Origin of the sequence: Actinacidiphila glaucinigra, assembly GCF_035918135.1 — a bacterium.
Classification (GTDB): Bacteria; Actinomycetota; Actinomycetes; order Streptomycetales; family Streptomycetaceae; genus Actinacidiphila; species Actinacidiphila glaucinigra.
Genome location: NZ_CP109144.1, coordinates 3,625,285 through 3,681,331, shown reverse-complemented (window position 1 = coordinate 3,681,331; position 56,047 = coordinate 3,625,285). Strand labels below are relative to the sequence as shown.

53 protein-coding genes and 1 pseudogene (2 of these 54 running past the window's edge) are annotated in these 56,047 nt (G+C 71.9%); 32 read left to right on the top strand and 22 right to left on the bottom strand.

What is annotated here, in order from left to right:
- Together OIE69_RS16115 and OIE69_RS16110 are read left to right on the top strand one after the other, a co-directional pair.
- Positions 1–556: the 3' portion of an ABC transporter ATP-binding protein gene (locus OIE69_RS16115; protein WP_326572620.1), read on the top strand. Its footprint begins 503 nt before the window's first position; the window shows 556 of its 1,059 coding nt (coding positions 504–1,059); its start codon lies beyond the left edge, outside the window; it ends in the stop codon at positions 554–556.
- Positions 549–1,652, top strand: a complete 1,104-nt coding sequence (locus OIE69_RS16110) for an ABC transporter ATP-binding protein (protein ID WP_326572619.1) — start codon at positions 549–551, stop codon at positions 1,650–1,652. Before OIE69_RS16115 ends, OIE69_RS16110 begins: the two co-directional genes overlap by 8 nt.
- 241 nt (positions 1,653–1,893) lie before the next feature.
- On the opposite strand, the gene OIE69_RS16105 is transcribed toward OIE69_RS16110, so the two are convergent.
- The 4 genes from OIE69_RS16105 to OIE69_RS16090 are packed head-to-tail and all read right to left on the bottom strand — an operon-like array spanning position 1,894 to position 7,710.
- A complete protein-coding gene (locus OIE69_RS16105; protein ID WP_326572618.1) occupies positions 1,894–3,591 on the bottom strand; it encodes an ABC transporter family substrate-binding protein in 1,698 nt (565 codons plus the stop codon).
- A gap of 31 nt (positions 3,592–3,622) precedes the next feature.
- Positions 3,623–5,695, bottom strand: a complete 2,073-nt coding sequence (locus OIE69_RS16100; RefSeq protein WP_326572617.1) for an ABC transporter ATP-binding protein — start codon at positions 5,693–5,695, stop codon at positions 3,623–3,625.
- Positions 5,692–6,675, bottom strand: coding sequence for an ABC transporter permease (locus tag OIE69_RS16095; RefSeq protein WP_326572616.1), 984 nt, complete (start codon positions 6,673–6,675; stop codon positions 5,692–5,694). The genes OIE69_RS16100 and OIE69_RS16095 overlap by 4 nt, the downstream gene beginning before the upstream one ends.
- A gap of 54 nt (positions 6,676–6,729) precedes the next feature.
- Positions 6,730–7,710, bottom strand: a complete 981-nt coding sequence (locus OIE69_RS16090; RefSeq protein WP_326572615.1) for an ABC transporter permease — start codon at positions 7,708–7,710, stop codon at positions 6,730–6,732.
- Between the two features lie 407 nt (positions 7,711–8,117).
- Here OIE69_RS16090 and OIE69_RS16085 point away from each other — a divergent pair, with 407 nt between their 5' ends.
- Genes OIE69_RS16085 through OIE69_RS16065 form a run of 5 tightly spaced genes read left to right on the top strand, consistent with a single transcriptional unit; the run spans position 8,118 to position 13,727 of the window.
- Entirely contained in the window at positions 8,118–9,743 is a 1,626-nt protein-coding gene (locus tag OIE69_RS16085; protein ID WP_326572614.1) for a peptide ABC transporter substrate-binding protein, read from the top strand.
- A 5-nt stretch (positions 9,744–9,748) separates the two neighbouring features.
- The gene (locus tag OIE69_RS16080) at positions 9,749–10,672 is read left to right on the top strand and encodes an ABC transporter permease (protein WP_326572613.1); all 924 of its coding nucleotides are present in this window, start codon (positions 9,749–9,751) and stop codon (positions 10,670–10,672) included.
- The gene (locus tag OIE69_RS16075) at positions 10,665–11,666 is read left to right on the top strand and encodes an ABC transporter permease (RefSeq protein WP_326572612.1); all 1,002 of its coding nucleotides are present in this window, start codon (positions 10,665–10,667) and stop codon (positions 11,664–11,666) included. Before OIE69_RS16080 ends, OIE69_RS16075 begins: the two co-directional genes overlap by 8 nt.
- Entirely contained in the window at positions 11,666–12,694 is a 1,029-nt protein-coding gene (locus tag OIE69_RS16070) for an ABC transporter ATP-binding protein (RefSeq protein ID WP_326572611.1), read from the top strand. Before OIE69_RS16075 ends, OIE69_RS16070 begins: the two co-directional genes overlap by 1 nt.
- Entirely contained in the window at positions 12,678–13,727 is a 1,050-nt protein-coding gene (locus OIE69_RS16065; protein WP_326572610.1) for an ABC transporter ATP-binding protein, read from the top strand. Before OIE69_RS16070 ends, OIE69_RS16065 begins: the two co-directional genes overlap by 17 nt.
- 146 nt (positions 13,728–13,873) lie before the next feature.
- Here OIE69_RS16065 and OIE69_RS16060 read toward each other — a convergent pair whose 3' ends face one another.
- The 5 genes from OIE69_RS16060 to OIE69_RS16040 all read right to left on the bottom strand — a co-directional run bounded on the left by OIE69_RS16060 (position 13,874) and on the right by OIE69_RS16040 (position 20,062).
- A complete protein-coding gene (locus OIE69_RS16060) occupies positions 13,874–14,944 on the bottom strand; it encodes an ABC transporter ATP-binding protein (protein ID WP_326581193.1) in 1,071 nt (356 codons plus the stop codon).
- Between the two features lie 35 nt (positions 14,945–14,979).
- A complete protein-coding gene (locus tag OIE69_RS16055) occupies positions 14,980–16,071 on the bottom strand; it encodes an ABC transporter ATP-binding protein (protein WP_326572609.1) in 1,092 nt (363 codons plus the stop codon).
- Positions 16,072–16,107: 36 nt separating this feature from the next.
- Positions 16,108–17,085, bottom strand: a complete 978-nt coding sequence (locus OIE69_RS16050; protein ID WP_326572608.1) for an ABC transporter permease — start codon at positions 17,083–17,085, stop codon at positions 16,108–16,110.
- Positions 17,086–17,165: 80 nt separating this feature from the next.
- A complete protein-coding gene (locus OIE69_RS16045) occupies positions 17,166–18,947 on the bottom strand; it encodes an ABC transporter substrate-binding protein (protein WP_326572607.1) in 1,782 nt (593 codons plus the stop codon).
- Between the two features lie 86 nt (positions 18,948–19,033).
- Positions 19,034–20,062 (bottom strand): ABC transporter permease, encoded by a 1,029-nt coding sequence (locus tag OIE69_RS16040; RefSeq protein WP_326581191.1) that lies wholly within the window; start codon positions 20,060–20,062, stop codon positions 19,034–19,036.
- Positions 20,063–20,498: 436 nt separating this feature from the next.
- Between OIE69_RS16040 and OIE69_RS16035 the strand changes: the two genes are divergently transcribed.
- Complete coding sequence (locus OIE69_RS16035; RefSeq protein WP_326572606.1) at positions 20,499–21,518, top strand: hypothetical protein; 1,020 nt, start codon at positions 20,499–20,501, stop codon at positions 21,516–21,518.
- 18 nt (positions 21,519–21,536) lie between these two features.
- Here OIE69_RS16035 and OIE69_RS16030 read toward each other — a convergent pair whose 3' ends face one another.
- Positions 21,537–23,669, bottom strand: coding sequence for a S9 family peptidase (locus OIE69_RS16030; protein WP_326572605.1), 2,133 nt, complete (start codon positions 23,667–23,669; stop codon positions 21,537–21,539).
- Positions 23,670–23,858: 189 nt separating this feature from the next.
- On the opposite strand from OIE69_RS16030, the gene OIE69_RS16025 reads away from it, so the two are divergent.
- The 8 genes and pseudogenes from OIE69_RS16025 to OIE69_RS15990 all read left to right on the top strand — a co-directional run bounded on the left by OIE69_RS16025 (position 23,859) and on the right by OIE69_RS15990 (position 31,159).
- The gene (locus OIE69_RS16025; RefSeq protein WP_026251431.1) at positions 23,859–24,053 is read left to right on the top strand and encodes a hypothetical protein; all 195 of its coding nucleotides are present in this window, start codon (positions 23,859–23,861) and stop codon (positions 24,051–24,053) included.
- Between the two features lie 50 nt (positions 24,054–24,103).
- Positions 24,104–24,997, top strand: a complete 894-nt coding sequence (gene mshB / locus OIE69_RS16020; RefSeq protein ID WP_326572604.1) for an N-acetyl-1-D-myo-inositol-2-amino-2-deoxy-alpha-D-glucopyranoside deacetylase — start codon at positions 24,104–24,106, stop codon at positions 24,995–24,997.
- Positions 24,994–25,350: a DUF6113 family protein gene (locus tag OIE69_RS16015; RefSeq protein WP_326572603.1), complete on the top strand. Its 357-nt coding sequence runs from the start codon at positions 24,994–24,996 to the stop codon at positions 25,348–25,350. The genes mshB and OIE69_RS16015 overlap by 4 nt, the downstream gene beginning before the upstream one ends.
- 194 nt (positions 25,351–25,544) lie before the next feature.
- Positions 25,545–27,608, top strand: a complete 2,064-nt coding sequence (locus tag OIE69_RS16010; protein ID WP_455550598.1) for a VanW family protein — start codon at positions 25,545–25,547, stop codon at positions 27,606–27,608.
- A gap of 135 nt (positions 27,609–27,743) precedes the next feature.
- Positions 27,744–28,649 carry an ABC transporter ATP-binding protein gene (locus OIE69_RS16005; protein WP_326572601.1) on the top strand — a complete coding sequence of 302 codons (906 nt, stop codon included), beginning with the start codon at positions 27,744–27,746 and terminating at the stop codon, positions 28,647–28,649.
- Positions 28,646–29,359, top strand: a complete 714-nt coding sequence (locus tag OIE69_RS16000; RefSeq protein ID WP_326572600.1) for an ABC transporter permease — start codon at positions 28,646–28,648, stop codon at positions 29,357–29,359. Before OIE69_RS16005 ends, OIE69_RS16000 begins: the two co-directional genes overlap by 4 nt.
- Positions 29,360–29,372: 13 nt before the next feature.
- Positions 29,373–30,620 (top strand): sensor histidine kinase, encoded by a 1,248-nt coding sequence (locus OIE69_RS15995; protein WP_326572599.1) that lies wholly within the window; start codon positions 29,373–29,375, stop codon positions 30,618–30,620.
- Positions 30,550–31,159: pseudogene (locus OIE69_RS15990) on the top strand (response regulator). The gene OIE69_RS15995 and the pseudogene OIE69_RS15990 overlap by 71 nt, the downstream one beginning before the upstream one ends.
- A 598-nt stretch (positions 31,160–31,757) precedes the next feature.
- Here OIE69_RS15990 and OIE69_RS15985 read toward each other — a convergent pair.
- Positions 31,758–32,582 (bottom strand): transglutaminase-like domain-containing protein, encoded by an 825-nt coding sequence (locus OIE69_RS15985; RefSeq protein ID WP_326572598.1) that lies wholly within the window; start codon positions 32,580–32,582, stop codon positions 31,758–31,760.
- Positions 32,583–32,592: 10 nt separating this feature from the next.
- On the bottom strand, positions 32,593–33,618 hold the full coding sequence (locus tag OIE69_RS15980) for a GNAT family N-acetyltransferase (protein WP_326581189.1): 1,026 nt from the start codon (positions 33,616–33,618) through the stop codon (positions 32,593–32,595).
- A 113-nt stretch (positions 33,619–33,731) separates the two neighbouring features.
- Between OIE69_RS15980 and fdxA the strand changes: the two genes are divergently transcribed.
- Together fdxA and dapC are read left to right on the top strand one after the other, a co-directional pair.
- Complete coding sequence (gene fdxA, locus OIE69_RS15975; protein WP_018561461.1) at positions 33,732–34,052, top strand: ferredoxin; 321 nt, start codon at positions 33,732–33,734, stop codon at positions 34,050–34,052.
- Positions 34,053–34,147: 95 nt separating this feature from the next.
- Positions 34,148–35,260, top strand: a complete 1,113-nt coding sequence (gene dapC / locus OIE69_RS15970; RefSeq protein ID WP_326572597.1) for a succinyldiaminopimelate transaminase — start codon at positions 34,148–34,150, stop codon at positions 35,258–35,260.
- 77 nt (positions 35,261–35,337) lie between these two features.
- On the opposite strand, the gene OIE69_RS15965 is transcribed toward dapC, so the two are convergent.
- Together OIE69_RS15965 and OIE69_RS15960 are read right to left on the bottom strand one after the other, a co-directional pair.
- On the bottom strand, positions 35,338–35,751 hold the full coding sequence (locus OIE69_RS15965; protein ID WP_326572596.1) for an ATP-binding protein: 414 nt from the start codon (positions 35,749–35,751) through the stop codon (positions 35,338–35,340).
- A gap of 285 nt (positions 35,752–36,036) precedes the next feature.
- The gene (locus tag OIE69_RS15960) at positions 36,037–37,038 is read right to left on the bottom strand and encodes a heavy metal transporter (protein WP_326572595.1); all 1,002 of its coding nucleotides are present in this window, start codon (positions 37,036–37,038) and stop codon (positions 36,037–36,039) included.
- A 64-nt stretch (positions 37,039–37,102) separates the two neighbouring features.
- Between OIE69_RS15960 and dapE the strand changes: the two genes are divergently transcribed.
- Together dapE and OIE69_RS15950 are read left to right on the top strand one after the other, a co-directional pair.
- Positions 37,103–38,170, top strand: coding sequence for a succinyl-diaminopimelate desuccinylase (gene dapE, locus OIE69_RS15955; RefSeq protein ID WP_326572594.1), 1,068 nt, complete (start codon positions 37,103–37,105; stop codon positions 38,168–38,170).
- Between the two features lie 81 nt (positions 38,171–38,251).
- Entirely contained in the window at positions 38,252–39,046 is a 795-nt protein-coding gene (locus OIE69_RS15950) for an LOG family protein (protein ID WP_326572593.1), read from the top strand.
- Positions 39,047–39,052: 6 nt separating this feature from the next.
- Here OIE69_RS15950 and folP read toward each other — a convergent pair whose 3' ends face one another.
- Positions 39,053–39,913 (bottom strand): dihydropteroate synthase, encoded by an 861-nt coding sequence (gene folP, locus OIE69_RS15945; protein WP_326572592.1) that lies wholly within the window; start codon positions 39,911–39,913, stop codon positions 39,053–39,055.
- Positions 39,914–40,032: 119 nt separating this feature from the next.
- Here folP and OIE69_RS15940 point away from each other — a divergent pair, with 119 nt between their 5' ends.
- Together OIE69_RS15940 and OIE69_RS15935 are read left to right on the top strand one after the other, a co-directional pair.
- Entirely contained in the window at positions 40,033–40,413 is a 381-nt protein-coding gene (locus tag OIE69_RS15940; protein WP_326572591.1) for a cell division protein DivIVA, read from the top strand.
- Complete coding sequence (locus OIE69_RS15935) at positions 40,410–41,000, top strand: DNA-3-methyladenine glycosylase I (protein WP_326572590.1); 591 nt, start codon at positions 40,410–40,412, stop codon at positions 40,998–41,000. Before OIE69_RS15940 ends, OIE69_RS15935 begins: the two co-directional genes overlap by 4 nt.
- A gap of 30 nt (positions 41,001–41,030) precedes the next feature.
- Here the strand turns inward: OIE69_RS15935 and chcB are convergent, their stop codons facing one another.
- Complete coding sequence (gene chcB, locus OIE69_RS15930) at positions 41,031–41,822, bottom strand: 2-cyclohexenylcarbonyl CoA isomerase (RefSeq protein ID WP_326581187.1); 792 nt, start codon at positions 41,820–41,822, stop codon at positions 41,031–41,033.
- Between the two features lie 262 nt (positions 41,823–42,084).
- On the opposite strand from chcB, the gene OIE69_RS15925 reads away from it, so the two are divergent.
- The gene (locus OIE69_RS15925; protein WP_018561471.1) at positions 42,085–42,252 is read left to right on the top strand and encodes a DUF3117 domain-containing protein; all 168 of its coding nucleotides are present in this window, start codon (positions 42,085–42,087) and stop codon (positions 42,250–42,252) included.
- A gap of 109 nt (positions 42,253–42,361) precedes the next feature.
- Here OIE69_RS15925 and OIE69_RS15920 read toward each other — a convergent pair whose 3' ends face one another.
- Complete coding sequence (locus OIE69_RS15920; protein WP_026251436.1) at positions 42,362–43,027, bottom strand: O-methyltransferase; 666 nt, start codon at positions 43,025–43,027, stop codon at positions 42,362–42,364.
- A gap of 136 nt (positions 43,028–43,163) precedes the next feature.
- Here OIE69_RS15920 and sigE point away from each other — a divergent pair, with 136 nt between their 5' ends.
- The 5 genes from sigE to OIE69_RS15895 all read left to right on the top strand — a co-directional run bounded on the left by sigE (position 43,164) and on the right by OIE69_RS15895 (position 47,750).
- Complete coding sequence (gene sigE / locus OIE69_RS15915; RefSeq protein ID WP_026251437.1) at positions 43,164–43,940, top strand: RNA polymerase sigma factor SigE; 777 nt, start codon at positions 43,164–43,166, stop codon at positions 43,938–43,940.
- Entirely contained in the window at positions 43,937–44,902 is a 966-nt protein-coding gene (locus OIE69_RS15910; protein WP_326572589.1) for a zf-HC2 domain-containing protein, read from the top strand. The genes sigE and OIE69_RS15910 overlap by 4 nt, the downstream gene beginning before the upstream one ends.
- A gap of 69 nt (positions 44,903–44,971) precedes the next feature.
- Complete coding sequence (locus OIE69_RS15905; RefSeq protein ID WP_326572588.1) at positions 44,972–46,489, top strand: S1C family serine protease; 1,518 nt, start codon at positions 44,972–44,974, stop codon at positions 46,487–46,489.
- A 133-nt stretch (positions 46,490–46,622) separates the two neighbouring features.
- Positions 46,623–47,060, top strand: a complete 438-nt coding sequence (locus OIE69_RS15900) for a sec-independent translocase (protein WP_326572587.1) — start codon at positions 46,623–46,625, stop codon at positions 47,058–47,060.
- A gap of 78 nt (positions 47,061–47,138) precedes the next feature.
- Complete coding sequence (locus tag OIE69_RS15895; RefSeq protein WP_326572586.1) at positions 47,139–47,750, top strand: hypothetical protein; 612 nt, start codon at positions 47,139–47,141, stop codon at positions 47,748–47,750.
- Positions 47,751–47,842: 92 nt separating this feature from the next.
- Here the strand turns inward: OIE69_RS15895 and OIE69_RS15890 are convergent, their stop codons facing one another.
- The 3 genes from OIE69_RS15890 to OIE69_RS15880 all read right to left on the bottom strand — a co-directional run bounded on the left by OIE69_RS15890 (position 47,843) and on the right by OIE69_RS15880 (position 50,876).
- The gene (locus tag OIE69_RS15890; protein ID WP_326572585.1) at positions 47,843–49,000 is read right to left on the bottom strand and encodes an Mrp/NBP35 family ATP-binding protein; all 1,158 of its coding nucleotides are present in this window, start codon (positions 48,998–49,000) and stop codon (positions 47,843–47,845) included.
- A gap of 80 nt (positions 49,001–49,080) precedes the next feature.
- Entirely contained in the window at positions 49,081–49,575 is a 495-nt protein-coding gene (locus OIE69_RS15885) for a DUF1003 domain-containing protein (protein ID WP_326572584.1), read from the bottom strand.
- Positions 49,572–50,876 (bottom strand): magnesium transporter MgtE N-terminal domain-containing protein, encoded by a 1,305-nt coding sequence (locus OIE69_RS15880; RefSeq protein ID WP_326572583.1) that lies wholly within the window; start codon positions 50,874–50,876, stop codon positions 49,572–49,574. The genes OIE69_RS15885 and OIE69_RS15880 overlap by 4 nt, the downstream gene beginning before the upstream one ends.
- Positions 50,877–51,050: 174 nt before the next feature.
- On the opposite strand from OIE69_RS15880, the gene OIE69_RS15875 reads away from it, so the two are divergent.
- On the top strand, positions 51,051–51,752 hold the full coding sequence (locus tag OIE69_RS15875) for a hypothetical protein (protein ID WP_326572582.1): 702 nt from the start codon (positions 51,051–51,053) through the stop codon (positions 51,750–51,752).
- A gap of 10 nt (positions 51,753–51,762) precedes the next feature.
- On the opposite strand, the gene OIE69_RS15870 is transcribed toward OIE69_RS15875, so the two are convergent.
- Positions 51,763–52,290: a hypothetical protein gene (locus tag OIE69_RS15870; protein WP_326572581.1), complete on the bottom strand. Its 528-nt coding sequence runs from the start codon at positions 52,288–52,290 to the stop codon at positions 51,763–51,765.
- 136 nt (positions 52,291–52,426) lie between these two features.
- Here OIE69_RS15870 and OIE69_RS15865 point away from each other — a divergent pair, with 136 nt between their 5' ends.
- Positions 52,427–53,377, top strand: coding sequence for a DMT family transporter (locus tag OIE69_RS15865; protein ID WP_326572580.1), 951 nt, complete (start codon positions 52,427–52,429; stop codon positions 53,375–53,377).
- 8 nt (positions 53,378–53,385) lie between these two features.
- Here OIE69_RS15865 and OIE69_RS15860 read toward each other — a convergent pair whose 3' ends face one another.
- Positions 53,386–54,501 (bottom strand): magnesium and cobalt transport protein CorA, encoded by a 1,116-nt coding sequence (locus OIE69_RS15860; protein WP_326572579.1) that lies wholly within the window; start codon positions 54,499–54,501, stop codon positions 53,386–53,388.
- A 437-nt stretch (positions 54,502–54,938) separates the two neighbouring features.
- Here OIE69_RS15860 and OIE69_RS15855 point away from each other — a divergent pair, with 437 nt between their 5' ends.
- Both OIE69_RS15855 and OIE69_RS15850 read left to right on the top strand, forming a co-directional pair.
- The gene (locus OIE69_RS15855; RefSeq protein WP_326572578.1) at positions 54,939–55,529 is read left to right on the top strand and encodes a suppressor of fused domain protein; all 591 of its coding nucleotides are present in this window, start codon (positions 54,939–54,941) and stop codon (positions 55,527–55,529) included.
- Between the two features lie 162 nt (positions 55,530–55,691).
- Positions 55,692–56,047, top strand: the 5' portion of a protein-coding gene (locus OIE69_RS15850; protein WP_026251441.1) for a DUF6758 family protein. Its footprint extends 283 nt past the window's final position; 356 of the gene's 639 nt are visible here — the first part of the coding sequence; it begins with the start codon at positions 55,692–55,694; its stop codon lies beyond the right edge, outside the window.

Sequence of the window (56,047 nt, the reverse complement as noted above, 5' to 3'; positions counted from 1 at the left end):
GGACGACTACCCCCACCAGTTCTCCGGCGGCATGCGCCAGCGCATCATGATCGCGATGGCGCTCGCCCTGGAGCCCGACCTGATCATCGCGGACGAGCCGACCACCGCGCTCGACGTGACGGTGCAGGCCCAGGTCATGGACCTGCTCGCGGAGCTCCAGCGCGAGTACAACATGGGTCTGATCCTGATCACCCACGACCTCGGCGTGGTCGCCGACGTCGCCGACAAGATCGCCGTGATGTACGCCGGGCGCATCGTGGAGACCGCGCCCGTGCACGAGATCTACAAGCGCCCGGCGCACCCGTACACCAAGGGTCTGCTGGCCTCGATCCCGCGCCTGGACCAGAAGGGCCAGGAGCTCTACGCGATCAAGGGCCTGCCGCCCAACCTGCTGCGTACCCCCTCCGGCTGCGCGTTCAACCCGCGCTGCGAGATGGCGCAGGACATCTGCCGCACCGAGGTGCCCGCCCTGGTCCCCGTGACCGAGCGGGACGGCGGCGAGCTGCCGGGCCGCGGCAGCGCGTGCCACTTCTGGAAGGAGACGATCCATGGCTGACGTCACCACGAGCGACCCGACGGTGGCCGAGGTCGTCGAAGCGGCGATCGAGCGCCCCGTCGAGCGCGGTGAGCCGATCCTCCAGGTGCGCAACCTGGTCAAGCACTTCCCGCTGACCCAGGGCATCCTGTTCAAGAAGCACGTCGGCGCCGTCAAGGCGGTCGACGGGGTCTCCTTCGACCTGTACCAGGGCGAGACCCTGGGCATCGTGGGCGAGTCCGGCTGCGGCAAGTCCACCGTCGCCAAGCTGCTGATGAACCTGGAGCGGGCCACCGCCGGCGAGGTCTTCTACAAGGGCCAGGACATCACCAAGCTGTCCGGCCGGGCCCTGAAGGCCGTGCGCCGGAACATCCAGATGGTGTTCCAGGACCCGTACACCTCGCTGAACCCGCGCATGACGGTCGGCGACATCATCGGCGAGACCTTCGAGATCCACCCGGACGTCGCGCCCAAGGGCGACCGGCGCCGCAGGGTGCAGGAGCTGCTGGACGTCGTCGGCCTCAACCCGGAGTACATCAACCGGTACCCGCACCAGTTCTCCGGCGGCCAGCGGCAGCGCATCGGCATCGCCCGCGGCCTGGCGCTCAACCCGGAGATCATCATCTGCGACGAGCCGGTCTCGGCGCTGGACGTCTCCGTGCAGGCGCAGGTCATCAACCTGATGGAGAAGTTGCAGGACGAGTTCAACCTCTCCTACATCTTCATCGCGCACGACCTGTCGATCGTCCGGCACATCTCCGACCGCGTCGGTGTGATGTACCTGGGCAAGATGGCCGAGATCGGTACCGACACCCAGATCTACGAGCACCCGACCCACCCGTACACGCAGGCGCTGCTGTCGGCGGTGCCGGTGCCGGACCCGGAGGCGCGCGAGCACCGCGAGCGCATCATCCTCACCGGCGACGTCCCGTCGCCGGCCAACCCGCCGTCCGGCTGCCGCTTCCGCACCCGCTGCTGGAAGGCCCAGGACCGGTGCGCCACCGAGGAGCCGCTGCTGGCGATCCCGCAGCGCTTCAAGGACGCCGCCACCCCGGCCGCGCACGAGTCGGCGTGCCACTTCGCCGAGGAGAAGGACGTCGTCCACGCGGTGAACTGAGCACCACCCGCACCACCCACGAGGGGCGCCCGCGCGGACACCGCGCGGGCGCCCCTCGGGCGTTCCCGCCCGTACGGGACCGCCGTCCCGGCCGGGCGAGCGGTGGCCGGCCACCGGGGCGCCCCCGCGTCGCCAGGGCGCACGTCCCGTCGGCGACGGCGGCATCCGCCGCGCGGGCAAAGGGGTCCGCCCCGTCACCGGGTGGTGACGGGGCGGACGGGGTGCCGGGAGCCGGCGCGGACTACTTCAGGTAGCCGATGTTCTCGTAGCGCAGGTCCTGGAAGCCGAAGGCGCCGATGTTGACCAGGTTCTTCTTCACCGCGTAGATGTCGGGACGCTGGTACAGCGGGAGCAGGTTGGCCTGCTGCCAGATCAGCAGGTCGGAGGCGTTGGCGTCGGTGATCGCCTGGGCCGGGTCGGTGGCCGCGGCGGCCTTGTTCATGGCCGCGTCCAGCTCGTCGCTGCCCACGCCGGTGTAGTTCTGCTGGATGTTGTCGCCCACGGGCTTGGCGTAGATCGACTTGGTCGACGACACCGGGAAGGGCGTGCCGAGCCAGGAGAAGGCGGTCAGGTCGAAGCTGCCGGTGTTGACGTACTTGTCGAAGAACTCCTGCAGCGGCACCGACTTGATGTTCATCTTGATGCCGACCGCCTTGAGCATCGGCTGCATCAGCTTGCCCTCGTTGGCGGAGGTGCTGACGTTCGCCGGGATGACGAAGTCCAGCTCCAGGGTCTTGCCGCCCTTGGTGCGGAACTCGCCGCCCTGCTTCCAGCCGGCCTCGTCCAGCAGGCTCTTGGCCTTGGCCTGGTCGAAGACGCCGATGCCGGCGGAGTTGTCCTTGTAGCCCTTCTGGTTGGTGACGAAGAAGTGGTTGTTCAGCGGCTTGGCGTCCCAGTCCAGGCCCTGCAGGTCGGACTCGGCGATGGCCTGCCGGTTCAGGGCGGACATGATGGCCTGGCGGACCTTGACGTCCTTCAGCGGGCCGCGGGCGCCGTTGAAGGTGACGTGGCGGTAGTTGGGGCCGGCCGCCTTGCGGAGGTCGGCGCCCTTGACCTGCTGGGCCTGCTTGTAGCCGGCCGGGTCGGGGCCGACGCTGAAGAAGTCGACCTCGCCGTTGGCGAAGGCGCCGGCGGTGGCGTCCGCGTCCAGGGCGCGGTAGATGATCTTGTCCAGGATGGCCTTGTTGCCCCACCAGCTGTCGTCGCGCACGACGGTCAGGGTCTTGGTGGTCTTGTCGATGCCCTGGAACTTGAAGGCGCCCGCGGTGACCGGGAACTTGCCCAGGTAGCCGGTGTTGAAGCCGTCCGGGGTGCCGATGACCTTGGCCGGGTACAGCGGGCTGAACAGGCTCTTCCAGTCACCGAAGGGACTGGAGAAGGTGACCACGGCCTCCTGGTCGTTCGCGCCCTTGGCGATGCCGCTGATCAGCTCGTAGCCGGTGCTGGAGGAGATCTTGTACTTGGCGTCCTTGCCGTTCAGCGCCTTCCAGCTGGCCTCGAAGTCCTTCCAGGACAGCGGGGTGCCGTCGGACCACTTGGCCTTGGGGTTGATCTTGTAGGTGACGACCTGCTTGCCGGAGCTGTCGGAGGCCTCCGCCGAGGTCAGGTAGTCCGGGTTCGGGGTCACCGTGCCGGTGGCGTCCGACATCATGACGATCGGCATCACGGCGCGCTCGACGTCGAAGCCGTCGGCCAGGGTGCCGTCGATCTGGTTGTAGTTGAAGTTCTCGGCGATCTCGCCGATCGGCCAGTTCAGGGTGCCGCCCTGCTTGAGCTGGTCGCGGTCGGTGGCCTTGATGTTGTTGACGCTGGACTTGGGCACCGAGTTCTTCTTGGACCCGGCGTCGCTCTTCCCGTCTCCGCCGCCGCACGCGGTCAGGGTCAGCGCGCTCGCTGTGGCCAGCGCCACCACGGCGACGGACATACGTGTTCTGTTCAACGGACTCTCTCTCCTCTTGCGGGGTGGGAAATCACACGACGGTGACGGCGGCGGCGAAGTGGCAGGCCGCGGTGTGGTCGCCCGCCAGTCCGGTCGGTGCCGGGTCCTCCTCGCGGCACCGGCCGCGGTCGGACTCGTCAAGGGAGGCGAACTTCGGGCAGCGGTTGCGGAATCGGCAGCCGGTCGGCACGTCCGCTGGGCTGGGAAGGTCGCCGGTGAGCAGGATGCGCCTGCGTTCGCGCTCCTTGCGGGGATCGGGCAGCGGCACCGCGGAGAGCAGCGCCTGGGTGTACGGGTGGGAGGGCGCCTCGAAGACGGCCTCGGCGGAGCCGAGTTCGACGATCCTGCCGAGGTACATCACGGCGATCCGGTCGGCGATGTGCCGTACGACGGACAGGTCGTGCGCCACGAAGAGGTAGCTCAGGTTCATGCGTACCTTGAGCTCGTCCAGCAGGTTGAGCACACCGGCCTGGATGGAGACGTCCAGCGCCGACACCGGCTCGTCCAGGACGACCAGCTTGGGCTCCAGCGCCAGCGCCCGCGCGATGCTGATGCGCTGCCGCTGGCCGCCGGAGAACTCCGCCGGGAAGCGGTCCACGTGGTCCGGGTCGAGGCCGACCTGGCCCAGCAGTTCCGGTACCCGGGCGGCGATCCGGTCCCGGGACCAGCCGTGGGTCTTCAGGGGCTCGGCGAGGATGTCGCCGACCGGCATCCGCGGGTCGAGCGCGGCCATCGGGTCCTGGAAGACCACCTGCAGGTCGCGGCGGAGCGCCTTGCGGTCGGCGCCCTTCAGGCCCCGGATGTCCTTGCCGAAGACGGTGACCGTGCCGGACTGCCCGGAGGGCAGGTCGAGGATCTCCAGCAGTGTCGTGGTCTTGCCGCAGCCCGACTCGCCCACCAGGCCGAGCGTCTCGCCCTCGCGGATGTCGAAGCTGATGCCGTCGACCGCGCGGACCTCGCCGACCTTGCGCTTGACGACCGCGCCGTGGAGCAGCGGGAAGTGCTTGACCAGCCCGTCGACCTCCAGCACCGGGGCGCGGTCCGCGCGGGGCACGGAGTCGGCCGGGGCCTTGGGCAGCGGCGGAACCGGGTAGATGGTCGCGGGGTCCAGGGAGCCGCCCGCCACCAGCTCGTGGCTGCGGTGGCAGGCCGTGGGGTGGTTGCCCCCCTCGCGCACCGTCAGCTCGGGCTCGATGCGCCGGCACACGTCGATGGCGATGGGGCAGCGGGCCGCGAAGGGGCAGCCGGTCGGCAGGTCCACCAGCGAGGGCGGATTGCCGTCGATCGGGGTGAGCGCGTGGCGCCCGCCGTCGTCGAGCCGGGGGATCGAGCCGAGCAGGCCGATGGTGTACGGCATGCGCGGGCTGTAGTAGACGTCGTCCACGGTCCCGGTCTCGACCGGGCGGCCCGCGTACATCACCTGCACCCGGTCGGCGAAGCCGGCCACCACGCCCAGGTCGTGGGTGATCATGACGATGGCGGCGCCGGTGACCTCCTGGGCCTTCTTCAGGACGTCCAGGATCTGCGCCTGGATGGTCACGTCCAGGGCGGTCGTCGGCTCGTCGGCGATGATCACCTCGGGGTCGTTGGCGATCGCCATGGCGATCATCGCGCGCTGGCGCATGCCGCCGGAGAACTCGTGCGGGAAGGCGTCGGCGCGCCGCGCCGGGTCCGGGATGCCCACCAGGTCCAGCAGCTCGATCGCGCGCTTGCGGGCCTGCGCCTTGTCCAGGTCCTGGTGGATCCGCAGCGCCTCGACGATCTGGTCGCCGACGGAGTACACCGGGGTCAGCGCGGACAACGGGTCCTGGAAGACCATGGCGATGTCCTTGCCGCGGATCTCCGTCATGTCCCGGTCGTCCAGCTCCAGCAGCTCGCGGCCGTGGAGCTTGACCGAGCCCTTGATGTCCGCGGTCTCCGGGAGCAGCCCGAGGACCGCGAGGGAGGAGACGGACTTGCCGGAGCCGGACTCGCCGACGATGCCGAGGACCTCGCCGGGACGCACGGAGAAGGACACGCCGCGCACGGCCCTGACCGGCCCGGCCTCGCTCGGGAAGGAGACGTGGAGGTCGGTGACCTCAAGGGCGGGGGGCGTCTCGCTCACGACGTGCGTCCTTCCTGGGACGTGCTCTTCTTGGTGGTGCGGGGTGCGCGGGCCTTGGCGCCGCTGGAGTTGGGGTCGAGGGCGTCGCGCAGGCCGTCGCCGATGAAGGCGATGGACAGGCAGATCAGCACCAGGCAGCCGGCCGGGAAGTAGAACAGCCACGGGAAGGACGGGGCCGCCGGGGTGCCGGTGGCGATGACCGTGCCCAGCGAGACGTCGGGGGACTGCACGCCGAAGCCGAAGTACGACAGGCTGGTCTCGCCGATGATCGCCGCGCCGACCTGGATCGTCCCGTCGATGATCAGCATCGAGGCCATCGAGGGCAGGATGTGCCGGAAGATGATGACCGGCGCGGGCACGCCCATGTACTTGGCGGCCTTGACGAATTCACGGTCCTTCAGGGTGAGCGTCATGCTGCGGACCACCCGGCCGGTGATCATCCAGCTGAACGCCGCCAGCAGCACCACGAACACCAGCCAGGTCGTGCCCTGGAACAGGGGCGACAGCACCGCGATGATCAGGAAGCTGGGCATCACCAGCAGCAGGTCGACCAGCCACATCAGGGAGCGGTCCGTCCAACCGCCGAAGTAGCCGGCGCTGGCGCCGACCGCGGCGGCGACGAACGTGCAGATGAGGCCGGTCAGGATGCCGATGACCAGCGACTTCTGCATGCCGCGCGCGGTGAGCGCGAAGAGGTCGGAGCCCGTCTGGTCGGTGCCGAACCAGTGCTCGCCCGAGGGCGGCTTCTGGAAGGCGGTGAAGTCGAGCTCGGTGTAGTCCCACTTGTAGAACAGCGGTGAGACGTAGGCCATCAGGAAGAGCAGGACCAGCATGACCAGCCCGAACAGGGCCATGCGGTTGCGCGCGAAGCGGACGGCGGTGAGCCGGAGCCTGCTGCTCGCGCGGCGCTTGGCGGGCTGGTCGCCGGGCGCGGCGGGCACTTGCGCCGGAGGCTGTACGGAGGGGGTCTGGACGGCCATGGGTGGAGGCTCCTGGTAACGCGGGATCGGGGCGGCGGAGGGGTGCGGTGGGTCTCAGCGCACCCGTACGCGGGGATCGAGCGCCGCGTAGAGCACATCGGACAGCAGGCCGGCGATCAGGACCACGGACGCGGTGAACATGCCGACGGCGGCGACCGCGTTGACGTCGTTCGTGCTGATGGAGTTGACCAGCCACTCGCCCATGCCGTGCCAGCCGTAGATCTTCTCGGTGAAGGTCGCACCGGTGAAGAGCAGGACGACGTTGTAGACCAGCAGCGGGACCACCGGGAGGACGGCGGTGCGCAGCCCGTGCTTCATCAGCGCCGCCCGCCGCGACAGGCCCTTGGCCCGGGCGGTGCGCAGGAAGTCGCTGCCGAGGACGTCCAGCATGGTGCTGCGCTGGTAGCGGCTGTAGAGGGCGACCTGGATGACGATCAGGGTCAGGCTGGGCAGCAGCAGGTGCTGCAGCCGACTGAGGAGGATCTCCCCGGTCCCGGTCAGGCCGGGATCGTACTCACCGGTGTACTCGATGACCTTGTGCCCGACGGCGTCGTTGATGTCGATCGCCCAGAGCTTGAAGGTCACCGCGATCACGAACACCGGCATGGCCAGGACGAAGAACGAGGCCAGTGTGGTGACCCGGTCCGATGTCCGGTACTGCCTGATGGCCCCCCAGGCGCCCAGCAGGACGCCGCCGATGGAACCCAGGATGGTGGCGATCAGCAGCAGGCGCGTGCTCACCCCGACGCGCCGGCCGAACTCGTCGTTGACCTCACCGCCGGTGACGGTCCGTCCGAGGTCCCCGTGGGCCACGCCGTTCGCCCAGCGGGCGAAGCGGACCACGACCGGGGTGTCGGGGTTGAGGTTGTAGTCGTTGAGGGTGGCCGTCACCGAGGAGGCCGCCACCGGGGGGTTGCGGCCCGCGAAGTTGGCCCGCGGGTTGAGGCTGATCGCCGCCAGGAAGTACGTGAGGGAAGCCGCGATGAGAACCAGCGCCACGTAGTTGATCAGTCGGCGCAGCAGGTAACGGCCCACGGCTCACACTCTCAGTCGGTTCGTTCGAACGAATAACAAGATTGAACTTTCTTCGCCGGCCGCTTCTGACATAGTGGTGTAGCACGGCCGAAACATTTGCACCCGGCCGTCTGCGCAGGTCGTGCGTATTCCGGCCGGGCTTGAACAGTTGATGGGACTTTCGCAACCGAATTATGGCCGCGTCAACGAGCGTCGGTTCGTCGTGATGGATCCTTTATTATTTTGGTCGAAATTTAACCCGACTATCGGGATGTCCCCTATTGACTGCCCGGCGCATAGGGAAAACCCTCTGTCCTCCTCGGGGGTGGCCCGCGGGCCGGTGAGCCGCTGTGCAATATGTCAGGGTTTGCGATGTCATGGTGATCCTTGTGTCCTTCATGGCGTAGAGCTTCCCGAGGAGGCATCCGATGCGACGGAGCGCGGCGAGGTGGGCCGTCGGCGCGGCCGTGGCCGCCCTGGTGGCGACGGGCTGCGGAGGTGGGGACGGCGGCGGCGCGACGGACGGCTCCGGGGTGCTCAGCGCCTCGTGGACCGATCCGCAGAATCCGCTGGAGCCCGCCAACACCAATGAGGTGCAGGGCGGCAAGGTGCTGGACATGATCTTCCGCGGCCTGAAGAAGTACAACCCGAGGACGGCGGCCGCGGAGAACGTCATCGCCGACTCGATCGAGACCACGGACCAGCGGACGTTCAAGGTCAGGCTCAAGGACGGCTGGACCTTCGGCAACGGCGAGAAGGTCACCTCCGCTTCGTTCGTCGACGCCTGGAACTACGCGGCGCTCGTGACGAACAAGCAGGTCAACGCGTCCTTCTTCCGCTACGTCGAGGGCTACGACAAGGTCCATCCGGAGTCCGGGAAGCCGGTCGCCCAGAAGCTCTCCGGCCTGACCCGGCAGGACGACCTGAACTTCACCGTCGAGCTCAACCAGAAGTTCTCCACCTGGCCCGACACCCTCGGCTACGCCGCCTTCATGCCCCTGCCGCGGGTCTTCTTCACCGACCACGCCGCCTGGCTGAGGAAGCCCGTCGGCAACGGCCCGTACCGCGTCGAGTCCTACACCAAGGGCCAGGGCATGCAGTTGCGCGCGTGGGACGGGTACAAGGGCGGCGACGCGGCCGTCAACGGCGGCGTGGACCTCAAGGTCTACACGGACAACAACACCGCCTACACCGACCTGCAGGCCGGCAACCTCGACCTGGTCGACGACGTCCCCGCCGCCCAGTTGAAGAACGTGCGGGCCGACCTGGACGGCCGCTACCTCAACACCCCGGCCGGCATCATCCAGACCCTCGCCTTCCCGCTCTACGACAAGGCCTGGTCGGGCGAGGACTCCGAGAAGCTCCGCCAGGGCATCTCCATGGCGATCAACCGCAAGCAGATCACCCGGCAGATCTTCCAGAACACCCGCATCCCGGCGCGGGACTGGACCTCACCCGTGCTCGGCGCGGAGGGCGGCTTCGACGACACCCTCTGCGGCCGGGTCTGCGAGTACGACCCGGCCCGGGCCAGGCAGCTGGTCAAGGAGGGCGGCGGCCTCCCCGGCGGCACCATGAGGATCACGTACAACGCGGACAGCGGCTCCCACCGGGACTGGGTCGACGCGGTCTGCAACAGCATCAACAACGCGCTGGGCAAGGACGACGCCTGCGTCGGCGACCCCGTCGGCACCTTCGCCGACTTCCGCAACCAGATCGTGGGCCGGCAGATGAAGAACCCGTTCCGGGCCGGCTGGCAGATGGACTACCCGCTGATCCAGAACTTCCTGCAGCCGCTGTACTACACCGGCGCCTCGTCCAACGACGCCCACTTCAGCGACCCCCGCTTCGACCGGCTGATCGACCGGGCGAACGCCGAGAGCGACCGTGCCAAGGCCGTCGACACCTTCAAGCAGGCCGAGCGGATCCTGCCGCAGCAGGTCCCGGCGATCGCCCTGTGGTACCAGAACGGCAGCGCGGGCTGGTCGCAGCGGCTCTCGCGCGTCGCCCTCAACCCCTTCAGCGTCCCCGTCTTCAACCAGATCAAGGTCGGCTGACGTCCATGGGACGGTACGTCATCCGCCGTCTGCTGCAGATGATCCCGGTCTTCGCCGGCACCACCGTGCTGATCTTCGTCATGGTGTACGCGCTCGGCGACCCGGTCCAGGCCCGCTGCGGTGACCGCGCCTGCGACCCCGCCACGGCCGCGCAGATCCGCCACGACCTGTACCTGGACCACCCGCTGTGGCAGCAGTACCTGCACTACATGGGGCAGATCTTCCGGGGCGACTTCGGGGTCGCCTGGAACGGCCGGCCGGTCACCGAGCTGCTGGCCTCCGCCCTGCCCGTCACGCTGCGGCTGACGGTCCTCGCGATCCTCTTCGAGATCGTCATCGGCATCACCCTCGGTGTGCTCACCGGGCTGCGCCGCGGCCGTCCCGCGGACACCGCGACGCTGCTCGGCACCCTCGTCGTCATCTCCGTGCCGACCTTCGTCACCGGCTACGTGCTGCAGTACCTGCTCGGCGTCAAGTGGAACCTCATCGCGCCCTCGGTCTCCTCCGAGGCCCGGTTCGACGAGCTGATCGTGCCGGCGCTCGTGCTGGCCCTGACCTCCCTCGCCTACGTCACCCGGCTCACCCGCACCTCCGTCGTGGAGAACCTCCGCGCCGACTACGTCAGGACCGCCGTCGCCAAGGGGCTGCCGCGCCGCCGGGTGATCACCCGTCACCTGCTGCGCAACTCCCTCATCCCGGTGGTCACCTTCATCGGCACCGACATCGGGGCGCTGATGGGAGGGGCCATCGTCACCGAGCGCATCTTCAACATCCACGGCGTGGGCTACCAGCTCTACCAGGGCATCCTGCGGCTGGACTCGGCCACCGTGGTGGGCTTCGTGACCATCCTGGTCATCGTCTTCCTCCTCGCGAACCTGCTGGTCGACCTCCTCTACGCCGTCCTCGACCCGAGGATCCGCTATGCCTGAGCCGCGCAACCACCCCGACGAGGCCGTGGAGCCGGCCGGCGGGACGGGGGCCGCCATGGGACTGGGCCAGGACGAGGCGCGCAGCCTGGAACGGGCGCCCGGCCCCGGCACGGCACCGGCCGTCCCCACCGACCGGCCCGGCGCGGACCGGCCGCGCAGCCTGTGGTCGGACGCCTGGCGGGACCTGCGGCGCAACCCGGTCTTCGTGATCGCCGCGCTGGTCATCCTCTTCCTCGTCGTCATCTCCGTCTGGCCGCGGCTCATCGCCTCCGGCAACCCGCTCAGCTGCAACCTGGACAACTCCCAGAAGGGCTCCGCGCCCGGCCACCCCTTCGGCTTCGACACCCAGGGGTGCGACGTCTACACCCGCGTCGTCCACGGGGCGCGCGCCTCGGTGACCGTCGGCGTCTGCGCCACCGTCGGCGCCGCCCTGCTCGGCGCGCTGCTCGGCGGCCTCGCCGGCTACCACGGGAGCTGGGCGGACGCGGTGCTCTCACGGGTGAGCGACATCTTCTTCGGCATCCCGATCGTCCTCGGCGGACTGGTCTTCCTGTCCGTCGTCACCAGCACCACCGTCTGGCCGGTGGTGGGCTTCATCGTGCTGCTCGGCTGGCCGCAGATCGGCCGCATCGCCCGCGGCTCGGTGATCACCGCCAAGCAGAACGACTACGTCCAGGCCGCCCGCGCCCTCGGTGCCGGCAACACCCGGGTGCTGCTGCGGCACATCGCGCCCAACGCCGTCGCGCCCGTCATCGTCGTCGCGACCATCGCGCTCGGCACCTACATCTCCCTGGAGGCCACCCTGTCGTACCTCGGTGTCGGGCTGAAACCGCCCACCGTCTCCTGGGGCATCGACATCTCCCAGGCCTCCACCCAGATCCGCAACGCCCCGCACATGCTGCTCTGGCCGGCCGGGGCACTGAGCGTGACGGTGCTGGCGTTCATCATGCTCGGTGACGCGGTGCGCGACGCCCTCGACCCCAAGCTGCGCTGATGGACGAAGGAGCGACGACGGCCACCGCGGCCCGGGACGAGCCGCCCCTGCTCGACGTACGCGATCTGCACGTGGAGTTCCGCACCCGGGACGGCGTCGCCCGGGCCGTCAACGGGGTCTCCTACGCGGTGCGCCCCCGCCAGACGCTCGCCGTGCTCGGCGAGTCCGGCTCCGGCAAGTCGGTGACCGCGCAGGCCATCATGGGCATTCTCGACTCGCCGCCCGGGTTCGTCACCCGCGGCGAGATCCTCTTCCGCGGCGAGGACCTGCTCACCATGGGCGCCGAGGAGCGCCGCAGGGTGCGCGGGGCCAGGATGGCGATGATCTTCCAGGACGCGCTGTCCGCCCTCAACCCGGTGCTGACCGTGGGCGAGCAGCTCGGCGAGATGTTCCGGGTGCACCGGGGGATGTCCCGCAAGGACGCCCGGGCCAGGGCGGTGGAGCTGATGGACCGGGTGCGCATCCCCGCGGCACGCGATCGCGTCGGGCAGTATCCGCACCAGTTCTCCGGCGGCATGCGCCAGCGCGTCATGATCGCGATGGCGCTCGCGCTGGAGCCCGAGCTGATCATCGCCGACGAGCCGACCACCGCGCTCGACGTCACCGTGCAGGCGCAGGTCATGGAGCTCCTGGCGGAGCTGCAGCGCGAGTACGGCATGGGCCTGATCCTGATCACGCACGACCTCGGCGTGGTCGCCGACGTCGCCGACCACATCGCGGTGATGTACGCCGGGCGCATCGTGGAGACCGCGCCCGTGCACGAGATCTACAAGCGCCCGGCGCACCCGTACACCAAGGGCCTGCTGGCCTCGATCCCGCGCCTGGACCAGAAGGGCCAGGAGCTCTACGCGATCAAGGGCCTGCCCCCGAACCTGCTGCGCATCCCCACCGGCTGCGCCTTCCATCCGCGCTGCCCGCTGGCCCGCGACGTGTGCGCCACCGACGAGCCGGAGCTGTACCGGATCAGCGCCCGGCGGGGCAGCGCCTGCCACTTCTGGAGGGAGTGCCTCGGTGAGCACCAGCGGTGAGCCCGTGCTCCAGGTGCGCGGGCTGTACAAGCACTTCCCGCTCACCCAGGGGATCCTCTTCAAGCGGCAGGTCGGCGCCGTGAAGGCGGTCGACGGCGTGGACCTCGACCTGTACCGCGGCGAGACCCTGGGCGTCGTCGGCGAGTCCGGCTGCGGCAAGTCCACCGTGGCCCGGCTGCTGGTGCACCTGGAGCGGCCCACCAAGGGGCAGATCCTCTACAAGGGCGAGGACATCACCAAGCTGTCCGGCCGGGCCCTGAAGGCCGTGCGCCGGAACATCCAGATGGTGTTCCAGGACCCGTACACCTCGCTGAACCCGCGCATGACGGTCGCCGACATCGTCGGCGAGCCGTACGAGATCCATCCGGACGTCGCGCCCAAGGGCGACCGGCGCCGCCGGGTGCGCGAGCTGCTGGACGTCGTCGGCCTCAACCCCGAGCACGTCAACCGCTATCCGCACCAGTTCTCCGGCGGCCAGCGGCAGCGCATCGGCATCGCCCGCGGCCTGGCGCTGCGCCCCGAGGTCATCATCGCCGACGAGCCGGTCTCGGCGCTGGACGTCTCCGTGCAGGCGCAGGTCGTCAACCTGATGGAGAAGCTGCAGGACGAGTTCGACCTCTCCTACGTCTTCATCGCGCACGACCTGTCCATCGTCCGGCACATCTCCGACCGGGTGGCGGTGATGTACCTCGGGCGGATCGTCGAGACCGGCGACGACACCCAGATCTACGAGCACCCGACACACCCGTACACGCAGGCGCTGCTGTCGGCGGTGCCGGTGCCGGACCCGGAGGCGCGCGAGCACCGCGAGCGCATCATCCTCACCGGCGACGTCCCGTCGCCGGCCAACCCGCCGTCCGGCTGCCGCTTCCGCACCCGCTGCTGGAAGGCCCAGGAACGCTGCACCCTGGAGGTGCCGGCACTGGCGGTGCCCGCGGTCTTCCGCGGCGTGGACTCCCCGGCGGCGCACGACAGCGCCTGCCACTTCGCCGAGGAGAAGACGGTGGTGCCGCCCGAGGCCCCGGGCGAGTGAGCCGAAGGGGCGCGGCCGCCGCGGCGGCGCCGGCCGGGGCGCCCCGAAGGCGAACCGAGTCCCGGGAAAGGACACGGCCCGCGCCCGGTGGTGCAGGGGTGTGGGCGCGGGCCGGGGTCCGAACGGAGACGTCCTGTCGGCCCGGGTCAAAGGGTCTTGTCGGCGGGCGTCTCCTCGATCGCGGCGAGTGCGGGGTCGAGGACGATGTCCTCGCCCCGTGCCGCGGTCGTCGGTTCCTCGGGGAAGTGGCACGCACTCAGGTGCCCCTCCCGGTTCCCCTCCAGGCGGACCAGGGGCGGCTCCTCGGTCGCGCACCTGTCCTGCGCCTTCCAGCAGCGTGTGCGGAAGCGGCAGCCGGACGGCGGCGACACGGGCGAGGGCACGTCGCCGGCGAGGCGGATCCTCTCGGTCGCGTACCGGTCGTCCGGGTCCGGTTCGGGGGAGGCGGACAGCAGCGCGTGGGTGTACGGGTGGCGGGGCCGCTCGTAGATGTCCCGGCGCTCGCCGACCTCCACGATCCGCCCGAGGTACATCACGGCCACGCGCTGCGAGAAGTGCCGTACCACCGCCAGGTCGTGGGCGATGAAGAGGAAAGCGATCCCCAGTTCCTGCTGCAGGCGCTGCAGCAGGTTGACCACCTGGGCCTGGATGGACACGTCCAGCGCCGAGACCGGCTCGTCCGCCACGATGAGCCTGGGCTCCAGCGCCAGCGCCCTGGCCACCCCGATGCGCTGCCGCTGGCCGCCGGAGAACTCGTGCGGGAAGCGGTTGTAGTGCTCGGGATTGAGGCCCACGGTCTCCAGCAGCTCGCGGACCCGCTTCTCGCGGCCGCCCGGTGGGTTGATCCCGTTGATCTCCAGCGGTGCCGACACGATGTGCCCGACGGTCTGCCGCGGGTTCAGCGAGGCGTACGGATCCTGGAAGATCATCTGGATCTCGGAGCGGATCGGTGCCAGCTCCTTGCGCGAGGAGTGGGTGATGTCCCGTCCCCGGTAGCCGATCCGTCCCGCACTGGGCTCCAGCAGCCTCGTCACCAGCCGCCCGGTGGTGGACTTGCCGCAGCCCGACTCGCCGACCAGGCCGAGGCTCTCGCCCTCGGCGATGGTGAAGTCGATGCCGTCGACCGCCCGTACGTCCGCCACATGGCGCTTGACCAGGAAGCCGCCCCGCACGGGGAAGTACTTGCGCAGGCCGGTCACTTCGAGCAGCGGGTTCATGGTCTCCCTCGGCACGTGGTCCTGCTGCGGGGCGCTCACCGCGCACCCCCGCCCAGCCGCGGCTGGATCCGCCCGGTGAAGATCTCCCGCTTCCGTTCCCGGCCCAGATGGCAGGCGGAGCCGCGCCGCTCGTCCTCGGGTATGCCGGGCCGCACGGTCGCGCAGCGCCCGCCGCCGACCTCCTCGGTGAAGGCGCAGCGCGGATGGAAGGGGCACCCGGAGGGCGGGTTGAGAAGGCTGGGCGGGGTGCCGGGGATCGGGGACAGGGGCAGGTCCACCGGTGCCGACAGCCGCGGGATGGAGGTCAGCAGGCCCCATGAGTAGGGGTGTTCGGGCGACTTCAGGATCTCGCGCACGGTGCCGCGCTCCACGCAGCGCCCCGCGTACATCACCATCACGTAGTCCGCCGTGTTGGCGACCACCCCGAGGTCGTGGGTGATGATGACGATCGCCGTGCCGGTCTCCCGCTGCAGGTCCTTCAGCAGGTCGAGGATCTGTGCCTGCACGGTGACGTCCAGGGCCGTCGTCGGCTCGTCCGCGATGACCAGCGCCGGGTCGCAGACCAGCGCCATCGCGATCATCGCGCGCTGCCGCATGCCCCCGGAGAACTGGTGCGGGAAGTCGTCCACCCGCAGCCGCGGCTGCGGGATCCCCACCCGCGCCAGCATCTCGATCGCCCGCTCCCGGGCGGCCTTCCTCGAGGCGCCCATGTGCTTCATGTACGGCTCGGCGATCTGCCGGCCGACCGTGTAGTACGGGGAGAGCGCGGTGAGCGAGTCCTGGAAGATCATCGCCATCTTCCGGCCGCGCAGCCGTTCCAGGGTCCGCTCGGAGGCGCCCGTCAGCTCCTGCCCGTCCAGCACGATCTCGCCGCGGATGGTGGTGTTCCGCGGGTTGTGCAGACCGAGGACGGCCAGGTTGGTGACCGACTTGCCGGAGCCGGACTCGCCGACGATGCCCAGAGTCCTGCCCCGCTCCACGTCGAAGGAGAGCCCGTCGACGGCCTTGACCACGCCGTCCTCGGTGGCGAACTGCACGTACAGGTCGCGGACCGACAGGAACGGCCCGGACGGCGCGGGGTCCCCGGGCCCGGGCGGCCCCGCCTCGGTCTTGGTGAGGATGCTCAACGGTGCTTCTCCTCTGCGTGCCGGCAGGCGTCCCGCTCACGACAGCCTGATCCGCGGGTCGATGAGGGCGTAGGCGGCGTCGACGACGATGTTGCAGACGACGATGATCGTGGCGCCGATCAGCATCACGGCCATCTCCAGCGGCAGGTCGCTGCGGAGCACCGCCTGCACGGAGAGCAGGCCGAGGCCGTGCAGTCCGAAGGTGACCTCGGTGATGATCGCACCGCCGAGGACGGAGCTCAGGTCGATGCCGAAGATGGTGATGATGGAGGCGGCGGCGCCGCGCAGCGCGTACCGCAGGAACACGTAGCGGGAGGACATGCCCTTGGCGCGGGCGGCCCGGATGTGATCCTCGGACATCTGCTCCACCATCAGCGAGCGGGTCTGCCGGCTGTAGTTGGACCAGAAGATCACCGAGAGCACCATGCAGGGCAGGATCAGCCCCTGCACCGAGCCCCATGGATCGTGCGACCAGTCGGGGTCGTGTCCGCGGTCCAGTACGTGCCAGCTGGAGGCGAACAGGCCGATGGCGATCGGGCCGAGGAAGTAGATCTGCACGGAGTTGCCGACCAGCGAGACGCCGCTGGCGATCCGGTCGAAGGCCCTGCCCTGCTGCCAGGCGGAGACGAGGCCGAGACCGACGCCGACGCACAGGAAGACGGCGGCGCCGCCGGCCGCCAGCGACAGCGTGGTCGGGTAGCGGTCGGCGATGGTGTCCCAGACGAGTTGCTGGTCGGCGAAGGAGTAGCCGAAGCACGGCGCCGGGCAGTGGCCGATGGGCATGTCCCGGCCGGCGAAGATGCCGACCATGAAGTGCCAGTACTGGGTCCAGATCGGCAGGTCCAGGCCGAGGTTCTTGCGGATCAGGGCCACGTTCTGCGGGCTGCAGTTCTTGCCGCAGGACAGCAGCGCCGGGTCGGACGGCAGGAAGAAGAAGAGGAAGTACGTGATGGCGCTGATCAGCAGCAGGATGACCAGCGCGCCCAGCACACGGCGTACCAGGAAACGCAGCATGGGTCAGGCTCTCCGTCGGTTCCGTCGGGGCGCCGGTCCCGGCCCGGGGAGAGGCCGGGACCGGCGCGGGTGCGCTGTGGCTACTGCTTGACGAAGATCGTGTTCGGGTTGATGGTCCCGTAGACCTCGTTGTAGGTGACGCCGCCGAGGCCCGAGCCGTGGATGTTGAAGTACTTGTCGAAGATGAACGGGATCTGCGACGTGTCGTTCTTCAGCACGTACTCCGACAGGGTCCGCCACTCGTCGTTCTGCTTCTTGATGTCCGTGACCGCCAGGATCCGGTCGATCTCGGAGTTGACGTGCTCGTCGTTGAGGAACGAGTAGTTGTTGGTGCCGTCGGCGAGGTTGCGGCCGTCCAGGGTCGGCGGGACCACGGTGGAGGCGCTGGGCCAGTCCGCGCCCCAGCCGGTGCGGTAGATGTCGTACGGGGTGTCGACCTTGCCGACGACCGTGTAGTACGAGGTCGGGTCGATCGCCTTGCGCTGGACGTCGAAGCCGGCCTTCTCCAGGGCCTTCTCCAGGGTCAGCGACACGTTCTGCCAGCGCGGGGTGTTGGCGTAGGCGTAGGAGAGCTTGACCTTGCCGGTGACCCCGGCCTCCTTCAGCAGTTCCTTGGCCTTCTCGATGTCACCGGCGGGCTTGTCGAGCTTGCCGAAGGGGTCGTACTTCTTCCAGCCGGCCACGGTCGGGCTGAGCAGGGTGGTGCCGAGCTCGCCCTGCGCGCCGCCGCCGAAGGCCTGCTGGACCTGGGTCATCGGGAAGGCGTACATGATCGCCTGGCGGATCTTGGGGTCGGTGATCCGCTTGGTGTTGATGTTGATGACCTCGACGTACGGCTGGTACTGGTTCACCGTCCGCGACTTGTACTGCGCGTCCGTCGTCAGGGTCTGCATCTTCGACGGGTCGGAGGAACCGGAGAGGTTCACCGCGTACTTGTCGTTGCCGTCCTCGGCCGCGAGCCGGTTGGTCAGGCCGGGCTCGGCGATGCCGAGCTGGAAGTTCCAGCCGTCCGGGTAGGCGTTGCGGATCGGGTCGGTCTTCGGGTCCCAGTTGGAGTTGCGCTCGAAGACCAGTTCCTTGCCCGGCTTGTAGCTGGCGATCTTGTACGGGCCGGTCGAGACCGGGTGGTTGTTGTACTTCTGCTTGTCGTCCTTGGCCTTCGGCACCGGCGAGATGTTCGGCATCGCGGCCGCGTAGGGCGCGTCGGCGTGCGCCTCCAGGAAGTGGAAGACGATGGTCTTGTCGTCCGGGGTGTCGATCTTGTCGGCGGGGATCTCCTTGCCCTCGTACGGGCCCGTGTAGGCCTTGCGGTAGTCGGCGCCGTAGAGCCACTTCTGGATGTACTGAGGACCCTGCGTCTGGTAGTCGGCGAACAGCCGCTCGATGCCGTACTTGACGTCCTTGGAGGTGACCGGGGAGCCGTCCTCGAACTTCAGGCCGTCCTTGAGGGTGTAGGTCCAGGTCTTCGCGCCGTCGGAGGACTTGCCGGTGTCGGTGGCGAGGTCGCCCACCAGGATCGTCTTGCCGGTCTTGGCGTCGATCTTGTAGCCGGTCAGCGAGCGGTTGTAGAGCAGCTGGACCGACAACTGATCGCTGACGTACTGCTGGCCGGGGTCCAGGTAGTCGAAGCCCGCCTGGTCGAGGTCGTACGCCGTGCCGCCCTTCGTGGCGCCCGGGACCTCCGGGGCGGGGCCCTTGGAGTCGGCGGCCGTGCCGATGCCGAAGTTCTGCACGGTGGCCTGCTTGCCCTCGCCGCCGCCGGTGCCCGTCCCCCCGCCGCCACCGCTGCTGCACGCGGCGGACAGTGCCAGAGCTCCCAACGCCAGGAACGCGGAGGCATGACGCGCCTTGCGAATTCTCATTGATCCCTGCCTGTCAGTGAACCGAACTGCGGATACCGACGTGCCCGGTCTCCCCCCACAGGGGCCCGGCGCGGCGGCCTGGACACCTAGCGCACGGTCTTGGGATCGAGTGCGTCCCGGACCGAGTCCCCGAGCAGGTTGAAGGCGACCACGAAGATCACCATGGCGATGCCGGGGAAGAACATGAACGTGACGTCGGATTCGTAGTACGCCGCGGCCTGCTGGAACATCAGTCCCCAGTCCGGGGTGGGCGGCAGGATTCCGACGCCGAGATAGGAAAGGCCCGCCTCGGCGGTGACGTTCACCGGGAGCAGCAGGGTCGACTGGACGAGGATCGTGGACCAGATGTTGGGCAGCAGTTCCTTGCGGATGATCCGCCCCGACGAGGCGCCGCTGATCCGCGCGGCCTCGATGAACTCGCGTTCGCGCAGGCTCAGCACCTGGGCCCGGACCAGCCGGCCCACGCTCATCCAGCCGAGCACGAACTGGACGATGACCAGCGCCGCGATGCGCACATAGGTCGGCTCCTCGTCGCGCGGGGAGACGAAGAGCGCCACGATCACCGGGGTGAAGGCGATGAAGAACAACTGCTGCGGGAAGGAGAGCATCAGGTCCGAGAACCGGCCCAGGAAGTAGTCGCTGCGCCCGCCGAGATAGCCCTGGACGAGCCCGATCAGCACGCCGACGACGACGGAGACGGTGGTCACGGCGAGGGCGATGCCGAGCGAGGTGCGGATCCCGTAGATCAGCAGGGTGAACACGTCCCGGCCGAGCTGGGGTTCGAGGCCGAACCAGAAGTCGCCGTCGATGCCGCCGTTGGGCTTGAGCGGGATCCCGTAGCTGTTCAGCAGCCCGAGGTCCTGGCCGTACAGCTCGTACGGGTTCTTCCCGTACACCTTGGAGATCAGCGGCGCGGCCAGCGCCACGACCAGGTAGAAGATGACGACGCCGGCGCAGATCATGCCCGTGCGGTCGCGCCGGAAGCGCAGCCAGGCGAGCCGGCCGGGGGAGCGCCCGACGAGTTCCGAGGGCTGCTTCCCGGTGCCCTCGACATGGGCGGGCGCCTCTGCCGGAACGGGTTCCGGCCCCTTCGCGGCCGTGCTCGGACTGGACATGGTCATCTGCCCCCGCACCAAAGAGTTTTGGTGGCGCCTGTGAACGCCCGTGGCTAGCTAGCCGGTATTGGGCAATGGATTTGGCGGCCAGTCAAGGGGGTGAAGCGATCGGAAGACAAGATCGCCGTTATCTTGGGGCAAGGTTTTGGATACTGTCGTGAACGCGTGCTTGACACCTTCCGCATTCCGTCGGCGAATGCGGAGGATTCAGGATGAAACTCTTTTACACGCAGGCAACTTGACCGAAGCATCACCGATATACGGACGTGCCACGCTGAGCAGCGTACGGCCGTGCGGGTGCCGTGGGCCGGCCGGGGTGATCGCGCATCACCCCGGCCGGCCGCCGTGCGTCCGCGGTGAACGGCGGGGCGGTCCGCTGCGTATCCCCCTGCGAAGGCCAAACGACAGTGCTGCCGGAAGGGCCGGGGAGGTGGCCATGCGGCGGGCGTATCGGCTCGGAGGAACGGTCTGTGCCGCCCTGGGGGCCGCCGAGGCGGTCTGGCTGGGCCAGGACCTCGTGCAGTTCCGGGCGGAGGGTGCCGTCAGGGTGTGGGCGGGACTCGCGGTGCCGGTCGGCGGGGCGCCGCTGGTGACCTCCACCGTGGACCTGCTGCTCCTCGGGCTCTACGTGGCCGCCGCGGTCGCGTCCCTCAAGCCCGGCGGCGTCGGGGTCCTCGGGGCGGCCGCGGTGGTCACCCTCGCACTACGCACCCCCACGGTGTACCTCCTGGCCCCCTCCGCGGGCGGCGGCCCGCCCGGACTGCAGGGGGCGCTGCTGCTGACCGCGGGCGGGCAGATCGCCGGCGCCCTCGTGCTGCTCCTCGTCGTACGGCGCACCGGCGAGGACGCGCCCGCCCCGCCGCGGCCCGCGGCCGGCGTGCTGGCGGGGATGCTGCTGCTGGTGGTCGCGCTCATCGCCGGCGTCCTGGAGTTCTCCCGGCGGTCCGACCCGCGGGCGCTGCTGCCACCGGGCTTCCTCTGGCGCACCGCCAAGGGCGGCTACCTGGTCGACTCCCAACTGGGCGCGCCCTACGAGTGGCTGGTCTGGACGACCGCCGGGCTGGCCGCGGCCGCGGGCCTCGCCGCGTTCGCGCGGGCCCCGTTCGCCCGTGCGCTGGGCATCTCCGTGGCCGCACTGGCGACCGTGACCGCGGTACCGGTCATCGGCACCTCCCGGATCGACGCCCCGGGCGCCGACGACTTCGCCGCCGCCTTCGCGGTGGGCGCCGCCCTGGTGGTGACGCTGCTGCTCGTCCCCGGCGACCTGGCGGCGGTGGGCGTGCCCGGCGGCGACCCGTACGTGGAGGCGGAGATCCCGGCGGCCGCCGACAACCTGTCCATGCCGCTGTACGAGCAGACCGCCGTCCTCCCCGTCTTCGGCTCCTACGGGCAGCAGCCGCCGCCGCCCGGCCCCGCCTCCGAGGCGCGGGCGGCGTATCTGCAGGACCCGCCTTAGGCAGGGCCCTCTCCGGGCCTAACCCCGCGAGATGCCCAGGGAGCGCTTGAGGAACGCGACCTGGAGCAGGAGCAGGTTCTCGGCGACCTCCTCCTGCGGCGTCATGTGCGTGACCCCGGACAGCGGCAGCACCTCGTGCGGGCGGCCGGCGGCCAGCAGCGCGGAGGACAGCCGCAGGGTGTGGGCGGCCACCACGTTGTCGTCGGCGAGGCCGTGGATGATCATCAGCGGCCGGACCTCGTCCGCCGGGTCGCTCAGACCGGCGTCGGTGACCAGGGAGTTGGCGGCGTACACCGCCGGCGCCTCCTCGGGGTGGCCGAGGTAGCGCTCGGTGTAGTGCGTGTCGTACAGCCGAAAGTCGGTCACCGGGGCGCCCGCCACCGCGGCGTGGAAGACGTCCGGGCGGCGCAGCACCGCGAGCGCCGCCAGGTAGCCGCCGTAGGACCAGCCGCGGATGCCCACCCGGGTGAGGTCCAGGGGGTAGTGGCCGGCCAGCGCGTGCAGCGCGTGGACCTGGTCGTCGAGCGTGACGCCCGCGAAGTCGCCGGCGATCGCCTTCTCCCAGGCGGGGGAGTGCCCGGGGGTGCCCCGGCCGTCGGCGACGACCACCGCGAAGCCCTGGTCGGCCAGCCACTGCGCCTGCAGATAGCCGCGCTGGGCGCTCACCACCATCTGGCCGTGCGGCCCGCCGTAGGGGTCCATCAGCACCGGCAGCGGCCCGTCGCCCTCACGGTGCCCCGAGGGGAGCAGCACCGCCGCCGGGACGCCGCGCTCGCCGGCGCTGACCAGCGCCGGGCGCGCGGTGAGGACCGGGGTCTCGGAGTGGGAGCCGATCTCCGCCACCCGCTCACCGTCCCGCAGCACCCGCACGGCCGTGGCCGCCGACTCCGGCGACGCGGACGACAGCACCGTGACGGCCCCGGCACGCACCGCGGAGTGCACGCCCGGCGCATCGCTCAGCCGGACCGGTCCGCCCGGCCCCCCGTCGGCCCGGTACACATGGATCTCGCCGATCTCCGGGTCCTTGGCGCCGTGCCCCGCGGAGGCCGACAGCAGGATGCCGTCGCCATCCCTTCCGAGCATCGCACGCACGTGCAACTCCGGTCCCGTCCACGGGTGTTCGCCGACGAACAACGACCGCGAGCCGTTCTCGTCCGAGATCCGGACCAGGCGCTCGCCGGACATCCACGCGGGCACCCCGGCGAAAAGATCGAGCCAGATTCCGTCGCGGTCCCGGTGCACCTCCCGGGTGCCTCCGGTGGCGGTGTCCACCGCCAGGTACAGCTGCTCGCGCTGGTCGCGGGTCTGGACGAGCAGCAGCGGCGGACCCGCCGCCGACCAGTGCACCTGTGCCAGGTACGGGTAGCGCTCGCGGTCCCACTCCACCGCGGTGGCCGTGCCGTCCAGCGTCAGCAGCACCAGCGTGACCTCGGCGTTCGGCGTGCCCGCCGCCGGGTAGGCCACCTCGGCCGGTGCCTGCCCGGGGTTCGCGGGGTCGGCGATCCACCAGCGGTGGACCGGCGACGTGTCCACCCGGGCCGCCAGTACGCCTGCGCCGTCCGGGGACCACCAGTAGCCGCGGCTGCGGGACATCTCCTCGGCGGCGATGAACTCGGCCAGACCGTAGGTGACGTCCGGGCCCTCCGGTCCGGCCAGCACCCGGTCCCCGCCGCCGTCGGCGGCCACCACGCGCAGCGCGCCGTCCGCCACGTAGGCCACCAGGCGGCCGTCCGGCGACGGACGCGGGTCCACCACCGGACCCGGCACGGCGATCTCCCGGGCCGTGCCAGCCCGCAGCTCCGCCGTGAACAGCCGCCCGGACAAGGCGAACGCGGCCAGTTCCACCGCGTCGTCGGTCGCGTAGCCGACGATTCCGGCCGAGCCCTCCCGGCTGCGCTCCCGGCGCGCCCTCTCCTGCGGCGACAACTCCTCCGCCGCGCCGGACAGCAGCACCGCGGGGTCCGCCGCGACCCGCTCGGCGCCGGACTCCGGGTCCAGCACCCACAGCAGGTGCGAGCGGTCGGTGCCGGAACGGGAGCGCAGGAAGACGACCCGGTCGCCGTCCGGCGACACGGTGAAGGCGCGCGGGGCGCCGAGCGAGAACCGCTGTGTGCGGGCGTACTGCCGCGGGAACGAGAGCGCTTGCGTCATGGGGGGAGTGTGTCACCCGCCCGCCGGTGTGCCCCGCGCACGCCAACCGCGAGATCCGGCCATGCGCCCCCGTGTGCTCCCGTGCGACGAGCTATGCGGTGCGCCACAAAGTTATGATCCACTGCCGAGAGTGGGTAACAAACGGTTGGCAACTGCTGTCGGACCACGAGGCCCTGGAGGTGAGCCGCTGTGGCACTTTCGATTTCGGCGGTGCTGCTGCTGCTGATCGTCGTCTTCCTGCTGGTCAGGAAGGCCGGTTTGAAAGCGGGGCACGCGGTGGTCTGCGTACTGCTCGGGTTCTACCTGGCGAGTTCGTCCATCGCGCCGACGATCCGGGACCTCACCAGCAATGTCGCCGGCATGATCGGGGACTTCAAGTTCTGAGCCCGTGGCTCACCCCGGGACAGCCGCAGGGCCTGCCCTAGGCTCTCCTCATGACCGCACTGCCCGCCCGGCGACTGCTGCTCGTCCACGCGCATCCCGACGACGAGTCGATCAACAACGGCGCCACCATGGCCAAGTACGCCGCCGAGGGCGCGCACGTCACCCTGGTGACGTGCACCCTCGGTGAGGAGGGCGAGGTCATCCCGCCCGAGCTGGCACACCTGGCACCGGATCGCGACGACACCCTCGGCGCGCACCGGACCGGCGAACTCGCCGACGCCATGGTCCAGCTCGGCGTCACCGACCACCGTTTCCTGGGCGGCCCCGGCCGCTTCCGGGACTCCGGGATGATGGGCGTGCCGCAGAACGACCGGCCCGACAGCTTCTGGCAGGCGGACCTCGACCTCGCGGCCGCGTACCTCGTGGAGGTGATCCGCGAGGTCCGTCCGCAGGTCCTGGTCGCCTACGACCCCGACGGCGGCTACGGCCACCCCGACCACATCAAGGCGCACCGGGTCGCCATGCGCGCCGCGGAACTGGCCGCGGAGCCGGCCTACCGGCGCGACCTCGGCGGCCCGCACTCCATCGCCAAGATCTACTGGAACTGCATCCCGCGCCGCGTGGTCGAGGAGGGCTTCGCCCGGCTGCACGCGGCCGGCGGGCAGATCCCCTTCGAGGGCATCGCGACCGCCGACGACGTCCCGGGCCTGGTCGACGACGACCAGGTGACCGCCGCCATCGACGTGGAGGCCCGCTACGCCGAGCGGAAGGCCGCGGCGATGAAGGCCCACGTCACCCAGATCGCGGTCGACGGCCCGTTCTTCGCCCTCTCCAACGACCTCGGACAGCCCCTGTTCGGCGCCGAGTTCTACCGCCTGGTCAAGGGCGGCCCCGCGCCGGCCGGGGACCTGGAGGACGACCTGTTCGCGGGGACCGGGGCATGAGGCGCGCGGCCTACCCCGTGCTCGCGGTCCTGGGCGCCCTGGTCGGCGTCGCGGGGTCGCTGGTCCAGGCCGCCTGGTTCCCGGGCGGGTTGCTGCTCGCGCTCGCCGGGAGCGCGGCGCTCTTCCACGGCGGTGCCAGGCTCACCGGCACGCGGCTGGGCGCCGTGGTGCCGGCGGCGCTGTGGCTGATCACCGTGATGCTGCTCAGTTCCGCCCGCCCGGAGGGTGATTTCCTGTTCGCCAACGGAATCAGCCCGTACGTCTACCTGTTGGGCGGAGCGATGGCGGGCGTGATGTCGGCCACGCTTGTGCAACCCCGTCCTCCCGCCAGTGGATCACTTGAGGCACCATAGGCGCCACGTTGCGTCCGTTACGGAGCGAACGTCGTCCGTTTTGATGGCCGACGTCACATAAACCCCTTTGATCAGGGCGGTCTCCCTCCGGCGGGCAGGCGGCTCCGACGCGGTGCCCAGTATGGTGGTGCGCGCCGCCGGGCCGCCCGCGGAAAGGCCGTGACGGGTGGCGAAGCGAACCGGGAGAGCCTGCTTTGAGTCGTGAAACTGATCGTCCGTCCCCCGGCCCCCAGGGCCGGGGCGGAGCCGCGTACCCGTCGGGTACCCCGCCGTACGGAACCCGACCGTTTCCGTCGCTGCATCCGCAGGAGGGTCCGCGCGAGGGTGCTGCGAACGGGGAGCCCGCCGATGCTCCCGCAGCGGAGGAGACCAAGACCGAGACCACACTGACCACCCGGGTGCGCATCAACATCCCCGGGTCCCGGCCGATCCCGCCGGTCGTCGTCCGTACGCCCGTCGAGGGCGGCGCGGAGGGCGAGGCGCCCGGCGGGTCCGCACCGGCCGCCCCCGCGGCCGAGTCGGCCCCGCCCGCCGGCTGGAACGCCGGCGGCGGCACCGGGGCCGGTCAGGGCGCCCCGGCGCCCGTGCCGGAGCCCGCCGCGGAGCCGGCTCCCGCGCCGAGGGGCGAGAAGCCGACGAGCGACTGGTTCGCGCCGCGGAAGGCCGCGCCGGCCGCCCCCGAGGCGACCCAGGAGTTCTCCGCCCCCGAGCTCACCCAGCCGATGCAGCGCGGCGACATCCCCGCCCAGCCCGCCCCCCCGGAGCGCGGTCCGGTCCCCGGACCGGGTCCCGCCCCCGGCGCGCCCCGGCGCGGTGGCATCCCCTACCTGAACGACGGCGCGGTCGGCCCGGCCGGTCCCGGCGGTCCTGTGGCGCCGGGTGGTCCGGTGGGTCCCGGCGGTCCCGTGCCGCCCGGTGGTCCCGGTGGTCCCGGTGGCCCCGGTGGCCCCGGTGGTCCGGCGCAGCGCCCGTTCCCCGGCGGTCCCGGCGCGGGACCCGCGGGTCCCGGAGCCGGTCTGCCCTTCCCGGGGCAGCAGCCGCCGTCCGGACCCACCGCGGGCCCGGTCACCGGTGAGATGCGCGTGCCCCCGGCGGGGCCCGCGGCCGGCCGCTCGCCGTACCCGACGCCGTTCCCGCCCTCCGCGTCCGAGCGGCTGTCCGGGGACACCGTCGTCAGCGGCATCCCGGCGGTTCCCCCCGCGGGGCCGTCGGCCACGCGGCCGGCCCCGGCCGGCGGCGAGATGTACCGCTTCGAGCAGGACGAGCCGGCGGCGCCCCCCGCCCGCCAGAGCGCGGCGGAGCCCAAGGCCAAGGGCCGCTCCAAGCTCATACTGGTGGGCGTCGGCGTGCTCGGCGTGCTCGGCATCACCTACGGCGCCGGGCTGCTGATGGACCACTCCGACGTGCCGGCCGGTACGACCGTCTACGGCGTCGGGATCGGCGGCAAGACCAAGGACCAGGCCGTCGCGCTCCTCGACCAGGCGCTCGGCTCCCGCAAGAACGCGCCGATCACCGTCACCATCGGCGACGAGCGCAAGGCGCTCAAGCCCGCGGCCGCCGGTCTCGTCTTCGACACCGACGCGACCGTCGGCAACGTGGCGCACCGCGACTACAACCCGGTCACCGTCATCGGCTCGCTGTTCGGCGTCTCGCGTGCGGCCGACCCGGTGCTGACGACGGACAACGAGAAGCTCCGCGCGCAGCTGGAGAAGCTCTCCCAGGGGCTCGGGGGTTCCGGCTCCGAGGGCATGGTCAAGTTCGTGAACGGCAAGGCCGTCGCCGTCCCCGGCAAGCCCCATCAGGGCGTGGACGCGGCCGCCTCGATCGACGCGGTCATCGGCGCGTACTCCACGCAGGTCGCCACCGGCAAGCCGGGCACGGTGAGCCTGAAGGCCACCACCGTCGAGCCCAAGGTGACCCAGGAGGAGCTCGACAAGGCCGTCGACGGCTTCGGCAAGACGGCCATGTCAGGGTTCGTCACGGTCCGCGCGGGCGCCGCGGAGATCCCGTTCAGCCCGCAGAAGTCGCTGTCGCAGATCCTCACGATGGTGCCGGACCAGGACGGCAAACTGACCCCGTACATCGACCGCAAGGTGCTCCAGGGCCTGTACGGCGGCGCCTTCGACGGTGTGCTGGTCGAACGCGGCGACGGCAGCAAGACCGCCGTCACCCCGGAGGACGTCGCCTCCGCGATGCTGCCCGCGCTGCAGACCTCCGACACCGCCAAGAAGACGGTGACCATCGAGGGCACCTCCTGACGCCCGGTCGCCCGATCCCCGCGTGACGGTGTGGCCCCGGTACCCGTACCGGGGCCACACCCATGACATCTGTCATCCGCGGGACAGGACGCCCGGCACTGCCGCCTCGACCCCGCCGTCGGCGAGGCTGCAGCCATGACCGCAACAGTGTTCACGCACGTGAGCAAGAGCTTCGGTCAGGTCCGGGCCGTCGACGACCTGAGCCTGACCCTCCACCCCGGTGAGACCGTCGCCCTGCTGGGCCCCAACGGCGCCGGCAAGTCGACCACCCTCGACCTGCTGCTGGGGTTGCGCACCCCCGACTCCGGCACCGTCGAGGTCTTCGGCACCACCCCGCGCCGGGCGATCGCCGAGGGCCGGGTGGGGGCCGTGCTCCAGAGCGGCGGCCTCATGGAGGAGGTCACCGTGCGCGAACTCGTACGGCTCGCCTGCGACCTGCACCCGCGCGCCCGCCCCGTCGCCGAGGTGATGGCGGCCGCCGGACTGGAGTCCCTCGCCGACCGCAAGGTCGACAAGCTCTCCGGCGGCCAGGAGCAGCGCGTGCGCTTCGCCCTGGCCACGGCGGGCGCGAGCGACCTGCTGATCCTCGACGAGCCCACCACCGGCATGGACGTCTCCGCCCGGCAGGCCTTCTGGGAGGCCATGCGCGGCCAGGTGAAGCAGGGCCGCACAGTGCTCTTCGCGACCCACTACCTGGAGGAGGCGGACGCCGTCGCCGACCGGGTGCTCGTCCTGCAGGGCGGCCGGCTGGCGGCCGACGGCACCGCCGCCGAGATCAAGGCACGGGCCGGGGTCCGGCGTATCGTCTTCGACCTGGACACCCCGCCGGAGGAGTCCGCCCTGCGGGCACTGCCGCGGGTCACGGACGTGGAGATCACCGGCCGCACGGTGCGCATCCGCTCCACGGACGCCGACGCGACGGTGCACGCCGTCTACGCCGCCGGGCTCTACCCCCGGCACCTGGAGGTCGCCGGGCTCGGCCTGGAGCAGGCCTTCCTGGCCATCACGGAGTCGTCCGAGAAGGAGGTGGCGGCGCGATGAGGACGCTGGCCCGGCTGGAGATCCTGCGCGTCCTGCGCAACCGCAAGTTCATGTTCTTCTCGGTGCTGTACCCGGTGCTGCTCTTCATGATCCTGACGGCCGGCCAGAAGGCCGCCATGGTGCCGTACTACATGGTCGCGATGTGCGCCTTCGGCGCCATGACCGCCGTGCTCATGGGCAACTCCGAGCGGATCGCCCGGGAGCGCGACAAGGGCTGGGTGCGCCAGCTGCGGCTCACCGCGCTCCCCGGGCGCGGATACGTCCTGGCCAAGGTGGCCGCGGCCGCCACCGTCAGCCTGCCCTCGATCGTGCTCGTACTGCTCGCCGGCGGCGCCGTGAAGGGCGTGCGGATGGCCGCCTGGCAGTGGGCCGGGGTGCTGCTCACCAGCTGGGCGGGGAGCTTCGTCTTCGCCGCGCTGGGCGTGGCCATCGGCTACGTCGCCTCGGCGGAGACCGCCCGCCCCGTCGCGATGATCGCCTACTTCGGGCTCGCCCTGCTCGGCGGCCTGTGGGTGCCCTTCGACTCCTTCCCCGGCTGGCTGCGCGACATCGCGAACCTGCTGCCGGCCCGGCCGTACGCGGCGCTCGGCCAGGCCGTCGAGTCCGGCCGGGCCCCGCACGCCGGGGACGTCGCCGTGCTGGTCGTGTACGGGCTGGTGTTCGCCGGGACAGCCGCTTGGATGTACCGCAAGGACACCGCGAAGGCCTGAGAGGAGAAGGACCGTGCCCGCCGGAACGACGCAGCAGCGGGAGTCCGCCGAGCCCCGGGACGCCCCGGCGATCGGCAGGGCCCCGGAGAACCGCCGCCAGGCCATCGTCAAGCTGGTCTGGGTGGCCATGTGGATGCTCTACCTCGGCGCCCCGGTCAGCGACCTCGCCGAGGGCGGCCACGGCCTCACCGCGACCGTGCTCGGCTGGCTCGGGCTCGCCGCCTTCGTCGCCGCCTACCTGTGCATCGTCTTCCTGCGGACCAACGCCGAACACCAGCCGCGCTGGGTGTACGGGCAGCTCCTGCTGCTCGGCGCGCTGGGTCTGCTGATGACGTTCACGCTCGGCGACGCCTTCCTCGTGCTGTTCGTCTACCTCGCCGTCGGCTGCGGGGCGGTGCTGCCCGGCCGCCAGGCCCGCTGGGCGATCCCGCTGGTCACCGCGGTACTCGCGGCCGTCGCCGGGCTCACCGGCGCGAGCCAGGACCTGGTGCTCTCGCTGCTCGTGCCGTGCCTGCTCGGCGGCTACGCCATGACGGGCGTGCGCCAGCTGGTGCGGACCACCCGCGAGCTGCGCGAGGCCCGGGCGGCCGTCGCCCAGCTCGCGGCCACGGAGGAGCGGCTGCGGCTCGCCCGCGACCTGCACGACCTGCTCGGCCACTCGCTGTCGCTGATCACCCTCAAGAGCGAACTGGCCGGACGCATGCTCCCCGGCCGCCCCGAGGACGCCGCCGCGCAGGTCGCCGACATCGAGCGGGTCAGCCGGCAGGCCCTGGTGGACGTCCGCGAGGCCGTCAGCGGCTACCGCAGGCCCACCCTCGCCGCCGAGTTCGCCGGCGCCCGAGACGTCCTGCAGGCCGCCGGCATCCGCGCCCGGCTGCCCGGGACGGTGACCGCCCCGCTCACCCCGGAGGCCGAGGGAGCGCTGGCCTGGGCCCTGCGCGAGGCCGTCACCAACGTCGTACGGCACAGCGGCGCCTCCCGCTGCACGGTCACCGTCGAGGAGGACGAGGGCACGGTACGGCTCACCGTCGCCGACGACGGCCGGGGCCCCGGGACCGGCGGCACACACCGCGGCAACGGCCTGACCGGCCTGGAGGAGCGCCTGCTGCTCGCCGGCGGCCGCCTGGAGACCGCCGCGGACGGCGGCTTCACCCTCCGCGCCGTCGTCCCGGCCCACTACGCTCACGGCCATGATCCGGGTGCTGCTGGCGGAGGACCAGTCGATGGTGCGCGAGGCCCTGGCCGCGCTGCTGGGACTTGAGGGGGACATCGAGGTGGTCGCGCAGGTCGCCCGCGGCGAGGACGTCGTCGGCGCGGCCCGCGACGCCGGGGCCGCAGGTCGCCCTGCTCGACATCGAGATGCCCGGCGCGATGACCGGCCTCGACGCGGCCGCCGCCGTACGGGCGGAACTGCCGGGAGTGCGGGTCGTCATCGTCACCACGTTCGGCCGGCCCGGGTACCTGCGCCGGGCCATGGAGGCGGGCGCCGACGCGTTCCTGGTCAAGGACGCGCCCGCGGGGCAACTCGCGGAGGCGGTACGCAGGGTGCTGCGGGGGGAGAAGGTGATCGACCCGGTGCTCGCGGCGGCCGCGCTGTCGGAGGGGGCCGACCCCCTCACCCCGCGCGAGCGCGACGTCCTGCGCGCGGCGGCCGACGGATCCCTCAACGCGGACATCGCCCGCCGACTCCACCTCTCCGAGGGGACCGTCCGCAACTACCTCTCCACCGCGATCCAGAAGACCGCCGCGCGCAACCGCGCCGAAGCGGTTCGCATCGCCCTGGAACGCGGCTGGCTCTAGCTGGTCCGCCTCTCCCGCCGTCTCGCGCCCTTCGGGCGCAAAGCGGCGGGCTGCGGACGGGAAGGTGGGGGCGGGCCTCCTCGGCTCGGTGTGCGGGTCGGTGGTCGGCGGGGGTTCGGGCTCCGGTGCGGGGCGGGTTGTTCGTACGGTTCCGGTCTCGTCGCCGTCCGTGCAGACGGGTTGCCACGCGGACCGTTCGTGGGTGGCGCGCTCGCCGTGACCCGCGTCCGCGGGTGCTTCCCCGACATCGGGCCCTGTTCCGCCGACATGTTCGGGGAAAGCGGGCCCGATCTCCCGTGGACGGCTCGACAGCACCTCGAATCAGCCGCAGACGCCGGTCACGGCGGGCCGCCCACCATCCACCGAGGGCGTGGAAGCGGCCGTCCGCACCCGCGGACGGCAACGAGACCCCCGGCCATCGGAGCGGCACCCCGCTTTGGCGCCTGAACCCCGCCACGGACTACCGGCACACCGTCGACCGGCTCCGCCCCCACCCTCCCGTCCGCGGCCCGCATCCTTGCGCCCGAAGGGCGCGAGACGAACCCGCAGCCGCGCACCGGCACCACCCGTCACCCGCCCCCACCAGGCCCGCACCCCGTCAATTGAGGAGCGCGCGGGCGGCCCGCGCCTGCCGGCGCACGGCCGTCGCGGCGTCCGGTTCCGACTCCGCGAGCACGTCCGCGTACGCCTCCATCTCCGCCGCGCCCCGCGCGAAGTCCCCCTTGCGCACCAGCAGCTGCGCGTGCTCGAAGCGCAACCGCGCCGGATGGTGGGGCAGCAGCAGCGCCAGCTCCACCGCCCACAGCTGCGTGCCCAGGTGCTCGGGCCGCGCCGACGCCCAGGCGCGGATGTTGTTGAGCACGCGCAGCACGATGTCCAGCGGATCCGCGGGCTCCAGCATCGACGGGGACGGCGCGGTCCCCGTCGCGCCCGCCACCAGCAGCCGTACGTCCTCCTCGCCGAGCCGCCGGCCGCCGTTGAAGGGGTCGGCCAGCACGAAGGCGCCTGCGGGGTCACCGAAGCCCACGACGAAGTGCCCGGGGAGGGCGACCCCGTGGACCGGGCCGCCGGCGCGCCGGACGACCTCCATCCAGACCACCGACAGCAGGATCGGCAGCCCCCGCCGCCGCAGCAGCACCTCGTGCAGCAGCGAGGACTCCAGCCGCTGGTAGTCGGCGGGCGAGCCGCCGAACCCACAACGGCTGCCGAGCAGTTCCGCGGCGGCGTCGGCCCAGTCGGCGGGTGCGGTGAGACCGTACGGCAGGAGCCCGGCGAGGCGGTCGAGTTCCATCTGCGCCGCGTCCGTCCCGGCCTCGTCGAGGGACGGGTCTGCCACGGCCCCGATGAGCAGGCACAGCTCCGCGAGGTCGGGGCGCGGCTCGCGGGCGGCCTCGGTGAAGCGCTGCCTGATGGCGTCGTCCATACCGGGCTTCTCACCCTCCCGCGGGCAGCGGGCCGCGCCGGTAGTGGTAGGCGTGGTGGGTGGTGAAGCCCATCCGGTCGTAGAGGGCGCGTGCGCCCTCGTTGCCGGTCTCGACATGCAGGTACGCGCCAAAGGCGCCCTCGTCCAGCGCCTTGCGGGCGAGCGCGGCCATCACCGCCCGGGCCAGCCCGCGCCGCCGGTGGTCCGGGGCCACCTCGACGGCGCCGAAGGAGGCGAACCGGCCGTCGACGGCGCAGCGGCCGATCGCCGCGGGCCCGGGGCCGGCGGGGTCGCCCTCCCCCGGCACCGTGGCGAACCACACCGAGAGACCGCCGCCCAGCACCTTCAGCGCCGCGTCGCCCAGGTCACCCGTGCGGTGGTAGCGGGCGAGCCACGCCGCGTCGGCCTCCCGGGACAGGTGCACGGCCTCGGCGCCCGGCAGGTCGGCGATCGGCGCCAGGGCGGCCGTGCGCAGCAGGGCGTGGCCCTCCGCCGTCCAGCCGAGGCCGCCCAGGGCCTCCGCCAGCGACTCGTCGGAGTCCTCTCCGCCGGTGGTGACCTGCACATACGGTGGCAGTCCGCGGTCGCCGTACCAGCGGGCGATCCGCGCGACGGCCTCCGTCAGCGGGACGCCCGGATCGCCGAGCGGCAGCACGGAGTTGGCGCGCCGGGTGAAGCCGCCGGCCGCCCGGAGCGTCCACTCGCCCAGCCGGGCGGTCTCCTGAGCCGGCCAGCAGCGGGAGGCCGACTCCTGCAGTTCCCGGGCCGTCGCGCGGGGCGCGCGGGCCCCGCGGCGCGCCGGTGCGTCGGGCACGATCTTGCCTGCCACCAGGGACGATTCCGCGATGCGGACGGTTTCCCCGTCCCTACGGGTGACGACAAGCACCCCTTCGTCCCACGATGTGAGAATCCCGACGGCGTCGGCGAACACCGGCCGTCCCTCGACGATCTCCGCGACCCTCCGTACCGAGACGCGTTTGCCCACGTCAGAAGGGGTTATGCGCACCTCGAGCCGGCCTCCGGCGGTGAAATCCATGCTCATGACCGCCCCTCCTGTTCGTCTGCTGCCCAAGAACGGAGATACTAGGGGCGGGCATCTACGACGCCGCGCTCCCGCGCGAGACAGCCCTATCGAGGAGGAACGACAGCGTGACCTACGTCATCGCGCAGCCTTGTGTCGACGTCAAGGACAAGGCGTGCATCGAGGAGTGCCCCGTCGACTGCATCTACGAGGGCCAGCGGTCCTTGTACATCCACCCGGACGAATGCGTCGACTGCGGAGCCTGTGAGCCGGTCTGCCCGGTGGAGGCCATCTTCTACGAGGACGACACCCCGGAGGAGTGGAAGGACTACTACAAGGCGAACGTCGAGTTCTTCGACGAGCTCGGCTCGCCCGGTGGTGCCTCCAAGCTCGGGCTGATCGAGCGCGACCACCCCTTCATCGCCGCCCTGCCGCCGCAGGGCGAGTGACCCGACAGTTGCCGGGCGGTCCCGTACGGCACACCGCCGTACGGGACCGCCGTGTTTGAGGCAGTGGCAGGCCGCGTGCCTGCGAGGAACGGAAAGTGAGCACCACCGTGGCGCAGCCAGTCTCGTCCAGACTCCCCGTCTTCCCGTGGGACCGGCTCGAACCGTACAAGGCCACGGCGGCCGCCCATCCCGGCGGCATCGTCGACCTGTCGGTCGGCACCCCGGTCGACCCCGTCCCGCACATCGTGCAGCGGGCCCTGGCCGGGGCCGCGGACAGCCCCGGGTACCCGACCGTGTGGGGGACGCCCGAGCTGCGCGCCGCCATCACCGGCTGGGCCGGGCGCCGGCTGGGCGCCACCGGGCTGACCGACGCGCACGTGCTGCCGGTGGTCGGCTCCAAGGAACTGGTCGCCTGGCTGCCGACCCAACTGGGCCTCGGCGCGGGCGACAAGGTGGCGTACCCGCGGCTCGCCTACCCGACGTACGAGGTGGGGGCGCGGCTGGCGGGCGCCGAGGCGGTCGTCTACGACGAACCGACCGAGCCCGACCCGGCCGGACTGCGGCTCCTGTGGCTCAACAGCCCCTCCAACCCCACCGGTCGGGTGCTGTCCAAGGACGAGCTGACCCGTGCGGTCGCCTGGGCGCGCGAGCACGGCGTGCTGGTGTTCAGCGACGAGTGCTACCTGGAACTGGGCTGGGACGCCGACCCGGTCTCGGTCCTGCACCCGGACGTCTGCGGCGGCTCCTACGAGGGCATCGTGGCCGTCCACTCCCTGTCCAAGCGCTCCAACCTGGCCGGCTACCGCTCGGCCTTCCTCCTGGGCGACCCGGCCGTGCTCGGCGAGCTGCTGCGGATCCGCAAGCACGGCGGCATGATGACGCCCGCCCCGGTGCAGGCCGCCACGGTCGCCGCGCTCGGGGACGACGCCCATGTGGCCCGGCAGCGCGAGCGCTACGCGCGGCGGCGGGCGGCGCTGCGGGAGGCCTTCGAGACCGCCGGCTTCCGCGTCGAGCACAGCGAGGCGAGCCTGTACCTGTGGGCGACGCGCGACGAGTCCTGCTGGGACACCGTCGCGGACCTGTCCAAGCACGGCATCCTCGTGGCGCCCGGCGACTTCTACGGCGCGGCGGGGGAGCGGTACGTACGGATCGCCTTCACGGCCACGGACGAGCGGGTGGCGGCGGCGGTGCGCCGGCTGTCCTCCTGAGCCGCGGCACCACGACGACGGCGCAAAGGGCCCGGGGAGCACCGCTCCCCGGGCCCTTTCGGTGCGGCTGTGGGGGGTCAGCCGCCGATGGGGAGCCCCTGGAGGGGCAGTTGGCCGGTGGAGGGGAGGCCGCCCGGCAGCCCGGAGCCCTTGGCGGTCTTCCCGAGCTCCTGGGCGGCGCCGCCGACCGTCGTGGCGGCCTCCGTCGCCGTGCCCTTGACGGTCGGCTGTGCGCTCTTGGCCAGGCCGCCGACCGTCTCGGTCGTCGCGGGCAGCGCCTCCTGCACGGTCTTCACGGCACCGGACTGCTTGGCCACACCGTTCACGGTGCCGGTGAGCTCGGGGGCCTTGTCCACGTTGGTCAGCCCACCCAGGTCGCCGACCTGCGGCAGCGCGGCGGCGGACGCGGCACCGGCACCGATGAGGGGAGCCGCGGCCGCGCCGACCAGCAGAGCGGCCCGGGCGATCCGACGCGCGAGGGGGAGAGACATGGTGCTCCTTTTACGGAGAGACGACGGTTTCGACGTGACATGTCCGCGGGGCGGACGTCGTGACTACCGCGTGAAGGGGGCCGAAGGTTGCGGCCGCGAAGAGTAAAGAGTTGGTAATGTGATCGGATTCCCGGGGCGGTGAAGCGGATCAATTCGGACGGAGCCGGAAGTGCCGCGGAAACGTCACAGCCCTTGATCAGAAGCTTTTTTCGCACCCCCGAACGAGGGGATTCACATCTGATGGGTTTGGCGTATCAATCACCCGCCTGGGGGTGAATGCCCGCACTATTGCGCGACGGTGATCCTGACGTCGCCCGCGGTCTTGTGCGCGGCGTCGGAATTCGACGCGGTCCAGCCCCGGTCGGAGGTGTCCGCCGACCACTCGCGGTTCCCGAAGGACACCTTCTCCACCTTCAGTTCATGAGCGTGCGCCACCGCCCACTGGGCCAGCTCCCAGCCCCGCCGGCTCTCGTCGCCACGCGCCTCGTTCCCCGCCGGGGCCGACGGCACGGACACCGTGCGCCGGGCCGGACCCCCGCTCCGCGCACCGTTCTTGGCGTCCTGCGTGGCCTCTTCCCGCGGGTCCGCGGGCGTCTCGGTGGTCCGCGGCGCCACATCGTCCCCGAACTCCCGCACCAGCCGCTGCCGCACCTTCGCCGGGTCGCCCCCGGAGACCGTCCCCGCGGCGACTGGGGTGACGCAGGTCAGCGCCCCGGCGTGCCGGCCGCTCAGCGCCCCGGCCAGCAGCGCGGCGTCCGCCTCGTGCTTGGCGTACGCCTGCGGGAAGCCGCTCTTCTGCACTTTCTGCGCGGCCACCGTGAGGGGGAGCCGGGAATAGCCGTGGATCTTCACCAGGCCGTCGAAGAATTCGTTGGAGGCGTAGACCGGGTCCATGATCTGCGCGGCCGTGCCCCAGCCCTGCGAAGGGCGCTGCTGGAACAGGCCGACCGAGTCGCGGTCGCCGTGGTCGAGATTGCGCAGCGCAGACTCCTGCATGGAGGTGGCCAGCGCTATCGTCACCGCCCGCTCCGGCAGTCCGCGCGAGGTCGCCACCGCGGCGATCGTCGAGGCGTTCGCCGCCTGCTGCGGCTCCAGGGTGAGGCTGCCCGCCTGCGTGGTGACGGTGCACGCCGGATGGCGCGGACCGCCCCCGACCCCGGCCAGGTGGTAGGCGGCATAGCCCGCGACCCCCAGCAGGACCAGGCCTGCGGTGACCAGACGGGCTGCGCGCCCCCGCCGGCGGGGGGCGCGTGCGGCGGGTGTCGAGGTCGACGGTGGCTTCGGCACGCGCACACCGTACCGAAGCCCGCTGTGCCGGGGCCCCGACCCGCCCCCCGGTAGGGTCGGCGGCATGGAACGGCCCGTGCTCGATCTCAGTCAGGACGCCGCCGCCGTGACGGCGCAGCTCGTCGACATCCCCTCCGTCAGCCTCGCCGAGAAACCGCTGGCGGACGCCGTGGAGAGCGCCCTGCGGGCCCTGCCGCACCTGACGGTGGACCGGGACGGGGACTCCGTCGTCGCCCGCACACAGCTCGGCCGGGCCGAGCGGGTCGTGCTCGCCGGGCACCTGGACACCGTGCCGATCGCCGAGAACGTGCCGTCCCGCCTCGACGAGGACGGCGTCCTGTGGGGCTGCGGCACCTCCGACATGAAGTCCGGGGTCGCCGTCCAGCTACGGCTCGCCGCCACCCTCACCGCACCCAACCGCGACCTGACCTTCGTCTTCTACGACGCCGAGGAGATCGCGGCGGAGTACAACGGCCTCAAGCGGCTCGCCGAGAACCACCCGGAATGGCTCGCCGGCGACTTCGCCGTCCTCCTCGAACCCACCGACGCCAAGGTCGAGGGCGGCTGCCAGGGCACCCTGCGGGTCCGCGTGGAGACCACCGGCCGCCGCGCCCACTCCGCGCGCAGCTGGCTGGGCGAGAACGCCATCCACAAGGCCGCGCCCGTGCTGGCCCGGCTCGCCGCCTACGAGCCGCGGCAGGCGGCCGTCGACGGCCTCGTCTACCGCGAGGGGCTCAACGCGGTCATGATCGAGGGCGGTCACGCCGGCAACGTGATCCCCGACTCCTGTGCGGTGATCGTCAACTTCCGCTTCGCCCCCGACCGTTCCGAGGCCGAGGCGTTCGACCACGTCCGCGAGGTCTTCGAGGGCTACGAGGTGCGGCTCACCGACAGCGCCCCCGGCGCCCTGCCGGGCCTGTCCCACCCGGCGGCGGCCGCCTTCGTCGAGGCCATCGGCACCGAGCCCGCGCCCAAGGAGGCCTGGACCGACGTGGCCCGCTTCTCCGCGCTGGGCGTCCCCGCGGTCAACTACGGTCCCGGCGACCCCCGGCTCGCCCACACCCGCGAGGAGCACGTCGCCGTCGCCGCCGTCCTGGAGGCGGAGGAGAAGCTGCGTGCCTGGCTCTCGTAACGAGCAATTCAGCGGCGCGTTCTTGATCCGCCCGGCGGACACGGTCGTACCCTGACCGGACGGCAGCGAAAGGAGCGCGACATGGACACTGACGCGGAGGAGGCGTCCGCCGCCGAGACAGCCGCGGCGGAGGGCAGCCCCACGGGGCACGGCTGGCCCGAGCGCCACACCGGTCCCGTCGTACGGCGCCGGGGCCAGGTGCAGAAGTCCACGACGGACCAGCGGCTGCTGGACACCCGTGGACCCTCGGACTGGGTACACGGTGACCCGTGGCGCGTGATGCGCATCCAGTCGGAGTTCGTCGAGGGCTTCGGCGCGCTCGCCGAACTCGGCAAGGCGGTCAGCGTCTTCGGCTCCGCCCGTACCGCCGAGGGCTCGGCCGACTACGAGACCGGGGTCCGCATCGGCCGCGCCCTGGCCGAGGCGGGCTTCGCCGTCATCACCGGCGGCGGCCCCGGCGCCATGGAGGCGGCCAACCGGGGCGCCTGCGAGGCCGGCGGGGTCTCGGTGGGCCTGGGCATCGAGCTGCCCTTCGAGCAGGGGCTCAACCCCTACGTCGACATCGGCGTGAACTTCCGGTACTTCTTCGTCCGCAAGACGATGTTCGTGAAGTACGCCTCCGGGTTCATCGTGCTGCCGGGCGGCTTCGGCACCCTCGACGAGCTCTTCGAGGCCCTCACGCTGGTCCAGACCCGCAAGGTCACGCAGTTCCCCATCGTCCTGTTCGGCTCCGCCTACTGGCGCGGCCTGGTCGACTGGGTCCGCAACACCGTCGTGGACGGCGGCAAGGCGTCCCCCGTCGACCTGGAACTCCTCCACGTCACGGACGACGTCGACGAGGCGGTCGCCCTGGTGACCAAGGAGACCGGCGACTGACGGGCCCTACGCCAGCCCCCGCCGGGCGACCGCCGGGAGCCGGTGTCCCGCGATCGAGGCCACCATGTCCAGCACCTGACGCGTCTCGGCGACCTCGTGCACCCGGTACACCCGGGCGCCGAGCCACGCCGAGACGGCGGTCGTCGCCAGGGTGCCGATCAGCCGCTCCTTGACGGGGCGGTCCAGGGTCTCGCCCACGAAGTCCTTGTTGGACAGCGAGACCAGCACCGGCCAGCCCGTGGCCGTCATCTCCGGCAGCCGCCGCGTCGCCTCCAGCGAGTGCCGGGTGTTCTTCCCGAAGTCGTGGCCGGGGTCGATGAGGATGGCGTCGCGCCGCACCCCGAGCGCGGCCGCCCGCTCGGCGAGGCCCACCGTCACCTTCAGGATGTCGGCCATCACGTCCTCGTAGCCCACCCGGTGCGGCCGGGTCCGCGGCCGCGCGCCGCCCGCGTGGGTGCAGACCAGGCCGACGCCGTGCTTCGCGGCGACCTCGGCCAGCCGTGGGTCGACGCCGCCCCAGGCGTCGTTGAGCAGGTCGGCGCCCACCTCGCAGACCGCCTCACCGACCTCGTGGCGCCAGGTGTCGACGCTGATCACCACGTCGGGGTGGCGCCGGCGCACCTCGGCGACGAAACCCGCGGTCCTGCGGATCTCCTCCTGCGCCGAGACCTCCTCGCCGGGGCCCGCCTTCACCCCGCCGACGTCGATGATCGCGGCGCCCTCCGCGACCGCGCGCTCGACGCGTTCGAGGGCCGGTGCGTCGGTGAACGTGGCGCCCTGGTCGTAGAACGAGTCCGGCGTCCGGTTCACGATCGCCATGATCACGGGTTCGTGCTCGCCGAATTCCCGTGTGCCCAGCCGCAGCATGTCGCGCCTCCCTCGAAATGTCGTACGCCGATCGAAGATAGTCGCCGACCGCACACCGCAGGCACGGCGCGACGTGGCACGATCGTGGCGTATACGTCGCGCCGACCCCGGGAGAGGTCTTGTTCTGGTTCATTCTCATCGCGTTGGTCGCGGTGGTCGCCGCGGTCGCGCTCGCGGTGCTCGGCGACGGCGGGGTGCTCCGCGACGTGGAGCCGGACCGGGTGGACGACAGGCTGCCGCCGGAGCGGCCGGTGGGCCGTGCGGACGTCGAGCGGCTGCGCCTGCCGGTGACCGTGCGCGGCTACCGCATGCTGGACGTCGACGACGTGCTGGAGCGCCTCGGCGCGGAACTGGCCCAGCGCGACGCCCACATCGCCGACCTGGAGGCCGCGCTGGCCGGCGCCCACGCCACCCGGCTCGGCGGCCACTCGCTGGTCAAGGACGCCGAGCAGGCCCCGCGGACCCCCGAGGACCCGCGTGCCCCCGGGAGCGGGCTGTGAGCGACGGCGGCGCGGTGACCGGGCCGGACGGCCTGGCGCGCTGCCCGTGGGGGCTGTCCACGGACGACTACGTCCAGTACCACGACACCGAGTGGGGCCGTCCGGTGCACGGCGAGGCGGCCCTCTTCGAGCGGCTGAGCCTGGAGGCCTTCCAGTCGGGCCTGTCCTGGATCACGATCCTGCGGCGCCGCGAGGGCTTCCGGAAGGCCTTCGCGGACTTCTCCCCGGAGGCCGTCGCCGCCTTCACCGACGAGGACCGGGAGCGGCTGCTCGCCGACCCCGGCATCATCCGCAACCGCGCCAAGATCGACGCCGCCATCGCCAACGCGCACGCCACCCTGGCGCTGCGCGAGGGGTACGAGGGCGGCCTGGACGCCCTGGTCTGGTCGTACGCGCCGGACCCCGCCGGACGTCCGGCACCCCGCACGGTCGCGGACGTGCCGGCCGTCACGGCGGAGTCCACCGCGCTGGCCAAGGACCTCAAGAAGCGCGGCTTCCGCTTCGTCGGCCCCACCACCGCCTACGCGCTGATGCAGGCCTGCGGCCTGGTGGACGACCATCTGGCCGACTGCTGCGCCCGTCGCTGAGCGCCCCGGCCGCGCCTCCGCAGCCCCGGCTCAGCGGCCGAGGAAGCGGGGCTTCTCCTTCTTCAGGAAGGCCTCGACGGCGATCCGGTGGTCCTCGGAGGCGCCGGCGGCCGTCTGCAGCTCGTCCTCCCTGGCCAGGGTGTCGGCCAGCGAGTGCTCCTCGGCGTACGCGATGGAGGCCTTGATCGCCGCGTAGGCGACCGTCGGGCCCTCGGCGAGTCGGCGGGCGACCGAGGCGGCCTCGGCGGCCAGCTCGTCGGCCGGCACCAGACGGTTGGCGATGCCCAGCTCGTACGCCTCCTGCGCGCCGATCGTGCGCGGGAAGAGCAGCAGGTCGGCGGCGCGGCTGCGGCCGACCAGCCGGGGCAGCGTCCAGGAGGCCCCGGAGTCGGCGGTCAGGGCGACGCCGACGAAGGAGGTGTTGAAGGCGGCGGTGTCGGCGACCACGCGGTAGTCGCAGGCGAAGGCGAAGCCCGCGCCGGCGCCCGCGGCGACCCCGTTGACCCCCGCGACGACGGGCTTGGGCATGGTCGCGATCGCGGTGACGATCGGGTTGTAGTGCTCGCGCACCGTGGACATCGCCGGCCCGCCGCCCTCCTCCTGGAGGAACCCGATGTGCTCCTTGAGGTCCTGGCCGACGCAGAAGGCCTTGCCGTTCGCGGTCAGCAGCACGGCCCGCACCGCGGGGTCGGCGCCCGCCGACCGGAGGGCGTCCCGCAGCGCGACCTTGGTGTCGACGTTCAGCGAGTTCCTCGCCTCGGGGCGGTTCAGGGTGATGGTGGCGAGCCCGTCGCTCACCTCGTACAGCACGGTGTCGGCCATGTGGTCCCCTTCGTCGCGGCTCACGTTCGGGGTCAGCATGCCGGAGATCGCCGGGTGCGGACATGTGACCTCCGTCAAACGCGCCCGAGAGTGCGATCACCGAAATGGACGGTTTTGCGGGACAGGGTTCTCGAACGGATGGGAACCGATGTTGGTCATCGGGTCACCCGATGCGGGATAATGGCTGAGAACCAATGTGTTCGAGTCCGGTGGCGCCTGGGCCACCGTGTGCGAAGAGCTGGTTTCAGGAAGGGGAACGAGCATGGCGGCCATGAAGCCGCGGACGGGTGATGGCCCGCTCGAGGTGACCAAGGAGGGGCGGAGCATCATCATGCGCGTTCCGCTCGAGGGCGGCGGACGGCTTGTCGTCGAGCTGACTCCGGACGAGGCGGATGCACTCGGCGAGGCTTTGAAGAAGGCCATCGCCTGAACCGGCCAATCCAAGCCTTGGGCCCCTGGCGCGCCATGCGCCGGGGGCCCACTTGTTTGTCCGTTCGGGCGTCGCTCCGGAAACGGGTGCATTCCGGGCGGGGGAATTCTCAGCCGCGCCGTACCGCGCAGAGCAGACCGTCGTCGGTCGGCAGCAGGACGGGGGCGAGGGCCGCGTTGTCCCGTACCGTCCGCATCAGCTCGCGCAGCCGGATGACCTCCGGCTCGGAGTGGGCGGCGTCCATGGAGCGGCCCTGCGCGAAGGCCCCCTCGAAGCACACCAGCCCCCCGGGACGCAGCAGGCGCAACGATTCGCCCAGATAGTCCGGGTACTCCAGCCGGTCCCCGTCGCAGAACACCAGGTCGTAGCCGCCGTCGGCGAGCCGCGGGAGGACGTCCAGCGCCCGCCCGGGGATGAAGCGGGCGCGGTTTCCCGCGAACCCCGCCTCCCGGTAGGCGGTGCGGGCGAGCTGCTGGCGGTCCGGCTCGGTGTCGACGGTGGTCAGCACCCCGTCGGGGCGCATGCCGTGCAGCAGGTGGATGCCGGAGACCCCGGCACCGGTGCCGATCTCCACGACCGCCTTGGCGTCCGTGGCGGCGGCCAGCAGCCGCAGCGCCGCGCCGGTGCCGGGGGAGACCGGGCGCACGCCTGCCTCACGAGCTCGCCCGCGGGCTCGTATCAGCGCGTCGTCCTCGGCGACGAAGGCGTCCGCGAACGCCCAGCTCGCCTGCCGGTTGCCGGTAATTGCCCTCTCCTGTCCGCCTGACGGTTGCAGCCCGCCCGGCGACTGTATCCGTTGCGGTCGGGAACCCGCAGATGGGACCGCGCGTTGGTACCTGCGACGGACCTGAACGACAGGAGCCGGGAGCGATGCGCCCGGCATTTATCCGGAGCTAACGGGCGAGGTGGCTATGGTAGGGGCTCTACTGGACACCACCAGAGCCGACAGGGGAGGTGCGGCTGCGGCGGGTCACCGGGGAGTGCTGTCGCGCTTCCGCAGGGCGGCCGGCGAGCCGAAATCCGTGACCGATACAGCTGACGACCGTCCGCGCACCGACGAGTCCGCGACTGTGGCCGCCAATGCGACCTTCGCCACCGACCGGGACAACCAGGCGTGGACTCCCCCTTCCTGGGAGGAGATCGTCAGTACGCACAGCGCCCGGGTCTACCGCCTCGCGTACCGCCTCACCGGCAACCAGCACGACGCCGAGGACCTCACGCAGGAGGTCTTCGTCCGGGTCTTCCGCTCGCTGTCGACGTACACCCCCGGCACCTTCGAGGGCTGGCTGCACCGCATCACCACCAATCTCTTCCTCGACATGGTGCGCCGGCGGCAGCGCATCCGCTTCGACGCCCTCGGCGACGACGCGGCCGAGCGGCTGCCGAGCCGCGAGCCGTCCCCGGCGCAGCACTTCGCCGACACCCACTTCGACGCGGACATCCAGCAGGCGCTGGACACCCTCGCCCCGGAGTTCCGCGCGGCCGTCGTTCTCTGTGACATCGAGGGGCTGTCCTACGAGGAGATCGCCGCGACGCTCGGCGTGAAGCTGGGCACCGTGCGCAGCCGTATCCACCGCGGTCGTTCGCATCTGCGCAAGGCGCTGGAGCACCGCGCGCCGGCCGCCCGTCCGGGCCGTGCGCCCGTCCTGGCCACCGGCCGGCCGGCCCTGGAGGGCGGGAGCACGTGAGCAACGGTGTCAGCCGGCACCTCACATGTGCCGACCAGCACTTGGGTGACCATCTCGCCGCCTTCGTCGACGGTGAGCTGCACGACGACGCCCGCGACCGGGTGCTGGCCCACCTGGCGACCTGCGCCGACTGCAAGGCCGCGGCCGACGAGCAGCGCCGGATGAAGGACGTGGTGGCCGCCACCGCGCCGCCCGCCATCTCGGCGGGCCTGCTCGCCCGCCTCCAGGAGTTGCCCGGGGGTGACGGCGACGACGGAGGAGGACCCTTCGGCGACGGCGGACTGATGGAGACGGCCAGCCTCGGCGGTGAGCGCCTCGGCGGCGGCCTGTTCGGCAAGGCGCGCGAGGAGTTCTCGCTGCCCCTGTCCGCCTCCGCGTCCCGCGGCTTCCGGATCCACGAGAGCGGCCGCTCCGGCGCCGCGGTCGCGCCCGTCGGCCCCGCCCCGTCCGTCACGGCGGTCCGCGGCCGGCGCCGTTTCGCGTTCGCCGCGGCCGGCGCGGTGTCCATGGCGGCCATCGCGCTGGGCGGCGCCCTGCCGCTGGACGCGGCGGTCGACGGAGCCGGCGGCACCCCGCTCTCCCGCAGCGGCGCGGGTGCCCCCACGACACCGTTCACCGGCGGGACGGCCCGTGCGGCCGCCGACGTGTGGAGCACCGCCACCAGCGACCTGCTGCACCCCGTCTCCGGCGGCATGCACCCGTACGGCGTCGGCGCGCCCGACGGCCACGGGCCCGGCACCGTGACCCGGCCGCTGGGTCTGTCCGCCGACGAGCAGTCGATCGCCGCACCGGCCGCGTCCGCCGTCCCGGGCGTGACCCCGGCACCCGCCCTGGCCCCGCCGTCGACGGCGGCCCCGTCCGCTTCTCCCGACGCGACGAGCGGCGCCGCGGCCTCCCCGGTCGTGCCCGTTCCGCTCGACTCGGTCGTCCCCCTGGTCGGCCACTTCCCCGTGACCCGCTGAGCGGTCGGCTGCGGGCGGCGCCGACTCCTGGTTCAATCCAGGGAGGACTGGTCGTCGTAGGGGAGCACCGTGGACGAGGGGAAGGCCGAAGGGCCGAAGTGGTGGAGCCGGCCGGAGACGGTCGCGCCGGTTCCCCCTGAGCCGCAGGACCGGCCCGCCCCGGAAGCGCCCGAGGTACCCGCCGGGCCCTCCGGCGGAGCGGCCCCCCGGCACGCCCCGGACCCGTACGACACCCCGCCGTACGGCGAGCCCGGCCCCTGGGCGCCCGCACCCCCCGTGCAGCACCCCGCCGGCGCGGCCCCGCCGCACCACCCCACCCCCCCGCCGCCCAGCGGCCCGCCCACGCCCCCGCCCACGCCCCCGCCCGCGCCCATGCCCCCGCCGCCGCTGTCGGTCGGCCAGTGGCAGCGCTACGACCCCTGGGCGCCCCCGGGCGCCACCACCGGCCCGCAGCGGTCCGCGCCCCGGGCGACGGGCAGCCGGCGCGCCCCTCTGGCGGCCGCCCTGGTCGCCGTCACCCTGATCGCCGGCGGCATCGGCGGGGCGCTGGGCGCCTACGTCCACGACAGCGGCGGCGCTCCGGACGTGACCCTGCCGCAGGCCACCGCGTCGGCCGGCACCCGGGCCCCGGACAGCATCGCGGGCATCGCCGCCCAGGTCCTGCCCGGCGTCGTCTACATCCACGTCAAGGGCGACGACGGGGAGGGCACCGGCACCGGCTTCGTGCTGGACGGCGAGGGCCACATCCTCACCAACAACCACGTGGTGGAGGGCGTCGCCAAGGGCGGCACCATCTCGGTGACCTTCAACGGCGGCCAGGTGAAGCCCGCCACCATCGTGGGCCGGGACACCGGCTACGACCTGGCGGTCATCAAGGTCAACGGCGTCACGGGGCTCCACCCGCTGACCCTCGGCGACTCCGACGCCGCCCAGGTCGGGGACCCGGTCGTGGCCATCGGTGCCCCGTACGGCCTGGAGGGCACCGTCACCTCCGGCATCATCAGCGCCACCCAGCGCCCGATCACCGCCGGCGGGGAGACCAACAGCAGCGACGTCAGCTACGTCGACGCCATCCAGACCGACGCCCCGATCAACCCCGGCAACTCCGGCGGTCCGCTGGTCGACGCCAAGGGCCTGGTCATCGGGATCAACAGCGCCATCCGCTCGGCGGACAGCGGCACCGACCCCTTCGGCAACAGCAGCCAGGGCGGGAGCATCGGCCTCGGCTTCGCCATCCCCGTCAACCAGGCCAAGCGGGTCGCCGAGCAGCTGATCAACGACGGCAAGGCCACCCACCCGGTGATCGGCGTCAGCATCAACCTGCAGTACTCCGGGGACGGCGCCCAGGTCAGCCCCGAGGGCCAGGGCGAGGGGGACTCGGTGACCCCCAACGGCCCGGGCGCCAAGGCGGGCATCGAACCGGGCGACGTGATCACCGCCATCGACGGCAAGCGGGTGCACAACGGCGAGGAGCTGATCGTGCGGATCCGCGCCCACCGGCCCGGCGACACGCTGCAGCTGACCGTGAAGCGGGACGGCAAGGAGCGCGCCGTGGAGCTGACCCTCGGCTCGGCCGGCGGGAGCTGAGCCAGGCGAATTCGGGATTTACCGGGGCGCGGCCTACTGTTGACCCTGCCTACTCCCGTGCAGACGGTTGGGGCAGGTACGGTGAGATCGGCCGGATTCCGTCCGCCGGCCGAGGACCACGAGGAGCTGCTCGGTGTTTTCAGACATAGGCGCGCTGGAGGTCGTCGCGCTCGTGATCCTTGCCGTGCTCGTGTTCGGGCCCGACAAGCTGCCCAAGGTCATCAAGGACGTGATGCAGTTCGTCCGCAAGGTGCGGGAGTTCTCGGACAGCGCCAAGGCCGACATCCGCAGCGAGCTGGGCCCGGAGTTCAAGGACTTCGAGTTCGAGGACCTGCACCCCAAGAACTTCGTCCGCAAGCAGCTGATGGACAACGACGAGCTGGGCCTGAAGGAGATCCGCAACGGATTCGACTTCAAGGAGGAGATGTCGGCGGTCACCGACGCCGTGCACGGCCGCGACAGCGGCGCCGGCTCGGGTTCGTCGGGCTCCTCGGGCACCCCGGACCGGCTGCGCAAGCGCGACGGCCTGACGCCCGGCGAGGCCCCGCCGTTCGATTCCGACGCCACCTGATCCGGGGGCCTGCCCCGTTCACGCAGCGCGAGTGGCTATTCTCCCTTTGTTTGCCCTTATGGAGGAGGAGCCGCGCGCATGGAGACCACAGCTGATCCGGCGGATCGTATGGCCGACGGCTATCTCAAGGCCGACTTCCCCTGGTACGGGCTGGACGAGGCGTTCACCGGCGAGCGCTGGCTCGCCCCGGTCGGGCTGAACGCCGACGGCACGGTCGAGCACGGCTCCACCGGCCACGGCGACGAGCCGTCCGTCAAGGTCGAGCCCACCCCCGACAACCGCCGCTTCGTGGTGGTCGTCACCGTCGCCGAGCGCCCGGTCCGGCGCAGCTCGGACGGTACCGGCGTGCTGGAGGCGACCTCGGTCGCCACGGCCGCCTGGCTGGCGGGCTCGGGGCTGCTGTCCTGCACCTGGCCCACCCGGATGGAGCGGCACCTGCGGCAGAACTGGCTCGACCAGCAGACCGCCATCGCCTGGGACCTCGCGGACAGCCTCGAGAGCCCCGGCTGGTCGGCGCTCACCCTGCCGGTGGACGGCGTCCCCACGCCCTTCCACTACCGGGAGTCGGAGTACGGCTGGGTGATGGCCGGATCGGCGCGCGGGGTGCACCTGGGTGCCTTCGGGCGCGGGATGAGTGCCTACGGCCTCGGCCTGGCCCAGGTGAAGGACATCACCGCGTACCGGCCGTGAGAGACGGCTCAGGGGCGCCTCCCGGCATGGGAGGCGCCCCTGAGGTGTTCCCGGGGTCCGTCCGTCCGGCCCGCCGGACGGACGTGCCCGGATCAGAACTTGTTGCGCGGCGTGATGCCGAGGGACAGGCCGGCCAGGCCGCGCTGGCGCCCGCCGAGCTTGCCCGCGATGGCCCGCAGCGCCGAGCCGGCCGGGGACTCCGGGTCGGTCAGGACGACCGGGCGGCCGTCGTCGCCGCCCTCGCGCAGCCGCACGTCGATGGGGATCTGGCCGAGCACCGGCACGGTGGCGCCGGTGGTGCGGGTCAGGCCCTCGGCGACCCGCTCGCCGCCGCCGGTGCCGAAGACGTCGACCATCTCGCCGCAGTGCGGGCAGGGCAGCCCGGACATGTTCTCGATGACACCGACGATCTTCTGGTGGGTCTGCACGGCGATGGTGCCCGCGCGCTCGGCGACCTCGGCCGCCGCCTGCTGGGGCGTGGTGACCACGAGGATCTCGGCGTTCGGGACGAGCTGAGCGACGGAGATCGCGATGTCGCCGGTGCCGGGCGGCAGGTCGAGCAGCAGCACGTCCAGGTCTCCCCAGTACACGTCGGCGAGGAACTGCTGCAGCGCGCGGTGGAGCATCGGGCCGCGCCACACCACCGGGGCGTTGCCCGGGGTGAACATGCCGATGGAGATGACCTTCACGCCGTTGGCCGAGGGCGGCATGATCATGTTCTCGACCTGGGTCGGACGGCCGTCCGCGCCCAGCATCCGCGGCACGCTGTGACCGTAGATGTCGGCGTCGACGACACCGACCTTCAGGCCGTCGGCGGCCATCGCGGCGGCCAGGTTCACCGTCACCGAGGACTTGCCGACGCCGCCCTTGCCGGAGGCGACCGCGTACACCCGGGTCAGCGAACCGGGCTTGGCGAACGGGATCTCCCGCTCCGCCTGGCCGCCGCGCAGCGAGGTGGTCAGCTCCCGGCGCTGCTCGTCGCTCATCACGTCCAGCTCGACGCTCACCCCGGTGACCCCGGGGACCTTCGCGACGGCGGTGGTCACCAGGTTGGTGATGGTGTCCCGCAGCGGGCAGCCCGAAACCGTCAGGTACACGCCGACCCGCACGGCGCCGTCGTCCGCGATGTCGACCGATTTGACCATGCCCAGGTCGGTGATCGGCTTGTGGATCTCGGGGTCGTTCACCGTCGCGAGCGCGGCGCGCACCGCGTCGGGCGAGGGGGAGGAGCCGTACGCATCGGTAGCCATGCGTCGATGGTACGTCCCGCACCGTGCCCGCAGGACCCCCGGTGGGCGGGTTCACACCGCCCTGGCCGAGTCCCCGGGGCTCACTCCGCCTCGGCCCGCTGCCGCTCCTCGATGTCCTTCAGCAGGTCCTGCAGTTCCGAGCGGATCCAGTCGCGCGTGGCGACCTCCCCCAGGCCCAGCCGCAGCGCGGCCACCTCGCGGGTCAGGTACTCGGTGTCGGCGATGCTGCGGTCGTTCGCCTTGCGGTCCTGCTCCAGGTTGACCCGGTCGCGGTCGTCCTGCCGGTTCTGAGCCAGCAGGATCAGCGGGGCGGCGTAGGAGGCCTGCAGCGACAGCATCAGGGTGAGGAAGATGAAGGGGTACGAGTCCCAGCGCAGATGGCGCGGCGCCAGCGCGTTCCACGCGACCCACGCGATGATCACCACCGTCATCCAGACGATGAAGCGGCCGGTCCCCAGGAAGCGGGCGATCTTCTCCGACAGCCGCCCGAAGGCCTCCGGGTCGTAGGAGGGCAGCAGGCTGATCCGCCGCACCCGCGGCTGGTCGAGGCGGATGCGGGGGCGCTCGTCGCTCACTGGTCCGCCTCGTTGAGCTCCGCCTCGTTGAGCTCCGCCTCGTTGAGCTCCGCCTCGTGCAACTCCGTCTCGCGCCAGTCCTCCGGCAGCAGGTGGTCCAGGACGTCGTCGACGGTGACGGCGCCCAGCAGCGAGCCGCTGTCGTCGACGACCGGCACGGACACCATGTTGTACGTGGCGAGGAAGCTGGTGACCGCCGGCAGCGGGGTGTCCGGCGCCAGTGGCTGCAGGTCGCTGTCGAGGAGCGCGCTGACCAGGGTGAACGGGGGGTCGCGCAGCAGCCGCTGGAAGTGCACCGTGCCCAGGTACTTGCCGGTCGGGGTCTCGTCCGGCGGCCGGCAGACGTACACCTGGGCGGCGAGCGCGGGGGACAGGTCCGGGTTGCGGACCCGCGCCAGGGCGTCGGCGACGGTGGCGTCGGGGCGCAGCACGATCGGCTCGGTGGTCATCAGACCGCCGGCGGTGCGCTCCTCGTACGACATCAGCCGCCGCATGTCGGCCGCCTCGTGCGGCTCCATCAGCCCGAGCAGCCGCTCCTGCTCCTCCACGGGCAGCTCGGCCAGCAGGTCGGCGGCGTCGTCCGGGTCCATCGCCTCCAGCACGTCGGCGGCCCGCTCCTGCTCGAGCTTGCCGAGGATCTCCACCTGGTCGTCGTCCGGCAGCTCCTCCAGGACGTCGGCGAGGCGGCCGTCGTCGAGGGCGGCGGCGACCTCGGCGCGGCGCTTGGGCGACAGGTGGTGCAGGACGTTCGCCAGGTCGGCGGCGCGCAGCTGGTCGAAAGTGGCGAGCAGCGCCTCCGCGCCCTGCGCGTGCTCGTCCAGCGAGAAGCCGGTGACCGCGGACCACACCACGGTCAGCGTCTCCCCGCTGCGCCGCAGCGGGCCGCCCTTGCCGCGGCGCACGAAGGCCTTGTCGATCTCCCAGTCGCGGCGTGCGGCCAGCCGCACCATGGACACGTCCAGCACGGTCACGTCCTCGCCGGTCTCGACCAGCGTCACCCGCTGGTCGAGCAGCTCGCCGAGGACCAGGGTCTCGGTCGGGCGCTGTTCGAAGCGCTGCATGTTGACGACACCCGTGGTGATCACCTGACCGGACTCCACGCCCGTCACCCGCGTGATCGGCAGGAAGATCCGGCGCCGGCTGACGACCTCCACCACCAGACCCAGCACACGCGGCGGCCGGCCCCCGACCCGCAGCATCACGACCACGTCCCGGACCCGGCCGACCTGGTCGCCGTTGGGATCGAAGACCCGCACCCCGGACAGGTGCGAGACGAAGACCCGGGAGGTTCCCGCTGGCATGCCGCCAGGCTAACGCCGCACCCGCGGGCAGGGCGCGCGGTAATGCTCCACGGGGGCTTCGCACGGCGTTCACAGCGGTTCACCCGGCCAGCGGTACGCTGCGGTGGCTTCGGCTCCGCTTCGCCGCTCCCCTCGTGTGACGGGGCGCGTTCCACCGCAGGAGGAAGAGAACACGTGATCCTCGGCCGCAGGTCGTCCGTCCTCGTGAGCCTTCTGGGCGCGGCCCTCCTACTCGCCGGAGCGACAGGGTGCGCCGGCGATCCGGACGCGGGGACCAACGGGGTCGGCAAGCTGCCGGCCGGGACCATCGAGAAGCGCGCCCGCGCCGCCGCCGACGCGGCCGACACCGTACGGCTGACCGGTACCGTCGTCAGCAGGGGCCTCACGTACACGCTCGACATGCGGCTGCGCGGCAACGGCGGCCTGGGCGAGGTCACCTCCAAGGGCAGCACCTTCGAACTGCTGCGGGTGGGCGACGACCTCTACCTCAAGGCGGGCGCCGGTTTCTACGGCGACCAGGTCGGCGCCAAGCTCAAGAACAAGTACGTCAAGGTGCCCGCCGCGGACCCCGCGTACGACCAGTTCAGCGGCTTCACCGACAAGGAGGTGCTGCTGGAGGGCCTGTTCGTGCTGCGCGGCGCGCTCACCGTCGGGGACCACCGCACGGTCGACGGCGTCCGTACCATCGCCGTCTCCGCGGACGGCGGCGACGGGGGCACGATCGACGTGTCCCTGGAGGGCAGGCCGTACCCGCTGCGCTACGAACGCGGGGGCGGCGCCGGCACGCTGACCATGGACGACTGGGGCAAGGACTTCACGCTGCGCGCTCCGGACGAGGACGACGTCGTCGACTACGGCAAGGCCGTCACCCAGTAGGCCACGGGGCTCAGGCCTTCTTGCGGCGCCGCAGCAGCAGCTTCGGCAGGCCCGCCGGGATGGGGCGGCGGGTGATCGCGGCCGTCGGCACCGGGGCCGCCGCGCCGCGGCCGTCCGGCATCGCGCCGGGGCGTTCCAGGAGGTCGCCGGCGGGCTCCAGCCGCAGCACGCGGCACTCGCGGGCCCAGCGGTGGGTCATCGTCGCGGCGTCCGGCGCGTTGAGCCGCTTGCCCTTGAGCTCCTCCACCGCGGCCGTCCACGCCTCGCCGTCCGGGCGCAGTTCGGTGACCCGGGCGGGGAAGACGACCAGCCGGCCGCCCTTGTCCTTGCTGCGGACGGTGACCGTGGCGGCGCCGCCGTCGGTGAGTCCCGGGCCGGGCAGCGGCTGCTCGCCGGGGCCGCCGCCGACGACCACCACGGCACCGTCGACCCAGGCGTGCCACAGGGCCTGACCGTCGGCCCAGAGCAGGCCGGACTTCTTCACGGCCTCCTCGATCAGGGCCTGGTCCAGCTGCGGCTGCGTCACGGTGTCCGTCATGCGCCCCACCCTATGGCGTGGCCCGCGCCGGGCGCCGCCGTGGTTCCGCACACATGCTGAGACGACAGGAGCTCGGGGCCCGGACGGGCCTTACGCTAAGGGGGTCACCGTCCCGCCCCGCCCGAGGAGACCCCGCGTGTCCGCCGCGCCGCCCGCCAGAACCACGCCCGCCGTACCGAAGGCGGCGGACGCCGAGTCCGGCGCGGCCCCGCACGGGAAGGCGCCCCTGGACTTCGCGCTCCTGGCGGTCGCCATCGCCGGTGTCTCCCTGTCCGCGCCGCTGATCGCCGCGACCGCCGCGCCCGCGCTGGCCATCGCCTTCTGGCGGAACGCCCTGGCCGTCGGGGTGCTCAGCCCCTTCGCCTGGCTGCGGCACCGGCGGGAGCTGCTGGGGATGGGCCGGCGGGCCCTCGGGCTCTCGGTCGCCTCCGGTCTGGTGCTGGCGCTGCACTTCGGGCTGTGGCTGCCGAGCCTCACCATGACCTCGGTGGCGTCCTCCACGGCGCTCGGCACGACCACGCCGGTGTGGACCACCCTGTTCCTGCTGATGCGCGGTCACCGCCCGCCCCGGATGGTGTGGCTGGGCTCGGCGCTCGCGGTCGCCGGCGTGGTGCTGCTGACCGGCGTCGACCTGTCGATGTCGCCGCGCGCCCTGGCCGGGGACGCGCTGGCGCTGGGCGGTGGCATCGCGGCGGCCGGTTACGTCCTGCTCGGCGCGGAGGTGCGACGGACCGTCAGCACGACCGCGTACACCTATGTCTGCTACTCCACCACGGCCGTGGCCCTGCTGGCCGTCTGCCTGGCCTCGGGCTCGGCGCTCGGCGGTTACGACGGCGGCACCTGGGCCAAGCTCATCGCCCTGACCGTGGCCGCGCAGCTGCTCGGCCACAGCCTGCTCAACCGTGTGGTGCGCGGGCTCGGGGCGTCGACCACGTCCACCGCGATCCTGCTGGAGACGCCGGGCGCCGCCCTGGTGGCGGCAATCTGGCTGGGCCAGACCCCGCCCGCGGCGGCCTACCCGGCGCTCCTGGTGATCCTCGCCGGACTGGCCCTGGTGATCCTGGCGGACCGCAGGAAGGCCGGTTAGGGCCTGCCCTACAGCCAGCCGTTGCGGCGCAGGATGCGGTGGATGGCGAAGCAGATCCCGCCGATGGCGACCAGCACCATCGGGTAGCCGAACCTCCAGCGCAGCTCGGGCATGTAGTCGAAGTTCATCCCGTAGACACCGCAGATCATGGTCGGGACGGCGATGATCGCCGCCCACGAGGTGATCTTGCGCATGTCCTCGTTCTGCGCGACGGCCGCCTGGGCGAGGTTGGCCTGAAGGATCGAGTTGAGCAGGTCGTCGAAGCCGACGACCATCTCGTGGACGCGGGCGACGTGGTCGGCGACGTCCCGGAAGTACTTCTGGATCTCCGGGTCCACCACGCGCATCGGCCGCTCGCTGAGCATCTGCATCGGGCGCAGCAGCGGGGAGACCGCCCGCTTGAACTCCAGCACCTCGCGCTTGAGCTGGTAGATGCGCCCGGCGTCGGTGGCACGCGGGGACTTGCCCTGGGCGGAGAAGACGTCGATCTCCACCTCGTCGATGTCGTCCTGGACGGCCTCGCTGACGGCCAGGTAGTCGTCGACGACCTGGTCGGCGATGGCGTGCAGCACCGCGGAGGGGCCCTTGGCGAGCAGCTCGGGGTCGTCCTCGAGACGGTGCCGCAGGGCGCGCAGCGAGCCGTGGCCGCCGTGCCGGACGGTGATGACGAAGTGCCGGCCGGTGAAGACCATCACCTCGCCGCTCTCCACCACCTCGCTGGTGGCGGTGAGTTCGGCGTGCTCGACGTAGCGGATGGTCTTGAAGACCATGAAGAGCGTGTCGTCGTAACGCTCCAGCTTGGGCCGCTGGTGGGCGTGGACGGCGTCCTCCACGGCCAGCGGGTGCAGCCCGAACACCTCGGCGATCTCCGCGAACTCCCGCTCCGACGGCTCGTGCAGGCCGATCCAGACGAAGCCCTCGTCGCCGCCGCACACCTTCTCCAGGGCCTCGCGCGGCGAGATGTGGTCGCTGCCTCGGCGCCCGTCCCGGTAGACGGCGCAGTCCACGACCGAGCTGGGCATGGCCGACGAGGTGCGGGAGCGGTCCGGGCCGTAGTCGTATGACGTGCTGCTCTTGCGCAGGGCGGGGCGGACGACTGCGCGCAGGTCGCGGATCATCGACATGGCAAGCTCCTTCACGGACTGGCCGGGCTGAAATGCGGATCAGGGCAGGGGTGATCACCGTTGATCACTGCGCAGTTCAGGGAGCTCTTCCGGAAGCGGCAGGGTGACCCGGACAGGTCTCGGGAGCGGGCACGCGGTGATGTCACGCGATCGCGCTCGCGGAAATTTCCGGGGTTCCCCGGCGGTTCCGTGGTTCTTTGGTTTCACGCCCGGACGACCGGGTACGGAACGCTGGGGATCAGGAGGGTTGCCGGGCGGAAGAGCTGCCGGTACTGCACGGTCGACTAGGATCCATTGCAGCCCCACCTCCTCCGGCCGATCCCCGCTGGGGGAAGACGTGTACGCCTCAAGGGGCGTAGCCGACGGCCCACCTTATCAGGCGGCCCTGGAGCGAAGCCGCGGCTTTGCACGTTCCATACGCGCTCTATGCTCACTCCATGGTCGACGTACTGGGGTTGGTGGAGACGCGGCTGCGCATGGCCTTCGGCGAACCGGACGCCCGCGCCGCGGTCACCTTCCTGGGCACCGAGCGGATCGAGGTCCTGCGCTTCCGCGACGGTGAGCTGCTGCGCTACGTGACCCTCGGCATGTCGCGCGCGCCGATGAACGACCCCGTCACCGTCGTCGCGGACCCCGTGCGCGGTCCGCGCGCGGAACTCGTGCTCACCCTTCGCGGCGGGCGCGGCGCCGACACCGACAAGGTCCTGCGGCCGCTCGCCGTGCTGGCCGCCAGTCCTCAGGTCGAGGGCGTCGTCGTCACACCGGGGAACTCGCTGGACGTGGGCGAACCGCTGTGGCCCGGGGCGGCGTTCTCGGCCGTCCTGGTCGCCGAGCCCGGCGGTCTCGTGGAGGACCTGGAACTCGACGACCCGATGGACCCGGTCCGCTTCTTCCCGCTGCTGCCGATGACGGCCAACGAGGCCGCCTGGAAGCGGGTGCGGGGTGCCGGGGCGCTCCAGGAGCGCTGGCTGCAGGCCGGGACCGACCTGCGTGACCCCCTGCGCGCGGCGGTCGCGCTGACGGACTGAGCCCCAAAGGTCCGTGACACCCCCTCAGGCGGGCCCGGCGGACCCTCCGCCGGGCTGGGAGTGGCCGGTGGGGGAGGTGTGCCGTACGACGGCGCCACGCGCCGAACCCGGACGGGTGATCGTCCTTGACGCGGGCACGCCGCCGGAGGACCGTGGGGCGTTATGAGGGGCGAACCCAGTTGCCCGAAGTGCGGTGGCCGGGTCCGAGCGCCCGGGCTCTTCGCCGACTCCTGGCAGTGCGACGAGCACGGCGCCGTGTACCCGTTGCAGCCTGTCGTGCCGCCGAGTGTGGAAGCCCTCGGCGTGGTCGTGAGCCGGTCGCGCGTCCCGGTGTGGATGCCCTGGCCGCTGCCCGTCGGCTGGCTGTTCACCGGGGTCGCGTCCGCGGGGGACGACCGCAGCGGCGGACGGGCCACGGCGGTGGCGTGCTCGGGTCCGGGGCCGCTCGGCGGGCAGGGCGAGATGGTGCTGGTGGCGGAGGAGCTCGGGGTCGGGCTCGGGGCGAGGTTCGCCGGGAT

Excerpts from the sequence above, each read along its gene's own strand:
- OIE69_RS16070 (WP_326572611.1), top strand. The coding sequence starts at position 11,666 with ATGGACGAAGGAGCGACGACGGCCACCGCGGCCCGGGACGAGCCGCCC.
- mshB (WP_326572604.1), top strand. The coding sequence starts at position 24,104 with ATGACCGCACTGCCCGCCCGGCGACTGCTGCTCGTCCACGCGCATCCC.
- folP (WP_326572592.1), bottom strand. The coding sequence starts at position 39,913 with ATGCTGCGGCTGGGCACACGGGAATTCGGCGAGCACGAACCCGTGATC.
- OIE69_RS16035 (WP_326572606.1), top strand. The coding sequence starts at position 20,499 with ATGCGGCGGGCGTATCGGCTCGGAGGAACGGTCTGTGCCGCCCTGGGG.
- OIE69_RS15950 (WP_326572593.1), top strand. The coding sequence starts at position 38,252 with ATGGACACTGACGCGGAGGAGGCGTCCGCCGCCGAGACAGCCGCGGCG.
- OIE69_RS15895 (WP_326572586.1), top strand. The coding sequence starts at position 47,139 with ATGGAGACCACAGCTGATCCGGCGGATCGTATGGCCGACGGCTATCTC.
- OIE69_RS15870 (WP_326572581.1), bottom strand. The coding sequence starts at position 52,290 with ATGACGGACACCGTGACGCAGCCGCAGCTGGACCAGGCCCTGATCGAG.
- chcB (WP_326581187.1), bottom strand. The coding sequence starts at position 41,822 with ATGGCCGACACCGTGCTGTACGAGGTGAGCGACGGGCTCGCCACCATC.
- OIE69_RS16075 (WP_326572612.1), top strand. The coding sequence starts at position 10,665 with ATGCCTGAGCCGCGCAACCACCCCGACGAGGCCGTGGAGCCGGCCGGC.
- OIE69_RS16040 (WP_326581191.1), bottom strand. The coding sequence starts at position 20,062 with ATGTCCAGTCCGAGCACGGCCGCGAAGGGGCCGGAACCCGTTCCGGCA.
- OIE69_RS15880 (WP_326572583.1), bottom strand. The coding sequence starts at position 50,876 with ATGCCAGCGGGAACCTCCCGGGTCTTCGTCTCGCACCTGTCCGGGGTG.
- OIE69_RS16000 (WP_326572600.1), top strand. The coding sequence starts at position 28,646 with ATGAGGACGCTGGCCCGGCTGGAGATCCTGCGCGTCCTGCGCAACCGC.
- OIE69_RS16015 (WP_326572603.1), top strand. The coding sequence starts at position 24,994 with ATGAGGCGCGCGGCCTACCCCGTGCTCGCGGTCCTGGGCGCCCTGGTC.
- OIE69_RS15855 (WP_326572578.1), top strand. The coding sequence starts at position 54,939 with ATGGTCGACGTACTGGGGTTGGTGGAGACGCGGCTGCGCATGGCCTTC.
- OIE69_RS15980 (WP_326581189.1), bottom strand. The coding sequence starts at position 33,618 with ATGGATTTCACCGCCGGAGGCCGGCTCGAGGTGCGCATAACCCCTTCT.
- OIE69_RS15860 (WP_326572579.1), bottom strand. The coding sequence starts at position 54,501 with ATGTCGATGATCCGCGACCTGCGCGCAGTCGTCCGCCCCGCCCTGCGC.
- OIE69_RS15890 (WP_326572585.1), bottom strand. The coding sequence starts at position 49,000 with ATGGCTACCGATGCGTACGGCTCCTCCCCCTCGCCCGACGCGGTGCGC.
- OIE69_RS16060 (WP_326581193.1), bottom strand. The coding sequence starts at position 14,944 with ATGAACCCGCTGCTCGAAGTGACCGGCCTGCGCAAGTACTTCCCCGTG.
- sigE (WP_026251437.1), top strand. The coding sequence starts at position 43,164 with ATGGTAGGGGCTCTACTGGACACCACCAGAGCCGACAGGGGAGGTGCG.
- OIE69_RS16030 (WP_326572605.1), bottom strand. The coding sequence starts at position 23,669 with ATGACGCAAGCGCTCTCGTTCCCGCGGCAGTACGCCCGCACACAGCGG.
- OIE69_RS16045 (WP_326572607.1), bottom strand. The coding sequence starts at position 18,947 with ATGAGAATTCGCAAGGCGCGTCATGCCTCCGCGTTCCTGGCGTTGGGA.
- dapE (WP_326572594.1), top strand. The coding sequence starts at position 37,103 with ATGGAACGGCCCGTGCTCGATCTCAGTCAGGACGCCGCCGCCGTGACG.
- OIE69_RS16080 (WP_326572613.1), top strand. The coding sequence starts at position 9,749 with ATGGGACGGTACGTCATCCGCCGTCTGCTGCAGATGATCCCGGTCTTC.
- OIE69_RS15925 (WP_018561471.1), top strand. The coding sequence starts at position 42,085 with ATGGCGGCCATGAAGCCGCGGACGGGTGATGGCCCGCTCGAGGTGACC.
- OIE69_RS15965 (WP_326572596.1), bottom strand. The coding sequence starts at position 35,751 with ATGTCTCTCCCCCTCGCGCGTCGGATCGCCCGGGCCGCTCTGCTGGTC.
- OIE69_RS16005 (WP_326572601.1), top strand. The coding sequence starts at position 27,744 with ATGACCGCAACAGTGTTCACGCACGTGAGCAAGAGCTTCGGTCAGGTC.
- OIE69_RS16050 (WP_326572608.1), bottom strand. The coding sequence starts at position 17,085 with ATGCTGCGTTTCCTGGTACGCCGTGTGCTGGGCGCGCTGGTCATCCTG.
- OIE69_RS16110 (WP_326572619.1), top strand. The coding sequence starts at position 549 with ATGGCTGACGTCACCACGAGCGACCCGACGGTGGCCGAGGTCGTCGAA.
- OIE69_RS16095 (WP_326572616.1), bottom strand. The coding sequence starts at position 6,675 with ATGGCCGTCCAGACCCCCTCCGTACAGCCTCCGGCGCAAGTGCCCGCC.
- OIE69_RS15985 (WP_326572598.1), bottom strand. The coding sequence starts at position 32,582 with ATGGACGACGCCATCAGGCAGCGCTTCACCGAGGCCGCCCGCGAGCCG.
- OIE69_RS16085 (WP_326572614.1), top strand. The coding sequence starts at position 8,118 with ATGCGACGGAGCGCGGCGAGGTGGGCCGTCGGCGCGGCCGTGGCCGCC.